General features: G+C 61.3%; 53 protein-coding genes, 2 tRNA genes and 3 pseudogenes (2 of these 58 cut by a window edge). 31 read left to right on the top strand and 27 right to left on the bottom strand.

The features are described 5' to 3' along the window. Positions 1–41: the start of an iron-sulfur cluster repair di-iron protein gene (ric, locus tag GPICK_RS16095; RefSeq protein ID WP_039744911.1), read on the bottom strand. The gene continues 712 nt to the left of window position 1, outside the view; 41 of the gene's 753 nt are visible here — the first part of the coding sequence; it begins with the start codon at positions 39–41; the stop codon falls past the left edge of the window. Between the two features lie 208 nt (positions 42–249). Between ric and GPICK_RS16090 the strand changes: the two genes are divergently transcribed. From GPICK_RS16090 to GPICK_RS16055, 8 genes are all read left to right on the top strand, one after another. Beyond that, positions 250–2,520, top strand: a complete 2,271-nt coding sequence (locus GPICK_RS16090; RefSeq protein ID WP_039744910.1) for a nitric-oxide reductase large subunit — start codon at positions 250–252, stop codon at positions 2,518–2,520. 48 nt (positions 2,521–2,568) lie between these two features. Then, the gene (locus GPICK_RS16085) at positions 2,569–2,790 is read left to right on the top strand and encodes a ferredoxin (RefSeq protein ID WP_039744907.1); all 222 of its coding nucleotides are present in this window, start codon (positions 2,569–2,571) and stop codon (positions 2,788–2,790) included. A 42-nt stretch (positions 2,791–2,832) separates the two neighbouring features. Then, on the top strand, positions 2,833–3,483 hold the full coding sequence (locus GPICK_RS16080; protein ID WP_039744905.1) for a hydrolase: 651 nt from the start codon (positions 2,833–2,835) through the stop codon (positions 3,481–3,483). 42 nt (positions 3,484–3,525) lie between these two features. Beyond that, positions 3,526–5,397 carry an amidohydrolase gene (locus GPICK_RS16075; protein ID WP_039744903.1) on the top strand — a complete coding sequence of 624 codons (1,872 nt, stop codon included), beginning with the start codon at positions 3,526–3,528 and terminating at the stop codon, positions 5,395–5,397. Then, on the top strand, positions 5,397–5,687 hold the full coding sequence (locus GPICK_RS16070; RefSeq protein ID WP_201773201.1) for a hypothetical protein: 291 nt from the start codon (positions 5,397–5,399) through the stop codon (positions 5,685–5,687). The genes GPICK_RS16075 and GPICK_RS16070 overlap by 1 nt, the downstream gene beginning before the upstream one ends. Beyond that, on the top strand, positions 5,688–5,957 hold the full coding sequence (locus GPICK_RS16065) for an OsmC family protein (RefSeq protein WP_084201464.1): 270 nt from the start codon (positions 5,688–5,690) through the stop codon (positions 5,955–5,957). Positions 5,958–6,050: 93 nt separating this feature from the next. Further along, entirely contained in the window at positions 6,051–6,962 is a 912-nt protein-coding gene (locus GPICK_RS16060; protein ID WP_039744897.1) for a pirin family protein, read from the top strand. Positions 6,963–7,010: 48 nt separating this feature from the next. Then, positions 7,011–8,429, top strand: coding sequence for an alginate export family protein (locus GPICK_RS16055; RefSeq protein WP_052263469.1), 1,419 nt, complete (start codon positions 7,011–7,013; stop codon positions 8,427–8,429). 45 nt (positions 8,430–8,474) lie between these two features. Here the strand turns inward: GPICK_RS16055 and fdhE are convergent, their stop codons facing one another. Genes fdhE through fdnG form a run of 4 tightly spaced genes read right to left on the bottom strand, consistent with a single transcriptional unit; the run spans position 8,475 to position 13,956 of the window. Beyond that, a complete protein-coding gene (fdhE, locus tag GPICK_RS16050; RefSeq protein WP_039744895.1) occupies positions 8,475–9,395 on the bottom strand; it encodes a formate dehydrogenase accessory protein FdhE in 921 nt (306 codons plus the stop codon). Further along, the gene (locus tag GPICK_RS16045) at positions 9,392–10,024 is read right to left on the bottom strand and encodes a formate dehydrogenase subunit gamma (protein ID WP_039744894.1); all 633 of its coding nucleotides are present in this window, start codon (positions 10,022–10,024) and stop codon (positions 9,392–9,394) included. The genes fdhE and GPICK_RS16045 overlap by 4 nt, the downstream gene beginning before the upstream one ends. After that, entirely contained in the window at positions 10,008–10,892 is an 885-nt protein-coding gene (fdxH, locus tag GPICK_RS16040) for a formate dehydrogenase subunit beta (protein ID WP_039744893.1), read from the bottom strand. The genes GPICK_RS16045 and fdxH overlap by 17 nt, the downstream gene beginning before the upstream one ends. Before the next feature lie 10 nt (positions 10,893–10,902). After that, positions 10,903–13,956 (bottom strand): formate dehydrogenase-N subunit alpha, encoded by a 3,054-nt coding sequence (fdnG, locus tag GPICK_RS16035; protein ID WP_144400115.1) that lies wholly within the window; start codon positions 13,954–13,956, stop codon positions 10,903–10,905. A gap of 25 nt (positions 13,957–13,981) precedes the next feature. Here fdnG and GPICK_RS17680 point away from each other — a divergent pair, with 25 nt between their 5' ends. Next, positions 13,982–14,344: a hypothetical protein gene (locus tag GPICK_RS17680; protein WP_201773212.1), complete on the top strand. Its 363-nt coding sequence runs from the start codon at positions 13,982–13,984 to the stop codon at positions 14,342–14,344. A 100-nt stretch (positions 14,345–14,444) separates the two neighbouring features. After that, positions 14,445–14,520: transfer RNA gene (locus GPICK_RS16025), tRNA-Asn, on the top strand. A gap of 319 nt (positions 14,521–14,839) precedes the next feature. On the opposite strand, the gene GPICK_RS16020 is transcribed toward GPICK_RS16025, so the two are convergent. Beyond that, entirely contained in the window at positions 14,840–15,079 is a 240-nt protein-coding gene (locus tag GPICK_RS16020) for a hypothetical protein (RefSeq protein ID WP_039744889.1), read from the bottom strand. 689 nt (positions 15,080–15,768) lie between these two features. Here GPICK_RS16020 and GPICK_RS17455 point away from each other — a divergent pair. Beyond that, on the top strand, positions 15,769–16,284 hold the full coding sequence (locus tag GPICK_RS17455) for a hypothetical protein (protein ID WP_236685595.1): 516 nt from the start codon (positions 15,769–15,771) through the stop codon (positions 16,282–16,284). Positions 16,285–16,387: 103 nt separating this feature from the next. On the opposite strand, the gene GPICK_RS17520 is transcribed toward GPICK_RS17455, so the two are convergent. The 10 genes from GPICK_RS17520 to GPICK_RS15980 all read right to left on the bottom strand — a co-directional run bounded on the left by GPICK_RS17520 (position 16,388) and on the right by GPICK_RS15980 (position 22,534). Continuing rightward, positions 16,388–16,537: a hypothetical protein gene (locus tag GPICK_RS17520; protein ID WP_158414185.1), complete on the bottom strand. Its 150-nt coding sequence runs from the start codon at positions 16,535–16,537 to the stop codon at positions 16,388–16,390. A 101-nt stretch (positions 16,538–16,638) separates the two neighbouring features. Then, the gene (locus GPICK_RS16015) at positions 16,639–17,280 is read right to left on the bottom strand and encodes a hypothetical protein (protein WP_039744887.1); all 642 of its coding nucleotides are present in this window, start codon (positions 17,278–17,280) and stop codon (positions 16,639–16,641) included. Next, entirely contained in the window at positions 17,280–17,519 is a 240-nt protein-coding gene (locus tag GPICK_RS16010) for a hypothetical protein (RefSeq protein ID WP_039744886.1), read from the bottom strand. Before GPICK_RS16010 ends, GPICK_RS16015 begins: the two co-directional genes overlap by 1 nt. A gap of 168 nt (positions 17,520–17,687) precedes the next feature. Continuing rightward, the gene (locus GPICK_RS17165) at positions 17,688–17,930 is read right to left on the bottom strand and encodes a hypothetical protein (protein ID WP_084201460.1); all 243 of its coding nucleotides are present in this window, start codon (positions 17,928–17,930) and stop codon (positions 17,688–17,690) included. 75 nt (positions 17,931–18,005) lie between these two features. Continuing rightward, the gene (locus tag GPICK_RS16005) at positions 18,006–18,515 is read right to left on the bottom strand and encodes a hypothetical protein (protein WP_039744885.1); all 510 of its coding nucleotides are present in this window, start codon (positions 18,513–18,515) and stop codon (positions 18,006–18,008) included. 887 nt (positions 18,516–19,402) lie between these two features. Beyond that, positions 19,403–19,648, bottom strand: a complete 246-nt coding sequence (locus GPICK_RS15995) for a hypothetical protein (protein ID WP_039744883.1) — start codon at positions 19,646–19,648, stop codon at positions 19,403–19,405. Positions 19,649–19,659: 11 nt separating this feature from the next. After that, positions 19,660–19,887, bottom strand: coding sequence for a helix-turn-helix transcriptional regulator (locus GPICK_RS17160; protein WP_084201459.1), 228 nt, complete (start codon positions 19,885–19,887; stop codon positions 19,660–19,662). A gap of 96 nt (positions 19,888–19,983) precedes the next feature. Further along, entirely contained in the window at positions 19,984–20,634 is a 651-nt protein-coding gene (locus tag GPICK_RS15990; protein ID WP_039744882.1) for a hypothetical protein, read from the bottom strand. Further along, positions 20,631–21,908, bottom strand: a complete 1,278-nt coding sequence (locus GPICK_RS15985) for a tyrosine-type recombinase/integrase (RefSeq protein ID WP_039744881.1) — start codon at positions 21,906–21,908, stop codon at positions 20,631–20,633. The genes GPICK_RS15990 and GPICK_RS15985 overlap by 4 nt, the downstream gene beginning before the upstream one ends. Positions 21,909–22,243: 335 nt before the next feature. Beyond that, a complete protein-coding gene (locus GPICK_RS15980; RefSeq protein ID WP_039744879.1) occupies positions 22,244–22,534 on the bottom strand; it encodes a hypothetical protein in 291 nt (96 codons plus the stop codon). On the opposite strand from GPICK_RS15980, the gene GPICK_RS15970 reads away from it, so the two are divergent. Beyond that, positions 22,533–23,674, top strand: a protein-coding gene (locus tag GPICK_RS15970; protein WP_144400113.1) for an IS3 family transposase whose coding sequence is annotated in 2 segments (ribosomal slippage) — positions 22,533–22,794 and positions 22,794–23,674 — 1,143 coding nt in all. Because the reading frame shifts where the segments join, the coding sequence is not laid out codon by codon here. The two genes, GPICK_RS15980 and GPICK_RS15970, sit on opposite strands and share 2 nt — an antisense overlap. Positions 23,675–23,909: 235 nt before the next feature. Here the strand turns inward: GPICK_RS15970 and katG are convergent. From katG to GPICK_RS18050, 8 genes and pseudogenes are all read right to left on the bottom strand, one after another. Continuing rightward, positions 23,910–26,105, bottom strand: a complete 2,196-nt coding sequence (gene katG / locus GPICK_RS15965) for a catalase/peroxidase HPI (protein ID WP_039744874.1) — start codon at positions 26,103–26,105, stop codon at positions 23,910–23,912. Between the two features lie 191 nt (positions 26,106–26,296). Continuing rightward, positions 26,297–26,554: pseudogene (locus GPICK_RS17155) on the bottom strand (transposase); the annotation flags it as partial. 872 nt (positions 26,555–27,426) lie between these two features. Then, positions 27,427–27,705: pseudogene (locus tag GPICK_RS17150) on the bottom strand (transposase); the annotation flags it as partial. A gap of 981 nt (positions 27,706–28,686) precedes the next feature. Next, positions 28,687–28,775, bottom strand: a tRNA-Ser gene (locus tag GPICK_RS15960). A gap of 12 nt (positions 28,776–28,787) precedes the next feature. Then, entirely contained in the window at positions 28,788–29,312 is a 525-nt protein-coding gene (gene tadA, locus GPICK_RS15955; RefSeq protein ID WP_052263509.1) for a tRNA adenosine(34) deaminase TadA, read from the bottom strand. Beyond that, the gene (locus tag GPICK_RS17940; protein ID WP_236685712.1) at positions 29,260–29,547 is read right to left on the bottom strand and encodes an ATP-binding protein; all 288 of its coding nucleotides are present in this window, start codon (positions 29,545–29,547) and stop codon (positions 29,260–29,262) included. Before GPICK_RS17940 ends, tadA begins: the two co-directional genes overlap by 53 nt. A gap of 413 nt (positions 29,548–29,960) precedes the next feature. Next, a pseudogene (locus GPICK_RS18125) lies at positions 29,961–30,491 on the bottom strand (PAS domain S-box protein); the annotation flags it as partial. Positions 30,492–30,511: 20 nt separating this feature from the next. Beyond that, on the bottom strand, positions 30,512–31,120 hold the full coding sequence (locus tag GPICK_RS18050) for a DUF4118 domain-containing protein (protein ID WP_039744869.1): 609 nt from the start codon (positions 31,118–31,120) through the stop codon (positions 30,512–30,514). A 552-nt stretch (positions 31,121–31,672) separates the two neighbouring features. Here GPICK_RS18050 and GPICK_RS15940 point away from each other — a divergent pair. From GPICK_RS15940 to GPICK_RS15885, 12 genes are all read left to right on the top strand, one after another. Continuing rightward, positions 31,673–34,273 carry a CxxxxCH/CxxCH domain c-type cytochrome gene (locus GPICK_RS15940; RefSeq protein ID WP_052263467.1) on the top strand — a complete coding sequence of 867 codons (2,601 nt, stop codon included), beginning with the start codon at positions 31,673–31,675 and terminating at the stop codon, positions 34,271–34,273. Between the two features lie 89 nt (positions 34,274–34,362). Further along, complete coding sequence (locus tag GPICK_RS15935) at positions 34,363–38,073, top strand: hypothetical protein (protein WP_236685594.1); 3,711 nt, start codon at positions 34,363–34,365, stop codon at positions 38,071–38,073. A 220-nt stretch (positions 38,074–38,293) separates the two neighbouring features. Further along, positions 38,294–39,637: a cytochrome c biogenesis protein ResB gene (locus tag GPICK_RS15930; protein ID WP_039744867.1), complete on the top strand. Its 1,344-nt coding sequence runs from the start codon at positions 38,294–38,296 to the stop codon at positions 39,635–39,637. Continuing rightward, positions 39,624–40,442, top strand: a complete 819-nt coding sequence (ccsA, locus tag GPICK_RS15925; protein ID WP_039744865.1) for a cytochrome c biogenesis protein CcsA — start codon at positions 39,624–39,626, stop codon at positions 40,440–40,442. The genes GPICK_RS15930 and ccsA overlap by 14 nt, the downstream gene beginning before the upstream one ends. After that, positions 40,439–40,870, top strand: coding sequence for a hypothetical protein (locus tag GPICK_RS15920; protein WP_039744863.1), 432 nt, complete (start codon positions 40,439–40,441; stop codon positions 40,868–40,870). The genes ccsA and GPICK_RS15920 overlap by 4 nt, the downstream gene beginning before the upstream one ends. Before the next feature lie 20 nt (positions 40,871–40,890). Further along, on the top strand, positions 40,891–41,280 hold the full coding sequence (locus GPICK_RS15915; RefSeq protein ID WP_039744862.1) for a hypothetical protein: 390 nt from the start codon (positions 40,891–40,893) through the stop codon (positions 41,278–41,280). After that, on the top strand, positions 41,262–42,497 hold the full coding sequence (locus GPICK_RS15910; RefSeq protein ID WP_039744861.1) for an ABC transporter permease: 1,236 nt from the start codon (positions 41,262–41,264) through the stop codon (positions 42,495–42,497). The genes GPICK_RS15915 and GPICK_RS15910 overlap by 19 nt, the downstream gene beginning before the upstream one ends. A 10-nt stretch (positions 42,498–42,507) precedes the next feature. Continuing rightward, positions 42,508–43,671 carry an ABC transporter permease gene (locus tag GPICK_RS15905; protein ID WP_039744860.1) on the top strand — a complete coding sequence of 388 codons (1,164 nt, stop codon included), beginning with the start codon at positions 42,508–42,510 and terminating at the stop codon, positions 43,669–43,671. After that, positions 43,672–44,358 carry an ABC transporter ATP-binding protein gene (locus GPICK_RS15900; protein ID WP_039744858.1) on the top strand — a complete coding sequence of 229 codons (687 nt, stop codon included), beginning with the start codon at positions 43,672–43,674 and terminating at the stop codon, positions 44,356–44,358. Next, positions 44,355–45,692, top strand: a complete 1,338-nt coding sequence (locus GPICK_RS15895; protein WP_052263465.1) for a DUF2318 domain-containing protein — start codon at positions 44,355–44,357, stop codon at positions 45,690–45,692. The genes GPICK_RS15900 and GPICK_RS15895 overlap by 4 nt, the downstream gene beginning before the upstream one ends. Before the next feature lies 1 nt (position 45,693). Further along, a complete protein-coding gene (locus GPICK_RS15890; protein ID WP_052263464.1) occupies positions 45,694–46,935 on the top strand; it encodes a hypothetical protein in 1,242 nt (413 codons plus the stop codon). A gap of 48 nt (positions 46,936–46,983) precedes the next feature. After that, positions 46,984–48,459: a B12-binding domain-containing radical SAM protein gene (locus tag GPICK_RS15885; protein WP_039744856.1), complete on the top strand. Its 1,476-nt coding sequence runs from the start codon at positions 46,984–46,986 to the stop codon at positions 48,457–48,459. A gap of 102 nt (positions 48,460–48,561) precedes the next feature. Here GPICK_RS15885 and GPICK_RS15880 read toward each other — a convergent pair whose 3' ends face one another. Both GPICK_RS15880 and GPICK_RS15875 read right to left on the bottom strand, forming a co-directional pair. Then, positions 48,562–49,623 carry a threonine aldolase family protein gene (locus GPICK_RS15880; protein ID WP_039744855.1) on the bottom strand — a complete coding sequence of 354 codons (1,062 nt, stop codon included), beginning with the start codon at positions 49,621–49,623 and terminating at the stop codon, positions 48,562–48,564. 30 nt (positions 49,624–49,653) lie between these two features. Then, on the bottom strand, positions 49,654–50,544 hold the full coding sequence (locus GPICK_RS15875) for a DMT family transporter (RefSeq protein ID WP_039744853.1): 891 nt from the start codon (positions 50,542–50,544) through the stop codon (positions 49,654–49,656). Between the two features lie 200 nt (positions 50,545–50,744). Here GPICK_RS15875 and GPICK_RS15870 point away from each other — a divergent pair, with 200 nt between their 5' ends. From GPICK_RS15870 to GPICK_RS15845, 6 genes are all read left to right on the top strand, one after another. Beyond that, positions 50,745–51,506, top strand: a complete 762-nt coding sequence (locus GPICK_RS15870; RefSeq protein ID WP_039744851.1) for a basic amino acid ABC transporter substrate-binding protein — start codon at positions 50,745–50,747, stop codon at positions 51,504–51,506. Beyond that, positions 51,507–52,295 (top strand): amino acid ABC transporter permease, encoded by a 789-nt coding sequence (locus GPICK_RS15865; protein WP_039744850.1) that lies wholly within the window; start codon positions 51,507–51,509, stop codon positions 52,293–52,295. A gap of 10 nt (positions 52,296–52,305) precedes the next feature. Continuing rightward, entirely contained in the window at positions 52,306–53,028 is a 723-nt protein-coding gene (locus tag GPICK_RS15860; protein ID WP_039745865.1) for an amino acid ABC transporter ATP-binding protein, read from the top strand. A 133-nt stretch (positions 53,029–53,161) separates the two neighbouring features. Next, on the top strand, positions 53,162–54,556 hold the full coding sequence (locus GPICK_RS15855) for a membrane protein (protein ID WP_039744849.1): 1,395 nt from the start codon (positions 53,162–53,164) through the stop codon (positions 54,554–54,556). Between the two features lie 77 nt (positions 54,557–54,633). Next, entirely contained in the window at positions 54,634–54,936 is a 303-nt protein-coding gene (locus GPICK_RS15850) for a hypothetical protein (RefSeq protein ID WP_039744848.1), read from the top strand. Positions 54,937–54,975: 39 nt separating this feature from the next. Continuing rightward, positions 54,976–56,163, top strand: coding sequence for an ABC transporter substrate-binding protein (locus GPICK_RS15845; protein ID WP_039744847.1), 1,188 nt, complete (start codon positions 54,976–54,978; stop codon positions 56,161–56,163). Between the two features lie 89 nt (positions 56,164–56,252). Here GPICK_RS15845 and GPICK_RS15840 read toward each other — a convergent pair whose 3' ends face one another. Then, a complete protein-coding gene (locus GPICK_RS15840) occupies positions 56,253–56,996 on the bottom strand; it encodes a FadR/GntR family transcriptional regulator (protein ID WP_236685593.1) in 744 nt (247 codons plus the stop codon). A 180-nt stretch (positions 56,997–57,176) separates the two neighbouring features. Here GPICK_RS15840 and pruA point away from each other — a divergent pair, with 180 nt between their 5' ends. Beyond that, positions 57,177–57,671, top strand: partial view of an L-glutamate gamma-semialdehyde dehydrogenase gene (pruA, locus tag GPICK_RS15835; protein ID WP_039744844.1) — the 5' end (the start) only. Its footprint extends 2,520 nt past the window's final position; 495 of the gene's 3,015 nt are visible here — the first part of the coding sequence; it begins with the start codon at positions 57,177–57,179; its stop codon lies off the right edge, out of view.

The following is a 57,671-nucleotide window of genomic DNA, read 5'->3' as shown; positions in this document are numbered from 1 at the left end:
GAGCCACCATTTTCCGCCTGGAGCGTCTTTTCGTCGTTCATTCTCGTCTCCCCCCGATTGTTCGTTGCCTGCACCCTACGGTATCGCATTCCCCGGCAAGGTCAAGCCGCGCCCTTCACGCACCGGGATGACGGTTTGTATTTCCCGGAAAAGGTTGTACTGTTGTCTGTGCGCCCGCCTGTTATCAGATGGTTGTGATGGACGATACGTCCCCATGTCCAAGGATGGAAGCGGGAAGGAGGGACGCACATGGCCGAACGAACCACGCCGGTCGAAACCCTTTCGCCCTGGTGGCGGAATTCCGTCATCCTCGTCCTCGTGCTCGGGTTCACGGTGCTGATCTGGATCGCCGTCCGAAGCTACCAGGATGCGCCGCCGATCCCCGACAGGGTGGTGAGCGGTGACGGGACAACCATCTTCACCGGGGCCGACATCCTTGCGGGGCAGCAGGTGTTCCTCAGGTACGGCCTCATGGAGAACGGGACCGTCTGGGGGCACGGCGCCTACCTGGGGCCCGATTTCTCCGCGGAGTACCTCCATACGCTGGCGGGGGAGACGGCGCAGGCCATCGCCCGCCAGCGCTATGGCCGCGATGCCGGAGAGTTGAATGACGCGGAGCGGGAAACCGTTGCCGCCGAGGTGGGGACCCTCCTGAAGGGGAACCGCTATGATCCGAGGTCGCGGACGCTCACCTTCCTGGCGTCCGAAGCGGCTTCGTACCGGCAGCAGATCCGGAAATGGCGGGACTATTTCTCCCGCCCCACGAACGATGGGGGGCTCCCCGGCGCCTACATCAGCGACCAGCGGGAGCTGGAGCAGCTCACCTCCTTTTTCGCCTGGACCGCCTGGGCCTCGGTCGCCAACCGCCCCGGCAAGCCGTATTCCTACACGAACAACTTCCCCTACGACCCGGAGGTGGGCAACCGCCCCACCAGCGATGCCTTCCTCTGGAGCGCCCTGAGCCTGATCATGCTCCTGGGCGGCACCGCCGCCGTCCTGTTCTCCTTCGGCAAGTTCGACTTCCTCGGCTGGCAGGGGAAGGGGGAGCATATCCATCCCCAGATGCTCCCCGGCGCCACCACCGAGAGCCAGCGGGCCACGATCAAGTACTTCGTCGTCGTGGCGCTCCTCTTCCTCGCCCAGACCCTGGTGGGAGGGGCAACCGTCCACTACCGGGTCGATCCGGGGAGCTTCTACGGGATCGACATCTCCTCCCTCCTCCCCAGCCACATCCTCCGTACCTGGCACCTCCAACTGGCGATCTTCTGGGTTGCCACCGCCTATGTGGCGGGGGGGCTCCTTCTGGCCCCCTCCCTCGGCAAGGAGCCGAAGGGGCAGGTGGGGGGGATCAATTTCCTCTTCGGTGCCTTGGTCGTGGTCGTGGTGGGGAGCTTGGTCGGCGAGATGCTCGGCGTCCGGCAGATGCTCGGCTCCCTCTGGTTCTGGTTCGGCCACCAGGGGTGGGAATACCTGGACCTGGGGCGCGCCTGGCAGATCCTCCTGGCGGTGGGGCTCGTCCTCTGGGGATTCCTCCTGTTCCGGGCGCTCACCCCGGCCCGGCAGGACCCGGAACGCCGCGAGATCGCCTCCCTCTTCCTGTACGGCGCCCTGGCCATACCGCTTTTCTACCTCCCTGCCATGTTCTTCACCGGCACCACCCATTTCTCCGTGGTGGACACCTGGCGGTTCTGGATCATCCACCTCTGGGTCGAGGGGTTTTTCGAGGTCTTCGTGACCGCCATGGTGGCGGTCATCTTCTACAACCTCGGCATGGTCTCCCACCTGACGGCGGCGCGGGTGGTCTACCTGGATGCCCTCCTCTACCTGGGAAGCGGCATCGTCGGCACCGGCCACCACTGGTACTGGACGGGGCAGTCCGCCGTCACCATGGCCCTTGCCGCCATGTTCTCGGCCCTGGAGGTGGTCCCCCTCACGCTCCTCACCCTCGATGCCTGGGACTTCGTCAAGCTCAGCCGGGGGAAGTGCGACGTCTGCAACAAACCGGTCTCCATCCCCCACAAGTGGACCTTCTACTTCCTGATCGCCGTCGGCTTCTGGAACTTCGTCGGCGCCGGCGTCTTCGGTTTCCTCATCAACCTCCCCATCGTCAGCTACTTCGAGGTGGGGACCATGCTCACCCCGAACCACGGCCATGCCGCCATGATGGGGGTCTTCGGCATGCTCGCCGTGGCCCTCACGGTCTTTGCCCTGCGCCAGGTGCTGACCGACGAGCAGTGGGCCGGCCCGGAGAGATTCGTCCGGGTCTCCTTCTGGGGGCTGAATATCGGCCTGGCCCTCATGGTGGTGACCAACCTCTTCCCCGGCGGGGTGCTCCAGCTCTTCGACGTCCTGGACCACGGCTACTGGCATGCCCGGGGACCCGAATTCCTGAACGGGACGATCCCCCGCCTCATCGAGTGGCTCCGCATGCCGGGGGACCTGGTTTTTATCGCCGCGGGAGCCTTTCCCCTCCTGATCGCCGCGGGGCTCACCTATCGGATGATGAGGAGCCGATTGTGAGAAAAGGAGAAGGCAGAGTTTCATTAACTCCGCAAGAAGGAGTCAGCCATGACAAAAGCACCATTGGTCGACAAGGACGTATGCATCAGTTGCGGGCTCTGCGTGAACAACGTTCCCGACGTGTTTCGCTTCGATGACGGCAATAAGGCGGAATGCTTCGATCCCGGCGGCGCTGCTGAGGACGTTATCCAGAGCGACGCAATCGATGCCTGTCCGGTATCGTGCATCAGCTGGAGCACCGACCCCGATTATCTGAAGAGTTTCGCCTGATACGGCAAATCACACCATCCATTTCATGGAAAGGAGACAATCATGAACTACACGGAACTGCTCAATCCCCAGAACTCGGCGGTTATCTTTATCGACTTTCAGCCCCAGATGGTCTTCGGTGTCGCCAGCATCGACCGGCAGACGCTCTTCAACAACGTCATGCTCCTGGCCAAGGCGGCCAAAATCTTCAACGTGCCGACCGTTCTCACCACGGTGGAGTCGAAAGGGTTTTCCGGCAACATGTGGCCGCAGCTCCTCGATCTCTTCCCCAATCAGGAGCCGGTGGAACGAAGCTCCATGAACTCGTGGGAAGAGCCGAAATTTGTGGAGGCAGTCAAGGCCACCGGGCGGAAGAAACTGGTCATGGCAGCCCTCTGGACCGAAGTCTGCCTGGCATATCCGGCACTGGGGGCACTCAAGGCAGGTTATGACGTCTATGCCGTGGAAGACGCGTCGGGGGGGACCAGCTTAACGGCCCACAACGCCGCCATGCGGCGCATCGAGCAGGCAGGGGCGGTGCCGATGACCGCGCTTCAGACCCTCCTTGAGTATCAGCGTGACTGGTCACGCAAGGATACCTACGACGCCGTCATCGAGGTGGTGAAAGAGCACGGCGGCGCCTACGGCCAGGGGGTGGAGTACGCCTACACCATGGTCCACGGCGCGCCTCCCAGCCGGAAAGGTGGCCACTGATGCCATAATAGTCCTGAAAAAACAGGACCGGGGGGCACCACCATGAACGCACCCGACCTTATTCTGTATAACGGAAAGATCACCACCCTCGATACCACCCAGCCCCAGGTCTCGGCCATGGCCATGACCGGGGGGCGCATCACCGCCATCGGCGGAGAAGAACTCCTCACAACAGCAACGGAAAAAACCAATCGGATCGACCTCAAGGGGCGGCGGGTCATCCCCGGGCTCAACGATTCGCACATGCACGTCATCCGTGGCGGCCTCAGCTACAACCTGGAGCTGCGCTGGGACGGCGTCCCCTCCCTCGCCGACGGCCTGCGCATGCTGAAGGAGCAAGCACAGCGCACCCCCCCCGGCCAATGGGTGCGGGTCATCGGCGGCTGGAGTGAATTCCAGTTCGCCGAGCGGCGCATGCCAACGCTGGATGAGATCAACGCCGTCTCCCCCGATACGCCGGTCTTCGTCCTCCACCTCTATTGCCGGGGGATGTTGAACAGGGCCGCACTGCGGGCCTGCGGCTACACCAAGGACACCCCCAATCCTCCCGCCGGTGAAATCCAGCGCGACAAAAACGGCGACCCCACCGGGCTGCTCATCGCCCGCCCCAACGCCGGCATCCTCTATGCCACCGTCGGGAAACAACCCAAGCTCCCCCCCGAACACCAGATGAATTCCTCGCGCCACTTCATGCGCGAGCTGAACCGCCTTGGCCTCACCAGCCTGGTTGATGCAGGGGGCGGGTCGCAAATCTACCCCGATGACTACCAGATCATTGAGGAGTTGCACCGGCGGGGAGAAATGACCGTGCGGATGGCCTACAACATCTTCACGCAAAAACCCCAAGAGGAGAAAGAGGATTTCTTGCGGTGCATGAAGCTGACCGCGCCGGGGAGGGGTGACGATTTCTATCGCTGCAACGGCGCCGGTGAGATGCTGGTGTACTCGGCGGCGGATTTCGAGGATTTCCTGGAACCCCGGCCCGACCTCCCGTCGAACCTTGAGAAGGACCTGAAGGAGGTCGTGTCGCTTTTGGCTGCCAGTAAATGGCCGTTCCGCATTCACGCCACCTACGACGAAAGCATCTCCCGCATGTTGAACGTGTTCGAAGAGGTGAACCGCGAGATCCCCTTCGAAGGGACGCAGTGGTTCTTCGACCATTGCGAAACTATCTCCGACCGGAGCCTCGAACGGGTCAAGGCGCTGGGAGGGGGGATTGCCATTCAGAACCGCATGGCCTTCCAGGGGGAGTATTTCCTGGACCGCTACGGGAGAGAGGCGGCGGAGCGGACCCCTCCGGTCAGGAAAATGCTCGATCTCGGCATTCCCGTGGGGGCGGGGACCGATGCCACCCGCGTGGCAAGCTACAACCCCTGGGTTTCCCTCTACTGGCTGGTGGCCGGGAAGACCGTCGGCGGCGCCCCGCTCTATTCCGAGGCAAACCGCCTCAGCCGGGAAGAGGCCTTGCGGCTCTACACCCGGGGAAGCAGCTGGTTTTCGGGTGAAAGCGGCAAAAAAGGGGCCATCGCCGTCGGCCAGCTGGCGGATGTCACGGCGCTCACCGATGATTACTTCACGGTAGAAGAAGAGAAGATCAAGGGGATCGAGTCGGTCCTGACCATTGTCGACGGGAAGGTTGTCTACGGTGCCGGGGAATTTGGCAACCTCGACCCGACGCCGCTCCCCGTGCTGCCGGAATGGTCCCCCGTGAAGGTCTATGGCGGCTACGGCGCGCCACTGGACATGCGCAAGGCCGTCCGGCACGGCGTCCCGGTCCCTCAGCACCGGCACACCGCCGAGTGCCACGCGCACGGCTGCCACCATGCCGCCCACCAGCTCCTCGCCGGTTGCAAAGCCGGGGCTCCCCGCTACGCTGACTTCTGGGGGCTGGGGTGCGACTGTTTCGCGTTTTGATGAAGTCTGCATCAAGCGGTGCCGCCAACCGTCGGCACGACGAGGACAAGCAGGGATCAGGGATTCAACCAGAGGTTACGGAGAAAAACATGCCGGATATTGCCTACATATCGCAGGTACGGATCGAACGGGTCAAGGGGGTGCTGCGTCGGGCCTTTCTCCCGGCGGAAACAGAGCCGGTCCTGTTCGGCGTCCATGGCGCGGTCGCCGTCCACTACGGGGTCAGTCCGGAGGTCTCGGAGCCACACGCTACCACGCTGGACTACATCGTCGCCGCCGCTGCCGGCTGACTGACCGGCACCTTCGGCGGTACGCTGGAGGCCAGGAAGGTGAGGATCAGCGGTGATGGCCTGGTGGGAGAGGCACGTGGTGAGGTGGAGCTTGAGGGCGATGTCCTGGTGATCAAAAGGATTCACGTGATCTACCGGCTGACAACGCCAGCGGAGGACAAGGAAAAGGTGGACCGGGCATACGGGCTCCACGCGGAGCACTGCCCGGTCTACCGCTCCCTCCGGGCGGCCATTGATATCAGCACGGAGCTCGACTGGATGGAGGGGTGACAGCCATGGATGCCGAGCCGGTCTTGATGGTAAAAAAGGAACTAACGGTGGACCGCCTCGTGCTGGTACTCAAGCAATCTCAAAGGAGTCTCCATGAATTCAATCCGCAAGATCAAGAAAATCCTGAAGGGGAGGCCAACCATCGAGGGGGCCGGTGTCCACCTCAAGCGGGCCTTCGGCAATTCGCAGGTACCCCAGTTCGACCCGTTTCTGATGCTGGATGATTTTCATTCCAGCAACCCCGCTGATTACCTGCCCGGTTTCCCCTGGCACCCCCACCGCGGTATCGAAACCATCACCTACGTGCAGGAGGGGCTGGTGGAACATGGCGACAGCATGGGGCACAAGGGGGTGATCGGTGCCGGCGATGTGCAGTGGATGACCGCCGGCAGCGGCATAATCCACCAGGAGATGCCCAAGGAAAGCCCGACCGGTACCATGTGGGGGTTCCAGTTCTGGGCCAACCTGCCGGCTGCCCAAAAGATGATGCCGCCCCGCTACCGCGACGTGAAGGCGGCGGACATCCCTGAAGTAACGCTGGAGGGGGGTGTGACGGTGAAGGTGATTGCCGGTATGGTCGGAAACGTCCAGGGTCCGGTGAAGGACATCGTCATCGATCCGGAGATGCTGGACATCAGCGTCCCGGCCGGAACCGTGTTCCGGCGCCCCTTACCGGAAGGGCATACCGCCTTTGCCTATGTTTTATCGGGTGAGGGGTATTTCGACGAGTGTCGCGACGCCTATGTCCATGAAACCACAAGCGCCGGCTGGTTCGATACGGAGCGCCGCTGCGTCTGCCAACCGGAAACGGTGGTGCTGTTTGAACATACGGGAGATGTCGTGCAGGCCACTACGACCGATGCACCGGTGCGTTTTCTCCTTGTTTCGGGTAGGCCGATCGGCGAGCCGGTCGCCTGGTACGGCCCCATTGTCATGAACACCCAGGAAGAGTTGCGGGTCGCATTCGAGGAATACCAGAACGGAACTTTCATCAAGCACACATAGCACCAACCTCGCATGTCACGTGCCGACTGCGTGCAGGAATGGAGACCAATGACGGTTCGCCATCATACGAGCTGGTTTTGCGCCATCACCGTTCTGATGATGGCGTTTCCCATGACACCGGCATCTGGCGAAACGGGAGCGGCCCTCCAGCCCCCTCCCTACCGACTGAACCGCGCCGACGAGGATTACCGCTACCTGCGCGACCCCGCAAATCGCAGCGACTTCTGGGACCCGGTCAAATACGTACCGCTCGACGGCGCCGGCAGCTGGTACCTCTCCCTTGGCGGGGAGGCGCGGGAGAGATACGAATACTTCAATCACCCCGCCTGGGGGCAGAACCCGCAGGACCACGGCTATCTCCTCCAACGCTACTTCATTCACGGCGACCTGCACATGGGAGAACACGTCCGCTTTTTCAGCCAGCTCCAGAGCAGTCTGGAAGATGGACGGAAAGGCGGCCCACGCCCATCTGACGAAGATGAGCTCGACCTGCACCAGGCGTTCCTCGACGTGAAGCTGGATCTGGGCGGGGATTCAACATTTACCCTGCGTTCAGGCCGGCAAGAGTTGGCGTATGGCACTCAGCGCATCATATCGGTGAGGGAAGGGCCGAACGTGCGCCAGAGTTTCGACGGTTTTCGGGTCATCTACCGGGGGGGTGATATTCAGATCGATGGCTTCGCCGCAAAACCGGCCCAGACCAACCGCCATGTCTTCGACGACGGGCCGGACAATGCCAAGGCCCTCTGGGGAGTGTATTCGGTGCTTCCCTTGCCGCTTCTCCCCAAGGGGAACATCGATCTCTACTACATCGGCCTGTTTCGCCGCCAGGCGAGCTTTGGCCAGGGAACTGCCCGTGAGACGCGGCATTCGGTGGGGACCAGGATATGGCGCACCACGGCCCCCCTCGACTATAACTTCGAGTTCCTCTATCAATGGGGAAGCTTTGGCAAGGGTGATATCAGTGCCTGGACGGCTGCATCCGACACCGGCTACACCTTTGGAGCGCTTCCGCTCCGCCCGCGCATCGGCCTGCGGGCGGACATCGCCAGCGGCGACGAGGACCCGGCGAACCCGGACCTCCAGGCTTTCAACCCGCTCTTCCCGAAGGGGGCCTATTTCAGCGAGGCGGGCCTGATCGGTCCGGTCAACTTCATTGACCTGAACCCCTGTGTCGACCTCCATCTCACTGACCACACCACCCTTATCTTCGACTGGGATTTTTTCTGGCGGGAGAGCACCCGTGACGGCCTGTACAACAGCGCTCTTGCCCGGGTCCGCTCCGGCAGGACGAGCGACGCCCATTACATCGGGAGCATGCCCCAGGCGCAATTGTTCTGGGATATTGACCGTCATCTGTCGTTCACCGCGATATACGGTCATTTTTTTGCAGGCCGTTTCCTGAAGGAGAGCGGCCCCGGAGAGGATGTGGACTACGTAACGACGTGGCTAGCCTACAAGTTCTGATCCATAAACACGATAGGTGGAGCATTATTTAGAGCAGATCCGCTGTCAAACCGCACCGGGATGAAAAAACAGGTTCGGGCCGACCCGCGACTTCCCCTTCTCCGCCATCAGCATATCCAGTCCCAGGGTGGCCAGATCATCGGCCATCGCCTCCATTTCGCTCTCCTTCTCCAGGTAGAGCAGTTTCAGGTATATGCCGCAATCCTCGCAGCATTCCGCCTTGGCTGCTCCGTTGGAACCTTCGACTATGTAGTAGTCGATCCCGCGCGTCGAGTCGCAACTGCTGCATTTGATCCGCACCATGTGCCACTGGGAGGCGCAGAGGGAGCAGCAGAGGTAGCGCAGCCCCTGTTCAGCCCCTTTGCCATGCACGATACCGACGTTCGGGTGTGACCCGCATACCGGGCACACCCCCACCTCCTCCAGCCGGCCGAACGGCTGTTCCCCAAGGAGGGACGCCATCCGCACCCAGTAGACCTGCAGGGCGGCGGCAACGAACGGCAGTTCCCGGGGCGGGACGGCTTGCAGGTCGCCACTCAGGACTAGATTCGCCGCCTCCACCGCCGTTTTGCCGGCATGGAGCAGGCCGTTGACTGTCTCCCGCGCAGCCGCCGGCAGCACGGCATCCTGCAATTGGTGGAGGATGGCGGCCAATCCCTCCCGCCAGACAGGGTCCCGGCGCCATGAACGGGCTGCCAGAAGGGGCATGCCATGGCTGCGACAGAGTGACTGCTCGTCAGGATCGGGGAGGGGCGGGGCCGGGAATTGGTCCAGGGCCGTCTGTTGCGCCTCCGCCAGCAAGGCCAGGAAGGTCAGGTATTCCTCCAGGGGATGGCCTGCGGCGAGGTGCCGAAGGCGTTCGGCGCGCCGCGCAAACAGGTCCCGGCCCGGAAGGAGGAGAAAGCGGATTGCCGCCAGCGGCGCCTCCATCTGGCCCGGCTCGACAATACGGGTTTCCGTGTTCATTTCCCCCCTCCGGTCATCTCCCGGTACCATGCGGGATGGTGCTGTTTTGCCCAGACCTTCCTGACCGTGCCGTGCAGCATGGCGTCGATGCTCTCCTTGGTCCAGAAAGCCACGTAAATGTGAACCATGATCAGGGCGATCATCACCACCCCCGCTGCCGCATGCACCACGGCGGCGAAGCGGACCAGGAAAGCGGGGAACAGGAACGAGAAATAGGCGCGCCAGATCACGATGCCGGACAGCACGAGCAGCACCATGCAGGTTACCAGCGACCAGAACATCAGCTTCTGACCGCCGTTCAGCTTCCCCGCCTCGGGCATGTTCCGGTCGTCACCGCTCGCCATGGCGCGGAGATGGCGCAGCCATTCCCAATCAATCGGCGTCATGGCACTCAGCTTTCGGAAGCGGAAAAACATGCCGCCAAAGAAGAGGATCATGACTACTCCGAAAAAGGGATGAAGGATGCGCGCCCAGGTGCCGCCGCCGAACAGCTGGTTCAGGGGGTAGTAGAGCGGTTGGAAAAACACCAGCCCCGACAGGGTCATCAGAAAGAAGATGATGGCGACCAGCCAGTGGTTGACCCGCTCCGAGGCCGTAAAACGGGGCAGCATGTCAGGATCTCGTTTCATCTTCACCCTCCTTCCCATCCGCCACGACCTCGTTGGGTCCCTTGGCCACGTAGTGGAAAAAGGCGCCAACACCGATGGCCGCCAGGCCGAGAGAGGCCAGCGGCTTGGCGGCCCCCTTCCAGAGCTCGACCATGGGGCCGATGGTAGGATTCCCGGGGAGACCGCTATAGAGTTCCGGCTTGTCGGCGTGATGCAGCACGTACATCACGTGGGTCCCTTCCACCCCCTTCGGGTCGTAGAGCCCGGCCCTGGCAAACCCCCGTTCCCTGAGGTCCGCGATCCGCCCCTCGGCATGATGGAGCATGTCCTCCTTGCTGCCGAACACGATGGCCCCGGTGGGGCAGGTCTTGACGCAGGCCGGTTCCAGCCCCGACGCCACCCGGTCGGAGCAGAGGGTGCACTTGTAGACCTTGCTGTCCCGCTCTGACAGGCGCGGGATGTTGAACGGGCAGCCGGTGATGCAGTAGCCGCAGCCGATGCAGTTTTCCTCGTGGAAATCCACGATGCCGTTGCTGTACTGCACGATGGCCCCCGGCGCCGGGCACGCCTTGAGGCACCCCGGATTGCCGCAGTGCATGCAGCCGTCCTTGCGGATCAGCCATTCCAGCCCCCGGTCGGTCTCCACCTCGCTGTAGCGCATCACGGTCCAGGAGTCGGCGGTGAGGTCCGCCGGGTTGTCGAGCACGCCATGGTTGGTGCCGACGGCGTCGCGGGTGTCGTTCCACTCCATGCATGCCACCTGGCACGCCTTGCAGCCGATGCACTTGGTGACGTCGATCAGCTTGGCCACCTCCAGGGTCCGGCGCTGGCCGGGAGATGGCGTGGAGGTAGCGGAACGGCGGATGATGTCGAGTGATTGCAGTGCCATGGTCCACCTCCTATGCCTTCTCGATGTTCACCAAAAACGACTTGAACTCCGGTGTCTGGGAATTGGCATCCCCCACGAACGGCGTCAGGGTATTGGCCAGGTAGCCGCTTTTAGCGACCCCCTTGAAGCCCCAGTGGAGCGGAATACCCACATGGTGGACGGTTGTGCCGTTGACCTGGAGCGGCTTGATCCGCTTGGTCACCACCGCCTTTGCCTTGATGAAGCCGCGGGCGGATCTGACCTTGACCCAGTCCCCGGCCCTGATCCCCTTCTCCCTGGCCAGTTCCTCGCTGATCTCCACGAACTGCTCCGGCTGCATGATGGCCGCCAGCCTGGTGTGCTTGGTCCAGAAGTGGAAGTGCTCGGTGAGACGGTAGGTGGTGGCGGCGTAGGGATAGTCGGTGTTCTTGCCGAACATTGCCCAGTCATCCTTGAACACCCGGGCTGCCGGGTTGCTGATCACCTTGGGATGCAGCGGGTTGGTGCCGATGGGGGTCTCGAAGGGCTCGTAATGCTCCGGGAAGGGCCCTTCCGCCATCTTGTCCAGGGCAAACAGCCGCCCAACCCCCTCGGGCTGCATGATGAAGGGGTTCATCCCGTCGCCGGGAGGTGAGTCGGGTTTGAAGTCCGGCACATCGATGCCGGTCCACTTGGCGCCATCCCACCAGATCACCCGGCGGTTCGGGTCCCACGGTTTGCCGGCCGGATCGCACGAGGCACGGTTATACATGATCCGCCGGTTGGCGGGCCAGGAAAAGGCCCAGTTGGGGGTGTTCCCCAACCCCGAGGGGTCTGCGTTGTCCCGCCGCGCCATCATGTTCCCCTTCTCGGTGAACGAGCCGGAGAAGAGCCAGCAGCCGCAGGCGGTGGTGCCGTCGTCCTTGAGCTGGCCGTAGCCGTCCAGTTGCTGCCCCTTCTGTACGATGACTCTGGTGGGGTCCTTGGGATCGGTCAGGTCCGCCAGGGCCTTGCCGTTGTACTCCCTGGCCAGCTCTTCGGGGTGTGGGGAGTGGGCCATTTTGTAGTTCCAGGTGAGATTCAGGAGCGGGTCGGGGAACGCGCCCCCTTCCTTTTTGTACAGTTCCCGCAGGGTAAGGAAGATGCCGGCCATGATTTCCGCGTCCCCCTTGGCGTCACCCGGCGGTTCGGCCCCCTTCCAGTGCCATTGCAGCCAGCGCCCGGAGTTGGTCAGCGATCCGTCCTCCTCGGCGAAGCAGGTGGAGGGGAGGCGGATTACCTCGGTTGCGATCTTGGGGGGGGCCACATCGTTGTGTTCGCCATGGTTCTCCCAGAAACAGGAGGTTTCCGTGGCCAGGGGGTCGATCACCACCAGGTACTTCAGCTGCGAGAGCCCCTTGATCAGCTTGGCCTTGTTGGGGATCGCGGCCAGGGGGTTGAACCCCTGGCAGAAGTAGCCGTTCATCTTCCCCTGTCCCATCAGCTCGAACTGCCGCATGATGTCGTACTCCACGTCCAGCTTGGGGAGCCAGTCGTAACACCAGTTGTTCTCCTTCGTGGCGCTATCGCCGAACCAGGACTTCATCAGGCTGACGTGGAACTTGGGATAGTTGGACCAGTAGTTGAACTGGTTGGGGCGGAGCGGCTTGGGGGTGCGCTTGCCGATGTATGCCTGGTAGTCGGTCTCCTTCTCGCCCGGGAGCGTCAGGTAACCGGGGAGGAGGTTGGAGAGAAGCCCCAGATCGGTGAGCCCCTGGATGTTGGAATGGCCGCGCAGGGCGTTGATGCCGCCGCCGGCCATGCCGATGTTCCCCAGGAGGAGCTGCACCAGGGCCGCGGTGCGGATGATCTGGGAACCGACCGAATGCTGGGTCCACCCCAGGGCGTACATGAAGGTGGCGGTCCTGTTGGGGACGGAGGTGCCGGCGAGGATCTCGCAGATCTTGAGGAACAGCTCCCTGGGGGTGCCGCAGATGTTCGTCACCATCTCAGGCGTATAGCGGGAATAGTGCTGCTTCATCAGGTTGAGCACGCAGCGAGGGTGTTGGAGCGTCTCGTCGATCTTCGCGTAGCCGTCCGGCCCCATCTCGTAGGCCCAACTGCTGCGGTCGTAGGAGCGGTTCGCCGCGTCGTAGCCCGAGAAGAGGCCATCCTCAAACCGGTACCCCTCGTTCACGATCAGGGGGGCGTTGGTGTAGGCCTTCACGTACTCGTGCTGAATCTTCCCGGTGGTGAGGAGGTAGTTGATCACCCCTCCCAGGAAGGTGATGTCCGTGCCGGTGCGGATCGGCGCGTACAGGTCGGCCACCGATGCCGAACGGGTGAAGCGGGGGTCGATCACGATGAACTTGGCGTGGTTGTGGGCCTTGGCCTCCGTTACCCATTTGAAGCCACAGGGGTGCGCCTCGGCGGCGTTGCCCCCCATGACGATGATGACGTTGGCGTTCCTGATGTCCACCCAGTGGTTGGTCATGGCGCCGCGGCCGAATGTGGGGGCCAAACTGGCCACCGTGGGGCCGTGTCAGACCCGGGCCTGGTTGTCGAACCCCAGCATCCCGGTGCTGCGGATGACCTTGTGGGTGATCCAGCCGGTCTCGTTGCTGGAGGCGGAGGCGGCCAGGAAGCTGGTGGTGGTCCAGCGGTTGACCGTGGCGCCGCTGCCGTTTTGGGCGATGAAGTTCTTGTCCCGGTCATCCTTCATGAGCCGGGCGACCTTGGTAAACGCCTCTTCCCAGGAGATGCGCTGCCACTGGCTGGAACCGGGGGCGCGGTATTCCGGGTACCTGAGCCGGTCCGGACTGTGGATGAAGTCCACCAGCCCCGCCCCCTTGGGGCAGAGGGTGCCGCGGTTCACCGGATGGTCCGGGTCCCCCTCGATGTGGAAGATGGCGGGCTCGGCGTTTTTCGCCCGGTCCCCCAGGCTGTGCATGATCAGGCCGCAACTCACCGAGCAGTAGGGGCAGGTGTTGCGGGTCTCGGAGCTTTTGGCCAGCTTGAAGGCGCGCACTTCTGCCTGTGCATTGACCGGAAAGCCCAATGCCGCGGCACTGGAAGCCCCCAGCCCCCCGGCACAAACCTTGAAAAATTGCCGTCGCGTCACTTGCATCGCCACGCCTCCTTGAATCAGGTTTGTGAAAATATCTCGTGGGTCCAGAGCGTATGCCGGTCTTTGTAGCGTACATCACCATGCGCGACTGTCAAATCGCACCCCGTCGGGCGATGGGCGGCTGTCGGGCATTCAATACATCCCCCTTGAGGAGTTCGTAGCGCTGCTGCGGGCCCACGGCAGCGGCCGGCTCGTGGATGTGCGCGCCATTCCCCGCTCACTCATCGGTGATGCGCTCGTTGTCCGGGGGATCGTGGTAAAGGATATTATGGGTGCTGGCAGCGTGAAGCCGCATCTCCTGACCGCCATGGCGAGGGTCGAGGGAGGGAGCGTAACGTATCCGGCTCAAGGGGGGATGAATAGTGTTGACATTGCCAATCTGGTGTGATAAAAAGTCCTTCGCTTTTCACCGGTAGCGTTCTAACAAAGCGCAAAGCACCGAATCCGGAGAAAAGCCCGTAGCAACGAACGTTACGGTGTTCCTACATTCCCCAATAGCTCAGTCGGTAGAGCAGGTGGCTGTTAACCACCTTGTCCCTGGTTCGAGTCCGGGTTGGGGAGCCAACAAAAACGAGGGGTTAGTTAACTAGACTAACCCCTCTTTCTTTATGTGTGGTCTCTGGTGTGGTCTCAGAGTGCTTGCCTTACCTTCAAGAAAACTCACCCCCCTAGTGACGCCGCACAACACCGTCGCCCCCTCTTAATCATCCCTCTCGAAAATCCCCCCGTTCCTTTCCTCTGTCATGAACCCTTGTAACGCCGTTACGTCGATTGCATGATCGCGCAAGGGACTACTGCTTCGCCAGTGCACGAAAAAACCCGGCTCCCCATGATGGAGAACCGGGCCGTTGTTTGTCTCTTCCCTGAGAGCGGGGGAATGCGGTTATGCTGCCTCCGCTTGTTCGGCCTCATCAATCTCCCTGATCCGGTTCAAGCAGTACCCCAGGGCGCGGGTTTCGTCGTCGATCTTTCCCCATGCTGAATGCGCCCGTTCCAACAACTCTGCCTTCGTAACGTCCGGGCTCAGATAGCACCCCTCGATGAAGTCAGCGTCGCGTAACCGGTCGAACTCGGCAATCTGGTTGTCCTGCTTCAGGCTTTCCAATACGGTGTTAACATTCATTACATACCTCCAGTTGATAGCAATCACCCCAGGGGGGCATATCAGCACCTTACCCCCTCACTCAGCAGCAAGTCAAGTGAAATTGTTATTTAAAATCAATAACTTAGATGTAGTTACTGCGCACCCAAGATGGAAGTTCGTCATCTTCACAGAACGCGGCTACCTGAAACTCGCCAAGACCTTCAACGACGATCTGGCGTGGCAGATTCAGGGGACGGAAGCGGCGGCGTGTTAACATGCTCCGCTACCACATACCACCGGAGGGTCAGATTGTTGAAGATATTGAAAATAGTTTTCAGTTAACCGGGACCCACAGAGGCCCCCCACCCACTCCTGCCCCCGCTATGGATGGTGCCGGGTCTGAAAAAAGTTACAGCCCCCCTCTCGCAACGCCGCGCCAATTTTGGGAATTGAAATCCAGGGGAGACGGGCATCAATTAGAGAGTAAATACTAGAGCGGGCTAACTTAACCTTGAATTCGCCTGAATATCCTGCTATGAAAGGGGCCGTGGTACTTTGCTGACCTCAATGAGGCCCCAGGAGGCCCGCATCATGAGCGCAACGCTTTGGTGCGGGCTTTTTTTCTCACTATTGAGACGACATGATTATGGCAAGCCGAAACAGTTAACCAATGGTGCGTTATGAAGTAAGAGCAAATGGAAGAGAGGAATGTTATGATGCGTGGTCATGTGGTGAAATTTCTGTGTACCATCATTTTTGCTACTTTGATGGCAAGTTGTGCAGGATCAAGAGTATCCTCCATCCCAGTTTCCAGTAAACCTTCAGCGCCAGTCAAAGTCATTGCACTCGATCCTGGTGGTGGCCTTCTTGCTGATGCAGTGGGGATTGAACTGGCGAACCGTGGTTTCACTGTTCTCGATCCCGCAAGTACTTCACGATTGATGGTGCGATTGAATATTGACGAAATCGAAGTTAACACGCCTATTGGCCTAGAGAAGCTCAAGGGCAAAGGGGTTGATGCATATCTTACGGTACGGACGGCAGCCGGACGAGACGGCAAAACTCAAAGTGCCAGCGTAAGAGTTAACAGCACTGATACAAAAAAGATTATCGCAGGTTTGACATGGGAAAACGGGTGGGGTGGACGATCTGGCTCGATTGCTGACCGCGCCATGCATAAAGGTCTCCCTGAAGCGGCCTCCGAAATAGTGGATAATTTGGTTCAATCCATTAAACCCGAGTAGACATGAAACGCAGGGTATTTGCTGGCGTGAATCGTCGGAGCTGCCGCCCGTGCCTTTACTGGTAAAAGGAGAAATACGGCGGGGTCAATTACGTGGTCTTCTCCTACTCGAAGAGCGAACCCGTCTCCGTGGCCCTTGGTTCCGGCGTCTCCTGATTCTCCTGGGGCTCCCCATCCTGACCCGCCCTGATCCGTTCCATCGTGCTGCTCAGGTCGTCCAGGGATTCCTGCATCCGTTCCGCTCGCTTGTTCACCCTCTGCCTTCTCTGCGGCGGGTCGATTCCGTGTTGAACCGCCCCAGTTGCCCAGGGCGGCGCGTGTTAACATGTGTGGTGGTTCTTGTCAGGTGCCGTCGCTAATCCCGCTCCATGCCAGGGTTGTACGAATCCCACTGCGCAGCGTTCTCGCCTGTCATGGTGCCGTCCCAATTCAGGCCGTTGCCCCAGTTGCTCAAGCCGGTCTTGATGGCGGGGCCGTATTTCTTGGCGCCGTATGCCGCCGCCCCGATACCGGAACCAATCATGTTGTTGGTGAACCGCTGGTTGTTGATGTCAAGGTAGGCGTCGTTGATGGCAGACCGGGAGGCGTTCGAGGCGAGGGTTTCCATGCCTGACTGCGTTGCCGCCGCCTTCCCTTGCCCCAGGTTCACAAGTCCCTGCTGTGCTGCAAGGGTCTGTCCCTGGATCGCCTGACGTGCCCCGGTGACGGCGTTCCCCGTGGCATTAGCCGTGGTGGTGGTCGAACCAGAAACCGCCCCCATGAACCTGCCTGACGTGGGGTCCATGCCGGTGATTGCAGAGGGCTTCCCCGCGACGTTGGCGTTGGCGATACCTGCCGCCCGTTCCTGCCGCCCCGCATCGTTCCCCTGGATGTCGGCAATGTACTTCGTCTCGAAGGGCCGGTAGGTGGTCATGTAGTTGTTGAACTGCTGCGCCGCAATGTCGGACAGTGCCCGTTGCTGCGCGGTGGGTTGTACGTCTGGTGCGCTTGCGGACATTATTTGCCTCCTTGAACTTCGATGTTGTGTCCCATTTCCCGCAGAGCCTTCACCAGTTCGGGGATCAACTTCACCCACGTTGCCGGCTGGAGGGAGAGGCCCTTTCTCGTCGTTTCCCCCCCACACAAAACCCTCGCATCAAGCAAATGGGTTTTTTCGCGGTACAACTCATGGGTAATGCGAATTTTCTCGCCCTTGTTCTTATCGACCTCTCCGAAATTCTTGATTATCGCGTACATGGTTTCTCCTCCCTATATGGATAAGCTTTTTCTGGGTAATAACTTCTGGGTAACAGTGATTGTAAGTAAGGGGTAATAGCGGCCTGACTCGCGTCTCTTCGCCCATTTCCGCCTGTTGCCTGTGTGGGCTTCGTTGTGTCCTTCGTAGTGCCTCCAACCTGAATATCGCTATGAATTACAAATGCTTACTCGCCGCTCTGTGTGGGCTTCGTTGTGGGCTTCATGCATCTGTTCATCATGCGCGTCACTCGGCACAACATCATCACCGTCAGCCTTCGGGCGGCGTCCCATGCGGTACGGCCACAACGGGCATTTGTTGATGGGGCATACCCGGACCTCGCCATATTGGTTGTTGGAGCAATCAAGGCATTTTGCGCGGATTGCTTTGATGGGTGTGAGGGTCGTTTGCATTATGGTTCTCCTTGCGAAAAGTTGGGGGGCTAGGCCCATGGTTCCTTGGTTAATTTAATGTCTCAAGGTTAGGGTTCATGCTGCTGCCTGTTGAGCTTCTGACATGGCGGGTAGGCGGTGCCATTTGAAAAGGGTTCGGGGTACCGGATGGTATTGATTGCCGTCACTGAAACAAGCGGCGACGATCTTGTCACGCTTGATGGTTGCCCGAAGATCGTCGAGCCACATTGTCGCGTAGAGCTTTCGGGCGCTGTCAAAGACGAAGAACTTCACTCGATGGAGCAGTTGCCAGTGTTGCGCCGTCTCAATGGAGTCCAGCTTGATTTTCACAACGCCATCCGAACCGGAGCCCTTGACCTCCACGAAGAAGGGGCCATCGTTGCTGGTCTGCGCGACGTAATCTGGCCGTTGGCGGAGGAACGGGTGAAGGGCGTTGTACTTGAGCGGGCTCTCCCGGTCCATTCCAAGGCGTTCGAGTGCTATGCCCAGGTGAGCGGCCACTGTCTCGAAAGCCTGCTCGGCAGTCGTGCCCAGGTAGGCGGTGCGTTCGTCCCATGGGCGCGTGTTGAATGCTGGTTGTGTCATGCTGTACTCCTTTCCCGGCGGTCCGGGCCGTTGATATTGCCGCCATTGGTGGCGGGTCTGGTTGTCGAACAAAATTAAAGTCAAGGGTCAATCTGACACCGGGCGCGGTGTCAATCTGACGCCGGGAGACCTCAGTTCTGCCCCTGTTTCCCCTCTGTGCGGTGTCAATCTGACACCGGAAAACGCCCTTTTTGCCGTCTGTCCCGGTGTCAATTTGACCCTCCTTCTATATCTAAGCCATGGGCAGGGCTTTTTTGAGGGAGTGCTTCAGGGGTAGCAGAGGGGGTAGAATTGCAAGCGCGCCGCGCCGGCGGCTTTGGTTTCACTGCTGGTTCAGACAGAGACCAAGTCGGCTGGATGAAATCAGCCGTGCCGTACTTTCTCCACCGTTCACTCCGGCGATACTGAGTAGCAGTCCAAGCATTGCCGTCCCAAGTCCCGCCCTTATCCTCAAGATCAAAGAGGCCATGTTCGTGCAACTCTTGGAGGCCTCGCCTGAACGATTTCCGGGGTATCCCGTGCAGACGATCTGCTTCGGAATAATGGAATTCGCAGACTGGCTTTCCGCCCTTCGCTTCTGCTGCGCCCCATTTGGCTATCAGTACCGGGAGCGCCTTGGCTGCTGGCAAGGTCTTCAGGGTGCGGTATGCTTCGCTCTCAAGGAGAGTGCGGGGGATTTGAGCAAACCCTTTCCCCAGCTCGTTAGCTGAGTAGCCTCCCCTGCCGTTTTTCCCGGTGTTACCTCTCTTTCGCGGCATCACCCACCCCCTCCCGTCCTAGACGGTCCAGGCCCCAGAACGCCACTGGATAAGGGACTATTCCGGCCTGGTGGCCGATGAGGACGGCCTGCTTGAGGGCTTGCCTGAGTAGTGATTGTATGCCGTTCATCACCTCACCCCCTTGGCCTGCCGGTACAACCATGCGCGGCAAGCGGCGAAGCGCTTCACGTTCTGGCAAAGGTCGCCGGAGGCATAGGAAAGGATGATTGCCCGGGTTGCCTCATCGTCCTTGAACTCAAAGGCAACGAGCGGTTGGCCGGGTTGCCGGAATGCTCCCGGCTGCTTACCCGTGCCGGTCATGATGGCGGCTGCTAGGTCGAGGTCTGTGGTCTGGAATTCTGGCGGTCTGGTCATAGCCGGCCCCCCTATGCTGCTTGGGGCTGCCGATCTGCTGAAGCCAGCCCTTTGCTGAGTAGCCATGCCGTAACCTCGGATTCAATCCAACCAACCGCGCCTTTGGAAATCTGCCGGCGTTTCGGAAAGTCTCCGGCGTTTTCCAATCGCCAGCGGGTCGTTCTGCTGAGACCAGTGATTACGTCTAAATCTGGGTTTCTAAGAATGCGGTTTCCGGGTTCAACGGTGATGCGTTGCATGTGGTGGGACCTCCTTGGCAGTGGGTTTTTGGATGCCCAGGAGATTACTTGAAACGGCGTGGGTAATCGCGTTGCGGGGTTTGGTGGGAAAAGTCGTTAATCTGCGCAACCAACAATTGATATGCGGCGGCGTCCATCTTTCATGTGGCGCAATGGGTCTTTGTGGGGGAAAAGGGCCTGCTGGAAACAGATGACCGTCACGGTCCAGAAAGGCGGTCTGCTTATTTCGCCATGTTTGTTGTACTTGGGCCGGGTCAAAGAGGGCTTGATACCAGCTTGCTTTAAGGCTTTAGCTATGTCTGCGGCGAGAATGGCGGGGTTGTTGTCGTGATCGTCACCGGCTCCGGAAAGGTCGTCCTCCGCTCTCAACCTGGCGCTATCCGCTACCCTCCAAACCTTGGCGGCATTCTCCCTTGCCTTGGTCCACGGCATGCCCTCAGCGAAGAAATATTGCCGCCCGGCATCCGGGATCTGGCCAAGGGCATCAAGTAGCGCCTTGCTCTGCTCTGCCGCTCTCAGCAACGCAGTCTTGACTTCAGCCCGGCGCGGCTGCAGGTCTTGACGCCATAATGCAGAACGGATTGCATGCTCAATGCTCTCCAGGAACGTCACTGCTTCCGGGTCGTCTGCTTCCCGGTCGATTACTTCCAGCAATTCGCTCCGCTTCCTTGGCGGCAGATGCCAGCTCATCAACTCAACAGCGTCCAGACTCCCCACGGCGTTAAGGCTCTTCTTGCTGGCACTCATGCCACGCGCCTCCCTTTCCGGCCCGCTGATATTGGGGTAACCGTGGCATTTGTCTTGCCGTTGATGATGCTCTTCAGTTTCCGCTCCCAAGATTCCAGTGCCGCCTGCTTCTCCTTATCATAACGATACTGGTTGTAGACCTTGATAACCCCCTTTTTCGCATGGTTCAGAATGGCGTCGATAACCTCATCCATGGTTCCCATTTCTGCCATGAACGTGGCTGCTGTGCGTCTGAGGTCGTGGGGGGTAAATGGGTCAACGCCAAGGGTATTCTTTGTTACCTGCTTGCCGTCTGCCTCGATGACAGGCTTACCTTTTTTGTCTATCACCGGGGTGCAAAGAGCGCGGTTCAACGCGACGTTCAGCGCGGTTCCGCCTATGGGCTGGTCTCGATCGATTATGGGGGTCTTGAAGATGTATGCCTTGTCCTCGACGTTCCCGATGAGTTCCAAGGCTAGACTCGTCAAGAATACACGGTGAGACTTGCCGTTCTTCGCCCGCTCCGCTGGTATTGTCCACCATTGCCCGTCGATCTCGCTTGAGTGCATTCCGATAACCTCCCCAGGGCGTTGTGCAGTGACAAGGATCAGCTTCAAGGCACGCTCGATCTCTTCTGACATGGCGCATTGTCCAAGGTTTCCCCACATCGTCTTGATTTCCGTATCGTTCAATGTCCGCTCCCGTGTTACCTTGGGAGAAGGGAGCTTGACTCCGGTACAGGGCGTACTGGGCAGTATGTCCTTTTCAACGGCCCAGTTGAACATTTTGCGGATGATCTGGAAGCAGTTGTTGGCCATGGCCGGCGCGCCGCGCTCAACGATCCCCTCCAGGAGGCTCACCACGTCGCGCTTGCTAACGTCGACGGCCTTCTTCGTTCCCCAGGCTGGTATTACGTCCCGGTTCAATATCTGCTTGTCCTTTTCCCATGACCTCTTGAACCGCTTTGCGTGGCGCTCGATGTACTCTTCCACAAGGTCGGCCACGGTTGGCATTTTCCGGCGCTCCTCTTTGGCGTGGTCAGCCAATCCCGCAGGGTCTTTCCCTTGCTCGTACAGGCCGTAGGCGTCGCGGTATTTTTTGCGTGCGTCCTGTAGCGAGATACTGGGATAGTGCCCCAGGTTCATGAATCGCCGTTTGCCGTCGATCCGGTAGATGAAAAACCACGTCTTGATACCTGACGGCAGTACCCGAATGCCAAACCCCTTACCCTCTCGAACGTCATTGATCTTGTCCGTAGGCTTCAAGCTTGCGATGTACTTGTCGCTGAATGTCATGGCCGGCCCCCTGTGGTTCGTGTGGTCTCTCGTGTGGTCTCATGTGGTCTTGTTGTCCAGCTTGTTTCATGTGGTCTCTATTTGTACTGATACATGATAAAGCTAGGCATGTCAAGCCGTTGTTGGATTTTGATAAGGTGGCCTTGGTGGGGATGAAACGAGAAAAAACGCGAGATGTGGTTACTGTTAACCACCTTGTCCCTGGTTCGAGTCCGGGTTGGGGAGCCAAACAGGAACAAAACTGGGCACCATATCAAACTGGGCCGGTTTTGTTGACATAGCGAGTGCGCCTGCCAGTGCAGCATAGCTGCCGGTTAGGCGCACTTCTATTTTGTTCACACAAATTCTGTCACCAGTAATTTCAGATATTCCTTCCCGGAATTTGACCCCTTTTCGAGCAGTTTTTCCTTCAATGCCGCACAGAATGATCTGATCCGCCTGACCCCCATGCCGGTCAGAGGGAGTTCTTTCTGGCGCTGCAGACCGGCCATCTCGGCAAGAATTTCCTGCCGCCTCTCTTTCTGCCTGTTGACGCGCTCATGCAGGGTGCCGTCAAGGGGGAGCAACCCTTTTTCCACGGCTTCGTATAAGCAATGAACCGCCCAATTTTGAGAGGAGAGGTTCATGCCGCAACATCGCACACGTCACAGCGCTGCTTTCAAGGCCAAGGTGGCACTGGCTGCCCTGGCCGAAACAAAAACCTTGGCCGAGCTTTCCAGCGAGTTTGGCGTTCACGTCACCCAGATCACCCGCTGGAAGCAGGACCTGATTGAGAATGCCTCTGACCTCTTTGGTAAGGGCAAGAAGAAAGAGGTCAACCACGAGGCCGAAGTGGCCGAGCTGCACCGCCAGATCGGCAAGCTCAAGGTAGAGAACGATTTTTTGTCCAATCTGCCCGGACTGAGCTTGACCGGGCGCAGAAACAGCAGGTGATTGCCGCCGGGCACCCTGAAATTTCTGTTGAACGCCGCTGCCAGTTGGTGGGCTTGCCCAAGGCCAGTTATTACCGTGGCCCAGCAAACCACCTGCGCTCCGGTGACCTCGAACTGATGCGCCGCATCGATGAGTTGTACCTGGAGCACCCCTGGATGGGGAGCCGATCCCTTGCTGGTCAGCTTTCTACGCCAGAAGCACCGATTGGCCGGGACCGGGTCAGGCGTCTGATGCTCATCATGCGGATCGAATCACTGGCGCCGAAACCTGGTACCAGCAAGCGGCAACCGAAACATCCGGTCTATCCCTATCTGCTGCGGGGACTGACTATCGATCGCCCGAACCAGGTCTGGGCAACCGACATCACGTACATTCCCATGCAGAAGGGATTCATGTACCTGATTGCCATCATGGACTGGGCCACCAGGAAAGTGCTGTCATGGCGACTTTCCAACACCCTGGACACGCGATTCTGCGTCGAGGCGCTCAAGGAGGCGCTGCTCAAGTACGGCGTCCCCGAGATATTCAACACCGATCAGGGATGCCAGTTCACCAGCGAGGCCTTCACCTCCGTCCTGAAGACCTGGAATGTCAGGATCAGCATGGACGGCAAGGGGCGCTTCAGGGACAACATCTTTATCGAGCGGCTCTGGCGCACCCTGAAATACGAACGGATTTACCTGAAAGTGTACGAATCCGGCGCGGAACTCTTAAAAGACCTGCAAACCTGGTTCACCTGGTACAACGAGAAGCGGCAGCACACATCGCTTGACAGACTGACCCCGGATGAGGCTTATTCACAGGGACTTGAGAAGCTGAAGGCGGCAGCCTGATGCCGACAATCATAACAACAGCGGGACATTGCTTATTTCACCCCTCAGGCTGTTTCACGAACCCCGGCCACCTCATTCGTTGTTTTTCCTTTGTTAGCAGTATTCTGACAGCAGATTATTGCAATAGGTGCCTGATCTCGTGCGAGGCGCCGGCGATGGCAGCGCTGCTGGCAAACGCAAGCTGAACGTTTTCTGCCACGATGTCGGCAGCCATCGAAGCGTGGTTCAGCAACTATCAGGCCAGATCGAAACGGTCAAGGTTCATCACCTTGTTCCAAGCTGTAATGAAATCCTCCAGGAATTTCGCCTGAGAGTCTACACAGCCATAGACTTCAGCAAGGGCCCGCAGCTGGGAGTTGGAACCAAAGATCAGGTCGATGCGGGTGGCGGTCCACTTGAGCTCGCCGCTCGTTCGGTCACGCCCCTCGAAGATACCCGGGTCCTGGGCGGTCGGCTTCCAGACGGTGGCCATGTCGAGCAGGTTCACAAAATAGTCGTTGGTCAGTGTCTCAGGCCGCGTGGTGAAGACGCCGTGCGGCGACTGGCCGTAGTTGGCGTTCAGGGCGCGCATGCCGCCGATCAGCACCGTCATCTCGGGGGCGGTCAGGGTCAAGAGCTGCGCCTTGTCAACCAGCAGTTCCTCCGCTGACACGGCATATTTGGTTTTCTGATAGTTGCGGAAGCCGTCGGCTTTTGGCTCAAGAACGGCAAAGGAAGCCTCATCGGTTTGCTCCTGCGAGGCATCCGTGCGTCCCGGTGCAAAGGGAACGGTCACCTTGTGGCCGGCATTCCTGGCAGCCTGCTCGATAGCTGCGCAACCGCCCAGAACGATCAGGTCGGCGAGCGAGACCTTCTTGCCGCCCGACTGGGCGCTGTTAAACTGTTGCTGAAGAGCGGCAAGTGTTGCGAGCACCTTGGCCAACTGCTCCGGCTGGTTGACTTCCCAATGCTTCTGCGGTGTCAGACGGATGCGCGCACCATTGGCCCCGCCCCGTTTATCGGAGCCGCGGAAGGTGGATGCCGAAGCCCAGGCAGTGGCGACAAGTTCGGCAACAGACAGCCCGGAGGCAAGAATCTTCCCCTTGAGGTCAGCACTGTCCGCTGCGTCGATCAACGCATGAGTGACAGCCGGAACCGGGTCCTGCCAGATCAACTCTTCTGTCGGCACCTCCGGGCCGAGGTAGCGGGAGCGGGGCCCCATGTCGCGGTGAGTCAGCTTGAACCAGGCCCGGGCAAAGGCATCGGCAAACTGGTCGGGATTTGCCAGGTAGCGCCGGGCGATCGGCTCGTAGATAGGGTCGAAGCGGAGCGACAGATCAGCCGTGGTCATCATCGGTCTGCGCTTCTTTGAGGGATCGTGGGCGTCGGCCACCAGGTCCTCGTCGTCCACGTCCTTGGCCAGCCACTGGTTGGCTCCGGCCGGGCTCTTGACCAGTTCCCACTCGTATTTGAACATGACCTTCAGATAGCCCATGTCCCATCTGGTCGGGTTCGGCTTCCAAGCCCCCTCGAGGCCGCTGCTGATCGTATCGCCCCCTTTGCCGCTGCCGAAGCTGCTCTTCCAGCCCAGCCCCTGCTCTTCGATGGGGGCGGCTTCAGGCTCAGGCCCCACATGGGTGGCAGGGCCGGCTCCGTGACATTTGCCGAAGGTGTGGCCGCCTGCAACCAGAGCTACGGTCTCTTCATCGTTCATGGCCATGCGGGCGAAGGTCTCGCGCACGTCGCGGCCAGAGGCAACCGGATCCGGATTCCCGTTCGGCCCTTCCGGGTTGACGTAGATCAGCCCCATCTGCACGGCTGCAAGCGGATTCTCCAGGTCCCGATTACCGCTGTAGCGTTTGTCTCCGAGCCAGGTATCCTCGCTGCCCCAGTAGATGTCCTCTTCAGGCTCCCACACGTCCTCACGCCCGCCGCCAAACCCGAAGGTCTTGAACCCCATCGACACCAGCGCGCAGTTGCCGGCTAGGATCATCAGGTCGGCCCAGGAGATTTTCTTGCCGTATTTCTGCTTGATCGGCCAGAGCAGCCGGCGCGCCTTGTCGAGGTTCACGTTGTCCGGCCAGCTGTTGAGGGGCGCAAGACGCTGACTGCCGGACCCGGCCCCACCGCGACCGTCTCCCATGCGATAGGTGCCAGCACTGTGCCATGCCATCCTGATGAAGAGCCCGCCGTAGTGACCCCAGTCAGCCGGCCACCACTCCTGCGAGTCGGTCATGAGAGCATGGAGGTCCTTTTTCAGCGCATTGAGGTCTAGTTTCCTGAACTCCTCTGCATAGTTAAAAGCCCCGCCCATCGGATTGGACAGTGAAGAGTGCTGGTGCAGAATCTTCAGGTTCAGCTGGTTCGGCCACCAGTCCCGGTTCGAGGTGCCACCGCCGGCTACCTGCCGGGCCGCTCTGCCCGTGATCGGGCACTTTGTGTCGGTACTCATGCGATTGTCTCCTTTCTCAGAATCGATGTATTCCCTGTGACAACAACGAATTGCGCGTCGGTATATCCGGCTGTCCAGGAAACTGCTCAAACTCGTAACATCTTGTTCATAGTAAATATTACAGTTTAATGAGTAAAAAAAGAGAGTGTCCCGATGCTGACAACTACCCTAAACAATCCCTGCACACCCCGTAAAGGTAGCTTCGACGAATGGAAGATTGTTCCTTCTGTTAGCGTCGTCTGGGTTCGGCAATCGCTACACTGAAATACTTTGACCTATCGGCCACGTCGATAATTGCTATGACGGCTTCTGCGGCATTTGGGACAGATAAATCCGGCGGGCCACCGGGAAACTTCGAGAGCTGATTCACATTGCTCCTGCGTTCCATATTGAGCAAGGAACTGATTCAAGCTCAAGCCCGGCTGAAACTGAATTCGGTTCATCTTCATGGCAATCCTCCCAATGTAAGATGCCATGAAATTTATCATTAGGTGGCAACAGCAAATGTCACAACCCGCGTCAGCGGAAGAATGACGCTAATCAGGTAAAGAATTGCATATTTTGGTTTGCGCGAGCGCATTTATAATTTATAATCTATTCTATTTTACAATTTGGGTGTTACACAAAAAATACGACACAGGGAGGCGACATGAACAGACAGTTTCTTAGGGCGGGGGCACTTCTCTTTGTCCTTACGCTTGACTCTGGCTTTGCCTACGGGTGGGGTAGCTCTTTGTCAGGCGGGTCGAGCAGCAGCCAGACACCGAAATGCATTGCCGCAAACGTCAAGCTTTCACTGATAAAAACTGACTGCCTCAATTGCCACCCCGGCGGTGACGCCGCACAGGTAACCCGCCATCACCAACTCATCGGCAAACCACCCAAAAACCTTTCGTGCCTGAACTGCCACCAACCCGCTCAAAGCGGAAGTTCAGACATCGCTTTTCCCGTGATCCGTGACTGCATTGTCTGCCATACATCAGCTGTTCACGATGCGGTAGTCCACTGCATTGTTTATGATTCGTGCGGTAATTGCCACAGCGGATCACTCCCGGCCATTCATTCAGGTGCCAGCTCATCTGGCAACAGATACAGTTATCATGGCGGGAGCTATGGCGGGAGCTCTTCAACCAGTGGCGTTTCTACATGCTACCTCTGCCACACGAGCACAAATACAACCGTGCAGCAGACAGTCATTAAGGGACTTGCCGGCCAGACGGTATCCTGCTCCAATTGTCACGGACGCTGACTGTCTTCGTCTGACCCTATTATTGAGCAACAAAGGCCGGAAAGCGATCTTCCGGCCTTTGTTTGTGTGCGCCATTGCCTGGAACCAGATGGTTAAAGGTAGCTTCGACAAATGGAAGATTGTTCCTTCTGTTAGCGTCGAATTGGTTCGGCAATCGCTACACTGAAATACTTTGACCTGTCGGCCACGTCGATAATTGCTATGACGGCTTCTGCGGCATTTGGGACAGATAAATCCGGCGGGCCACCGGGAAACTTCGAGAGCTGATTCACATTGCTCCTGCGTTCCATATTGAGCAAGGAACTGATTCAAGCTCAAGCCCGGCTGAAACTGAATTCGGTTCATCTTCATGGCAATCCTCCCAATGTAAGATGCCATGAAATTTATCATTAGGTGGCCACAGCAAATGTCACAACCCGCGTCAGCGGAAGAATGACGCTAATCAAGAATAAGAATTATTCCTACTTTATCAGCTGTTATTGTTTTGTCAAACTGACTTCAGCTCGGAATAGTCAAGTCTTACGGACTCGTCCCAATGCCCCGCTTCTTCCTTTTTGGAGAGCCAAACACAACGATGGCCGATTTCCTCAAGGAAGTCGGCCATTTTTTGTGCCCTTTTTCCGCAGATTTTTTTTGTGGGCAATAACCTGCAACACCAATACGATACAGGCGTTGCGACGTGTCGGGTGGCCGCGTTCGTCAGGTGCTCGTCGGGGCGGCTGACGGTCTGCGGGCACCAAACACGAAAAATCTGCTCAGAATAACACCCGTTTCGTTTGGCATTTTCGACGACAAAGGGGTTCGACGGTCATCCTGTGCGGAGCCATCCAAGACGGATGCACGCCAAAGGACATTTACCGGAACCACTGGGCGCGGTTGTCTACTCCTGGAGAGACCAGGGCGGGCCTTGAAGTGCTCACCGAGTACGATTGGTTGATATCGAGAAGAACCCCACCGGGGGAAAGCCTAAAGAGATCGTCCGGCTGAATCCAGCGATTACCCGTTGATTGTTGCCAGCAGGCGAAGTGTCTAAAGTGTCTAAACACCCTTTGGATACTTGAGATACTTCCACGCTGTAAGAATATGGGTGTGTTTTTTTGGGGGGGCTGACATGAATTGGTTGCGGAGGTTGAAAGCGACGCAACGGGAGAGCCCGCAACGAGGGATTACCCCGAGGCTGGTTGAAGACGTTGCCGAGCTGACGCAGGAACCCGCCACCATCAACATTGAAACGCATCCGGAAGACCGGTCCATAGCAGGGAGCCAGAGGCTGCACGCGGCTTACACAACGACAAAGGGGCTAGACAAAATCTGTCTAACCCCTTGTTTTTATGGCGGAGAGATAGGGATTCGAACCCTAGGTACCCGGGGGGTACACTTGATTTCGAGTCAAGCGCCTTCGACCACTCGGCCATCTCTCCAGTAACCCGGCATCAGATATTCGATTTTTTTCGTGCTTTGTTGCGCGCTCTCAGATCGGCAAAAAAGTCTTTCAGGATCATGGAGCATTCATCCTCGCAGACTCGCGAGGTTACCTCGACGCTATGGTTGAGCCGCACGTCGTTCGAGAGGTCGTACAGCGAACCGGCGGCTCCCCCCTTCGGGTCGTAGCAGCCGAAAACCACCCGCTCGATCCGGGAGAGGATGATCGCTCCCATACACATGAGGCACGGTTCGAGGGTGACGTACAGGGTGGCTCCGCTGAGCCGCCAATTGTCGAGTTTTCGTGCCGCCTGCCGGATTGCGATCATCTCGGCGTGGGCCGCTGGGTCCCGCCGCGTCTCCCGGCGGTTGTATCCGCGGCCGATGACCGAACCGCCGTGGACGACCACTGCCCCGATGGGCACTTCACCCTGCCGGGCGGCCTTACACGCTTCCCGGAGAGCAAGGTCCATCCAGCGGCAATCATCCGGGCCGACGAATCCGCGTGGTGATCCGGTTTCTGGTGTTCGTGTCATGAATCGGTTGGTCGCTGAGCTCGACAAGGCACCGATATATATCCTGTTTCACGCATGGTGTCAACCATGGTTTTCCCCCGCCGCCGTCGGCTTGCCGGAACGATCCCGCGTTCCCTCCGCCGGCCGGCGATGAGGGAAGGGTGAAATAAATGGTGGCCCCTTTGCCTTTCTCGGCCTGCGCCCAGACCTCTCCGCCATGGCGATGGACGATGCGCTGGACGGTGGCGAGGCCGATGCCGGTTCCTTCAAACTCGGCATCGGTGTGGAGCCTCTGGAAGGCGCCGAAGAGCTTGTCCGCATAGAGTCATGTCGAAGCCTGCCCCGTTGTCCCGCACGAAGAAGGCCGTCTGGCCGCCGCTCGTCTCCCACCGCGATCGCGGCCGATTCGGCATGGCGCGTGTACTTCCTGGCATTTCCCAGCAGGTTCTCCAGCACCACCCGGAGCAGGACCGGATCCCCCTGGGCCGTCAGCCCCCCGGTGACCGTTACCTGCACGACCCGGTCGGGACTCGTCAGCCGCAGTTCGTTGACCACGTCCGCGGCGAGGCGGGAGAGATCGACGGGCTGGGTCCTCAGGTCGGTCCTGCTGATATGGGAAAGCTGCAGCAGCGAGTCGATGAGGCTTCCCATCTTGGTGCACGCCGCCATGATCCGCTGGAGATAGGAGTTCCCCTCGTAGTCCAGCCGGTCGCGGTAACCCTCCAGCAGAAACCTGCTGTAGCCCGCCATGTGCCTGAGGGGGGCGAGAAGGTCGTGGGAGACCGAGTAGCTGAACGACTCGAGCTCTCTGTTGGAAGCCGCTAGCTGGGCGGTCCGCTCCTGGACCCGCAGTTCCAGCTCCTCGTTGAGCCTGTGGATGCGCTCCTCCGTCTCCTTGCGCTCCGTTACGTCTTCGGAAAAGATGACGATTCCCCCCACCGTTCCCGATGCGTCGTGCCACGGCCGAAGCTCCCACCGCTCCCACTGCACCGAGCCGTCGGCCCGCTCGAAGCTGTCGGCGTCGGCCCGCAGCGCCTCCTCTCCCTGCTTGCGCTCGGTGATGTCCCGTGCAATGCCAAAGAGGCCGGAAACATTGCCCCCACCATTCAGCAGCGGCCCCTTTGACGAGAGGAACGTCCGGACCCTCCCGGCGGCATCGGTGAGGACTTCCTCGTAGGTCATCACCCTCCCGAAAGCCATGACGGCGCGATCTCCCTCCATCACCATCTTTGCCTCGCCGGAGAGAAAATGGCCGTGTCGTCCATCCCCATCACCTCCTCGGCGCGTTTGCCGGTGATCCGTTCCGCCGCCGAGTTGAAGAGGAGGTAGCATCCCCGCCGGTCCTTGAGGTAGATGGCGTCGAGTGTCCCCTCGACGAGAGAATTCAGCAGCCGCTGCGTTTCCTGGAGTTTTGCCGCCGCCTGCTCCCGCTCGACCGCAAGCCGCAACTCGGCCTTTGCGGTGATCACCCGTGTCTGGGCATGGTGCATGGTTTCGGAGATCCAGGAAACCATCACCCCGCTTGCAACGAAGATCCCCATGATCTGCAGATCGGTCGGGTCGCCGACGCGGAACCGCCCCATCGGCTCCAGCAGGAGCAGGGCCACCGCCATGGCGGAAAGGGCCGTTGCCAGAAGGCCGGAAACGAGCCCTCCCAGGAGTGCGGCCACGATCACCGCAGGATAGAAGGTTATATAGGGAGCGCGCAGGCCGAGGGACGGCAGGAATTCCATCCGCACCAGCACCGCGGCCAGAACGATGACGACGGCAACGAGATGCCGATGTCCTCGCCAGTGGTCGACGTTGTACCAAGCCGTTTTCTCTTTCATCGATGACAGTCCCCTCATCGTCACCATGAAGCGTTTCTCAAACGTTATCGCGTTCCTTCGCAAGATCAAGCCGTGCTTCCTTCGCGCGATGCTGCTGTTTTGTTGATTTTGAAAACAGTTTCCGTATTTCGATCGGCCCGTCATCCCATTCTGTCGGGTGACGGATTCTGGTGGTAAAAAAATTGCCATGAAAATTAATTAAACTTGCGGCCATTTGACGTGCCGGTACCGTCGCCGAATTTGTAAGTGGCGTCCTTTGTGCACATTGAAGAAAAAAGAAAAAAGTCGGTCAACTCGTTTAATTAAATTTATTTTAGCAGTAGTTACACGTCTGCTGTATACGGAAATGCTGAAATTTTTTAGTATTTACTAATTAAAACGCTGCATTGACGGTCATGTCGTAAGTGCGCCAAATGGCGTTGCTGTCGGTTGAATAGCGGAGTGGGCCCCGCGGGTTTCCGGGTGATACGACGGTTGCATGGGCGGAAATTTTACAAAAAATTGTAGATGATGCGTTGTTGCAGTTCAATCGGTATCAGCTGAGAGGGTGTCATGGGGAAAGAGTTGAAATGTGATGCGTTCGGCAGGGCACGGATTATCTCAGTTCTCGCCCTTGCGGTGCTGGCGTGCCTTGCCCCGATGTCGGCCCAGGCGATCCAGTGCTACCAGTGCCACGGCACGGCCGCCACCTCGGACTACCGCCCGGTGGACGCCACCTACCGCAACCTGACGACCGGCGGCTTCCTCGGCAGCCACCGCACCCACATGGCGACGGGGGCTACCCCCACGACCTGCACCCCCTGCCACGGCGGCCGGGTCTCGACCTACACCACGAGCCACCGCAACGGCTTCATCAACCTGACGAGCAACATCAAGGGGTCCCCGGCCAAGGGGGTCTACAGCAAGGGGACCTCCTTCGCCCAGAGCGCCACGCCGACCCTGGGAACCTGCTCCAGCGTCAACTGCCACTTCGAGAGCGCCACCCCCGCCTGGAGCACCACCCCCTTTGCGGCACCGGCCGACTGCAACAAATGCCACGGCGCCGCCCCGGCCGACGGAGGCCACCCGGCGGCATCCGGCGCCGGCAAGAAGCACGGCGACTACTACGGCCTTACCACCAGCTCCTGCATCAAGTGCCACCCCGACCACACCGCGGAGGCGACCCCCTTCGCCCACGCCACCAGTGCCGGCAAGCGGGGGTTGCTGGTCCAGTTCACGACGGCCCCCAACGGCGGCGCCGGGGCCTACGGCGGCACCGTCAGCTATCCCAACTATCTTCCGAGCCAGAGCCCACCCCGCAACGGCAGCTGTCGCGGGCTCTACTGCCACAGCAACGGCAACCGGAGCTTCGCCCCCTACACGAGCAACACCACCGCCACCTGGGGGGGGAGCCTCACCTGCACCGGGTGCCACGGCGGCAACGCGGCCAGCGGTTCGGTCATCGCCACCGGCAAGCACCGCAACCACATCGACCCGTCTCTCAACGTCTCCCTCGGCACCGGCAACGGCCTCGGCTGTGTCCAGTGCCATGCGAAGACGGTCAGCAACGACACCACCATCGGCACCAGGACGAACCACGTCAACAAGTTCAAGGACTATTCGGGGGCCATGGCCTACGGACCCTCCCACTACGACACCACCGCCAAACAGTGCACGAACATCTACTGCCACAGTAACGGCAACCCCGGCGCCCTGGTCTTTGTCTCCATGACCAGCAGCAAGCTCTGGACGGGGAACGCCACCCTGGGGTGCAACGGCTGTCACGGCCGGAGCAACCCGAACACCGGCGCCCCCGACTACGCCAACGGCGGTATCGGTTCCACCACCGCCAACAACCACGCGAAGCACGTCGCGATGCTCGGCATCGCCGACTCTACCGGCTGCTACGTCTGCCATCGCAAGACCGTGGCCGCCTCCACGGCGAACAGGATGCGCAACTACTCGACCCTGCACATGTCGGGGGCACCGAACGTGGCCTTCAACTCCACCAGGGCCGGCGTCAGCGCCACCTGGACCTCCGGCACGGCAACCTGCACCAACGTCACCTGCCACTCCAACGGCCGGGGCACCTACCAGTCGCCCCAGTGGGGCCAGAGCGACAACTGCGGCTTCTGCCACCCCATCGCCAGCTTGGGCGGCGCCCACGCCAAGCACCTCGACCTGACCAAGACGCCGGTCTTCTACACCTTCACCGCCAACCGGTCATCGGGCGACGATACAACCGGTAAATACTACTTCGGCTGCTCCAACTGCCATCCTCTGACAAACAGCAACCACACGAGCGGCACCATAGTTCTCGACTTCCGGCCGACGACCACCGGCATCAGCACGCTGAAAGCGAAGAACAGCGCAACGATTACCGCCTTCGGCCCCGTCGGGACGGCAAACGGCGGAACCTCCGGCACCAGCGGGAGCAGCGTCGTCTGCGCCGGCGTCTATTGCCACAGCAACGGCTATGCGAGCAACATGGTGTACGCCTCGACCCCCAACTGGTACGGCGGGAGCTTCACCGACCGGTGCGCCAGCTGCCACGGCAACTCCCCCAACAGCACCATCGCCGGCTCGCCGGCCCACTACAACACCAACTTCCTCGGAACCGGAGTCGCCTACGGCCACTTCGTCGGCATTCACTACAGCGATATCTTCAACGGTGCCGCCGGCGAGATGACGGCAGGGACCGGCGCTTCCAACAGCCATGGCAACAGCAGCTACTCCACCACGATCAACTGCAATATCTGCCATAACCTGACCGTCACCAGCCCGCGCAACGATTCCAACGTCGTCTGCAAAACCTGCCACTACAGCGGCAACACCATCGGTGCCCTCGTCGGCAACAACGCCGCCATCGCCAACAAGGCGAACCACGTCAGCGGGCAGGTTAATGTCGCCTTCTCGGCGGTGGCAGTCCTGTCGAAAGCGCAGGTACGGTCCGGCGCTGTCAACGGTGCACCCTACAACACCGTCTGGACGCGGCAGACGGGCTATAAGGTCTCCGGCGCGGACGACCTTGCCCAGAATGCGCTTAACACGACTACCATGTGGAACAGCGGCACGAAGACCTGCTCTAACGTTGCATGTCATAACGGCCAGAGTGTAAAGTGGACGGACACCGGTGGCGTCACCACCTGTGCGAGCTGCCATACGGACATGTAGTCAGTGGAGATAATGGACGATACGAGGGATTGCACCTACGCGCCCCTTACGGAGATAAAACGGCAATGATCAAACGACTCGCTCTCTTGATGGTGTGTATTCTGACCGGGGTCTCGGCGTCCGCCACGCAGATTCACAACAGCGTCAATACCGGCTCGACGAAGTGGGCGGCCGGCTGGGGGATCACGGGAGGGCAGTACGGGCAGTTCACCTGCACCACCTGCCACACCATGAATACTTCCAATATCAAGCGGATCAAAAGCACCATCACCGCCCCGTCCGGCAGTTTCCCCGGCGGCGCGGTGGTCTTCAACTCCATGACGTCGTTCGGCAACGACGCCGGCGGGCATACCACCTCCAAGCATGTCTGCGAGGTCTGCCACTCGAAAAACAAGTACCACAACTACAACACCACCAATAACACCGGCGGGACCATCCACAACAACAACGCCGACTGCACCCTATGCCACCAGCACAACCAGGCGTTCAAGCCGGGCGAATCCCCCGGCGGGGTCAGTTGCGGCCAGTGCCACAGCGATCTCTACAATTCTGCCAGCACGGCCTACTCCATGCACAACGGCACCGCCGGCATCAACTACAAGCATTACATGGACAACGACACGGCAGCCTATTCCATCCTGCTGCCGAACGGCAACAGCACCAACGTGACCAGCCGGCGCTGCCTCATGTGCCATGTGGACCACGACAAGTTCAAGGTCTCCAACCGGGCCGCGAACCTGCGGGTCTACGCCAATATCTCGACCGCCACCAATCCCAAGTCCTCCCGCACCAACACCGACATCACCCTCTGCGTCAGCTGCCACTACAGCCTGAGCACCAAGTATGTGGCCGGTCCCAACGGCGAGACTCAGTCGATGCAGATCCCCTTCCAGGGGCTCTCGTTCCAGAATGCCACCACCCTCGTCAAAACGTCGACCCACGGCTATGCCGTCCTTTCCCAGACGTTCAAGGACAGCAGCTCCTTCAATGCCACCTGCAACAAGTGCCACAACGACACCATCGGCAAGAACGGTGGCACCGGCGAGGGGAACAAGAGCGGGATGAACGGCCAGAACGGTTCCGTGGCGGGACGCTACAAGTTCGGCAATCACATGTCGACGCAGAACAACATGTATTCGGTCTTGAGCAACAGCTTCTACCAGGGGACCGCCGCCTCCGGCGCCGCCAGCACGCTCACGGTGTCCGGGACCCCCTGGACGACCGACCAGTGGAAGAATTTTGCCATAGTCATCACCGGCGGAACCGGTGCTGGACAGCGTAAAATCATCACCACTAATACCACCAGCGTCGCCACAATCTCCGGAACCTGGACGACCATTCCGGATGGCACGTCGTCATTCGACATCGTGAAAAATCCCCAGCAGACCGAAAATGTCTGCTTTGCCTGCCACAGCAAGGCCGGACAGAACAAGCCGTCCGGAACCGCCGGCTTGGACTGGTACGGGCAGCAGCCGATGAAGTCGAACTTGGAGGGGATCAAGAACCTTTTCATCGGCGACACCGGCTCCGTTACCACCGGCGGGGCGGGAAGCTTCACCGATTCGTCCAAAAGCGGCGTATGGACGGTCAACAAATGGGCCGGTTACTCTCTGCGGTACGAATCGGGGGCGCTGGCGGGACAGACTCGGATCATCCAGTCCAACGACGCAACGGGGTATGTGACGCTGACGCCGATTATCAGGTATACCGAGCCGACCATCGCCGCCGGCACCAATTATACGATCTTCAGGCCGGCCACCCACCCCATCGATGATTTTGGCAGGCATGCCAGCAGCGAGCGAATATCCCCCGCCCCAGGGTGGAACACCGGCGATACCGGCAGTGATACGCTCCAGGCCACCCAGGGCTCCGTCACAACGATCAACGATGCAAAGAGGCTGTGGAATGCCAACGTCTTCGTCAACATGACGGCGTATTTCCCGAACCTCGGGGTTACGAGGCTGATCACGGCCAATGGGGCCAACACCCTGACTCTTGCCTCCGCCGTGACCATCAACCCCGGCGAGGCTTACTACATCGGATCGTCAGCGGGCAAGCGGCATGTGGCCTGCGCCGACTGCCACAACAGCCATGCGGCCCAAGACAAGCCCGAGGGTGCCGTCACCGGGGGGACCACTACCACCGTCGTGGCGGCGGCCGATGGTGTCAACCCCCGCTGGCCCAACAACCAGTGGAAAGACTATCTTATCAGGGTGCGCTCGACGTCGGGGCTGGAGCAGATTCGCTACGTGACCTCCTACACGGCGGCCACCGGTACCTTTACCGTCTCTCTTCCGTTCACGACGGCGCCCGGAACGGCTGGGGACACCTTCGAGGTGCTCACCGAAAGCAAATATCTCGCCGGCGGTCCCGACAGTGGCCGGGCGGGCGGCGGATCGACCGGTGTCTGGGGGGTCAGGGTGAGTGGATTCAGCGCCCCGACCCTGGGGAGCCTTGCCGCCGGCAGTTCCCTTACCTACACCAAGTTCGAAAACTCTGCGGACCGGAGCGGGGCATTCGGCGGATACACCTCCAACAAAAACGGACAGCTGGGGATCGGCCAGAAGGACCTCTGCCTCAAATGCCACGGCTACTATGCCTACAAGACGTCATTCCCGGCAGCCGCTTCGCAGATGATCTACTCCACAAGCAAGTATCGCCCGGTCACCGAGACCGATACGGCAACGGAATTCAACCCGTACAACGTGGCGCACCACGCTGTTTTTGCCCGGGGGAAAAATCAGCCGATCCGGGCCAACTACGGCAGCACCACGCTGACGAGCGTCTATAACGCTTCCTGGCCCATGGTAACCGGCACTGTGAGCGTGGGCTCCGACGGTGCGGGGCGTAACGGGTACGCCACCCTTTCGGGTGCCACGCTCCCCAACACTGCAGTTCCCGGCTGGTTCATGCACATCGGCACGCTTCCGGGTTCCGGGACGGCCCATGCTGCCACCACCACCACGGGGTGGGTCGAGATCATCCAGATCGTGGACACAACCCATTTCTATGTGCGGAGAGAGACCGGCGGAACCTGGCCCTTCGTTACCTGGGACACTGGACTCAGCGGCATCAGCAGCCAAACGGCCAACATCACCGCGGGACTGGGGAATGCCTTTGTTCCACCCTATGGCCCCTGGTCGGTCCTCCGTTGCACCGACTGCCACGGATCGAGCAAGACCGACCCGGTGGGCCCCCACTCCTCGGTCAATCAGTGGCTGATCAAGGATGCCGACGTCAACCTCAAGTTCCAGTGGTATAATAGCGGCTCGGTCACCCAGGTGAGCTACTCCTCGGTCTGGGGTGGGGCACGCAATGCCGAGAAACGCTATTTCTGCTTCAACTGCCATCGCGCCGACGTCTACGGAACGGTGGCCGTTGCAACGGCAAAAACCCTGACAGTAACCAACGATGCCCAGTCCCGGCTTCCCCACGGAATTATGTGGGGACAGGACGGTAACCATATTGCAACCGACATGACCCTTGCTTTCACCGGCAGCGGTGGGAGCATGCCGACCAACTGGCCGCAGTACTGCCGGCACTGCCACGGCGGCGACCAGATGGGGGGGATCCATGGTTCCAACCTGACCAACGGCCCCTATGGAGATGCCGTCCCCCAATCCACCCGTTTCCTGAATGGCGCCACCTGGACGCTCGGATTCCAGCGGCCTACAACTTCGAGCCTTAACGGAGCTTGTTACACCCAGTCCGGCATCACAACCGTGAGCTACTGCAACAAGCATCCCGCCCCCACAGGAAAGACCTACACAACAACCAGATATGCCACGTACGACTACTGACGGCCTACCGGGGAGGCTTCCCGCCGGAATGGGGAAGCCTCCCGAAAGCTGGGAAAAAGGTTGCTTTCCTGGGCCGTATCCCGCAAAATGGTGAATTGTTCCGGGCTTGCACGTGAAAACGGAGCTCATGATGGACGAGTGAGAGAGTCTCTCCTGCTCTACTCGGCGTTTGCGCTCCCGCCTTTGGGTCAGGCGGAGGGATGCCCCTTCACCTTCTAAAATGTTCGATCGCCTGATAATCTTCATCGGCTCACGCCGTACCGCAGTGTGGCTTCTGGCAGTCCCGGCTTTCCTGCTGGCCCTCTCCACGTTTCTTCCCGCTCCGCAGGGGGGTGGTGCCGCGGAACCAACCGGCAGAGGCTTCTGGCAGGGTCTTGTTGCCTGGACTGCTGAACGCTACGATACTCCTCATCTGGTCCGAACCCCCTTCTTTCTGGCCCTGTGGCTCTTCCTCTTCATCTCCACTTCTATCTGCACAATGCAGCGGGTGTTGCGCTGGCTGCGGACGCACAAGACTGATTTCGACGCAGAGAAGGGATTCTCCTGGGAGCTGGAAGTCGAAACGTCCCAATCGCCGTCGGAAGCGGCAGGGCGTTTTGCTACCGACCTGCGGCAGCTGGGGTGGCAGGTGAACGGCGACCTTGGGACGGTCGTTGCCGAACGGGGAATGGCCGGAAGTTTCTGGGGGTCGGTCATGTTTCACGGAGGGCTGCTTCTCTGCTTCATAGCCGTGCCGGTAACGGCCTTGACCGCGTTTTCCGGTTCCCTGATCCTGCCCGAAGAGATTCCCGTCCCGATACGGCAGACTGTAACGGTGGAGCAGGGGAGTGCGGAGGCACTTCCCGATGACACCATCACGGTTCGTAACCTCACCGCCCGTTACAGCCAAGGGAAATACTGGCTCGCCTTTACCGGAACGCTTCACTTCGGAGGCCCGGGAGATTCAGGCAGTGCCATTGCGGTAAGCCGTCCAGTGTCCCACGCCGGATTCCAGTTCAGCCTCCAGGAGTTCGGGGTCTCTCCGCGGCTGATCATCTCAGGACTGGCCGCACCATTCGACTACCAGCTCAACCTGCGCCATCCCGAAGAGGGGGACTGGTTTGACCTGCCGGGAGGTCTGCGGCTTTTCGTGCTGTTCTTCCCCGATTTCTTCCGCGAGGGCAACCGCGTCGGTAGCCGCTCACTGGATGAACGGACCCCCCGCCTTCTCTACCGGATCACGGATCGCGGCGGCGCCCTTGTTGGCAAGGGGATCCTGGCGCCAGGGGAGCAGGGGCGCTTTCCGGGAGGAGAGGTGGCCTTTCCCGGCTTCAGACACTGGGCAGGGCTAGCCATCGGTAAAAGCAGCGGCCTCGGTCTGTTGATGGCCGGCTTTGGTGTGGTGGTGGCGGGGCTCGCGCTCCGCCTCCTGGGAAATGATCGCTGCGTCACCGCCACCTTTGAGACATCCGGACAGGGGACACTCTGCCGCGTCCGCGGGCAGAGCCGCTATTACCCGGCCTTCCTGAAAAGGGAAGTGGCCAATCTGGTAGCAACCATAAGGAAAGATCATGAATCGACTTGAAGGTGTCTTCTTGCTGCTGGCTATCGGGGCCTACTGCGTCTCGTTCCTGGGATGGCTGTACCTGGTGGCGTTCCACAAGGAGCGGGGGCAGGCTTGGGGGTTCCACGCCTCGTGGGTGGGGCTCCTCTTTCATACCCTCGCCATCGCCGCCCGCTGGCGCGCCACCGGCCACATTCCGGTCATGCACACCTACGAGAATTCCCTCTCCGGCGGCTGGATCATGATGGTTATCTACCTGGTCGTGCAGCGCCTGCTCCCCCAGGCGCGCCCGTTTGCCGTGGGGGTGGTTCCCCTGGCGCTCCTCATCCTGGGGAACGGGCTTCAGGTGGGGGCAGAGCTTCAGCCGCTGGAACCAGCCTTTCGGAGCAACTGGCTCTTTGTGCATGTCGTTTTCGCGTGGTTTGCCTTTGGCTCTTACGTTTCGGCCTTCGCCGCCGGTGCTCTCGACCTGCTGCGGGAACGCCTTCCGCACGAAGCGGCCGAGCGCCTCCCGGAGCCCGACCTGCTGGATGAACTGATCATGCGCCTCATCCTCTTCGGCTTTCTCTCCCATGCCGTCATGATCGGCAGCGGCGCCATCTGGGCCTACGGGCTTTGGGGAAGATACTGGGGGTGGGACCCGGTGGAGACCTGGTCGCTTATCACCTGGCTGATCTACGGGCTCAACCTGCATCTGCGGATAACCCTCGGGTGGAGCGGCCGGCGCGGTGCCTGGCTGGCGGTCTGGTCATTTGTCGGCGTCGTCTTCCTATTTTTCGGTTACGGCCATGGCTCCAGCATCCATACGGAGGTGTTTTCGCGGTGACTTTTTTCAGAAGATTCAAGTGGTTCTTTGTCTCAGGGGTACTCCTGCTGGCCGGTTGCAGCCCATCCACGGAGCGTATCGCCGCCGTCCAGAATTACTGCAGTGTCATTCAGGCGGTCTACGTGAGCCAGGACCTCGCCCCCTTGGCCCATGTGGCTACCCAAAAGGAATTGAAGAAAGTCTATCCCGTGGTGCTGGCACTGAAGACCACCGACAATGTAATGAAGACCACTATCGATTCGTTCAGCATCACCGGTGGTGGCGGCGACACGGTCGAGACGCGCGAGCAGTGGACCTTCTGGTGGGAAGACCGCAGGGGGGGGGGTGTGACCAAGGAGAAGAAAACCGAGTCTTATCACTTGCGCTACCACCTGAAAAAAGAAAAGGGACGGTGGAAGGTCGACTATATCGATAACTTGAATGATTGATCTTCAGAGGATCACTACCTATGGAAATAACTCCGACCCTCGGCATCGCCATCATGATGAATAACTACTTCCACGATGTGGCCACGGCGCTTCTTGCCGCCAGCGCCTTCGTGCTGTACGCCGTCTACCGGGTGGAGGAGAGCTGCACGGGGCCCGGCGCCACGGAGTTCTTCCTCAAGACCTACCGGCGGATGGTTCGCCTCGCCCGGTTCGCCCTGGCCTGGATCGTCCTCGGCGGCATCCCCCGCACCATCTTCTACACCCGCTTTGAATGGGCCAATGCCGCCGGCAAAGGGCAGGTACCGGCCCTCATCGTAAAGCACATCCTCATGGTGATCCTGGTGGCAGGCGGGGTTTGGGGGTGGCGGAAGCTGCAGCGGAAGGTCGCACGATGTTCCTCCGCCTCCTGAAAAGCTCGCTGCTGCGCCGTCCCAAGGCGATGGTGCTGACCCTTGTCTCCATCGTGCTCGGAGCGTCGGTGGCCACCGCCTTCCTGGGGCTCTCCGGCGAGCTGTCCCACAAGATGGCCCTGGAGCTCCGGAAGTACGGGGCCAACATTCTCGTGGAGCCTACTGCCGCCGGCCTCGCCGGGACGGGGTACCTGCGGGAGGACGACCTGCCCAAGATCAAGAGCGTCTTCTGGAAGTACAACATCACCGGCTTTGCGCCGTTTCTCCACGGCATCGCCGAATTCGGCGCCCCCGGCGGCACCGGCCGGGGGGTGGTGACCGGCACCTGGTTTGCCAAGCGGCTGGAGATCCCCGGCGAGATGCCGACCACCCAGGGGGTCCGGGCCATCGCGCCGTGGTGGCAGGTGACGGGGCGCTATCCCCAGTCCCCCGACGAGGCGGTGATCGGAGCAGCCCTGGCGCGGCGGCTCAAGACGGGGGTCGGTGGCGAGGTGACCGCCACCCGGCAGGGGAAGACGGCCCGCTTCCGGGTGGTGGGGGTCGTGACGACGGGGGGGTATGAGGAGGAGCAGCTCTTTGCCCCCCTTGCCTCCGTCCAGGAGCTCCTCGCCGCGCCGGGAAAGGTGTCGCGGGTGCTGGTGAGCGCCCTTACCGTGCCGATGGATGACTTTGGCCGCCGGGACCCGGCCACCATGAGCCGGCGCGATTACGAGAAGTGGTACTGCACCGCCTACGTCACCTCGGTGGCGAAGAACGTCGAGGAGGCGATGCTGGGGAGCCGGGCCACGCCGGTCTGGCAGATCGCCGGGGCGGAGGGGACGCTTCTGCGCCGGCTCGGCGCCACCATGGTGCTGCTGACGATGCTGGCCCTGGGAGGGGCCGCCGTGGCGGTCTCCAGCGCCCTGACCGCCGCCATGGCGGAGCGGCGGAGCGAGATCGCCCTCATGAAGGCCATGGGGGCCGACCGGCGGCAGGTGGCGCTCCTCTTCCTGGGGGAGACCGCCCTCCTCGGAACCGTGGGGGGCTTTGCCGGGTTCTTCGCCGGCGGCGCCCTGGCGTCGTTCGTGAGCCGGCAGGTCTTTGCCGCCGGGGTGGTGTCGCCCGCCTGGCTCTTCCCGGTGGCTCTCTCCTCGGCGCTCCTCGTGGCCCTTTCGGGAGCGGCGGGGCCCCTGCGGCAGGCGCTCCGGGTGGAGCCGGCCCAAGGTCTCAAGGGATGAGGGGAAGGCGATGACGAAGAGCCGCTGGCTGCTCCATATCCTGATCCGCTCGCTGCTTCTGCGCCGGGGGCGGACCCTTCTTCTGCTGGCCGTGGTGGGGGTTGCTGCGGGGCTCGTCACCGCCCTCGGCATCGTCTCCAGCACTATGGAGGAGCGGGTGGCGGAGGAGCTTCGCCGGTACGGGGCGAATCTGATGATCCTTCCCGAGACGGCGCAGCTGGAAGTCGGAAGCGGCGCCCTCGGTTTCGGGACGGTGAGCGAGCCGGCCTGGCTCGATCAGGAGGCCGCGGGACGGGCGCTTGCACCGGAGCCGGCGGTTGTCGGCTCGTCGCGCCACCTGCGGGGAGTCCTTCCGGAATCGAGGGGGGAGCTCCCGGCGGAGGGGGTGGAGTTCGGCGCGATGCACCGGCTCTATCCGTGGTGGCAGGTGACGGGGAGATGGCCGGAAGGGGAGGGGGGCGTCCTGGCCGGCAGTGCCGTGGCCCGCGCCCGGGGGTGGCGCCCCGGCTCGGTCGTTTCGGTGACGGGACCGGGAGGAAGCGTCTCCTTGACGGTCGCCGGCATCGTCTCCAGCGGGGGGGACGAGGACAAGCTGCTGCTCCTTCCGCTCGGGAGGCTCCAGCAGATCCTGGGGCTGCCGGGGCGCCTTTCGCGGGTCCAGCTGGTGGCGGACGGCACGCAGGAGCCCCTCTCCCGGCTGGCGGCCCGCATCGCGGCCCGGCTCCCCGGAGCCCGGGTGGTGGAGGTGCGCCAGGTGGCCCGCACCAGTGAGGAGCTCCTGCGCAAGGTGCAGCTCCTCCTGGCGCTGGTGGCGGTAATCGTGGTGACCACCGCCGGCGTGAGCGTGGCCGGCACGGTGGGGACCACGGTTCTGGAGCGGGGGAAGGAGATCGGGCTCATGAAGGCCCTCGGCGGGAGCAGGCGGGACGTCCTCCTCATCTTTGTCATGGAGGGGGCGCTCCTGGGGGTGGCCGGCGGGGTGGCGGGCTATCTCTTCGGCACCGGGGTGGCGGCACTCGTCATGGCAACGGCCTTCGGCACGGCTCCCGCCATTACACCGGTTTTCCTCCCGGTGGCGGTGGGGGCCGGACTGCTCCTGGTGACGGTCGGAAGCGTCGGGCCGCTCGTGTCGGTCTTTCGCCTCGATCCGGTGCAGAGCCTGCGGGGAGAATAAATGAACGAGGCACGGATGATCGTTGAAACCAGCCAGCTTACCCGGTCCTACGGGGAGATTGTTGCCCTGAAACCCCTGGACCTGACCGTTCCCGAGGGGGAGTGGCTTTCGGTGATGGGTCATTCGGGGTCGGGGAAGAGTACGCTCCTGAACCTGATCGGGGGGCTTGACCGCGCCACGGCGGGGACCCTCCGGGTCTGCGGCGCTGATCTGGCCGGGCTGGACGAGAACGGCCGCGCCCGCTTCCGGCGGGAGACGGTGGGGATCATCTTCCAGCAGCACCACCTGGTCCCACACCTGACGGCCCTGGAAAACGTGATGATGGCCCAGTATTTCCACAGCGTCCCCGACGGGGCGGAGGCCCGCGGCGCCCTGGAGCGGGTGGGGCTCGGCCGGCGGCTCCGCAACCGCCCCGGCGAGCTCTCCGGCGGCGAGCAGCAGCGGGTCTGCATCGCCCGGGCGATCATCAATTCGCCGCGCATCCTCCTGGCCGACGAACCGACCGGCAACCTGGACCACGCCAGCACCCGGATGGTGCTGGAACTCCTGCGGGAGCTGCGGGGGGCCGAGCGGTTCACGGTGGTGCTCGTCACCCACAACCCGGAGGTGGCCCGCTGGGGCGACCGGACCATCCATCTGGACGACGGCGTGCTCGTGCGCGACGAGCGGTCGGGCGGGGCACCGTGAGCACCAACGTGATCACCATCATACAGTTCGCGCTTGCCTGGCTGGCCGCCGCGTTCCTCATCTCCAGCGGCAGCGGCGACGGCCGGCGGGCCGCCCGGTTCGCCGCTGCCGCTGGATTCGTCCTTGGGGGGGGAGCTGCCGTTCTCCTCGGGAGGATGCTCCCGGCGGAGGGGGCGGCAGCCGTTGCCCGGGGGGTGGTGGCCGTCCTCTTTTTCCTGCCGGCCATTGCCGGGGTCCTGCTCCTCTACCGCAATGCCGGCGTGGAGTTCGGGAGCCTCGTCCCGGCGCCCCTCGGCATCCCTTCGGTGACGCGCGCTGCCCTGGCCGGGGCCGTCGGCGCTGCCGCCGGTCTGCTTGCGGTGCTTTCGGCGGGGAGCCGTGGGCTTCCCATGGCCACCGGTGTCGTGGCCGCCGGTCTGCTGCTCCATGCGCCGGCCGGCTGGGCGGGGAGCCGGGTGGGGAAGCGGCTTCCGCTCACCGGCGAGACCCTCGCCCTTGCCCTCGTGGCGCTCCTCCTTTTCATGGGATCGCTCTCGCCGCGGCTCGATCTCTTCGCCCCCCTCTGCATGAAGCTGATGAAGTTCACCCACGACTTCGTCCACCAGTTCTTCGAGTCGATGCTCATCCCCGACCACCTCTTCTTCTCCGGCGAGGCGTGGAACGTGATCGGGTTTCTCTTCGGCAACGATGTCGGCTTCTGGGGAGGGCTCGCCATCTGGTTCGCGCCGCTGCTCCTCATCGCCGGGGGGACGGCTCGGGAGCCGCTTCCGTCCGTGGCCCACATCCGCCAGGGGGCGGAGCGGCGGACGGTCCTCGCCGGCCATCTCCGGGAGCGACGGCGCCGGCTGGCGCTCCCCTTCTTCACGACGCTGCTCCTTGCCCTCGCCGTCTATCGCAGCCTCCACCCCGCGGTTTCTTACTGGGATCCCAAGCCGATGCCGGTGAGCGCCGATGCCCGGGGGGAGATTGCCATTGCGGCGAAGGGGGAGGGGTACGACCTGGACGACGGCAGGCTCCACAAGTTTCTCTACCGCCAGGGAAAGAGCGAGGTCCGCTTCCTCGTGCTCCGGAAGCCAGACGGGACAACCGCCGTCACCCTCGACGCCTGCGCCATCTGCCAGCCCCAGGGGTATGGCCAGGGCGAGGGGGCGGTGATCTGCTGGTACTGCAAGACCCTGATTCCGCTGGAAACGGTGGGGGAGGCGGGGGGGTGCAATCCGGTGCCGCTGCCGTTCGCCGTGGTGGACGGCGGGGTCCGCATCACTGCCGCCACGATGATCTCCACCTGGGACAGCACGGTCCAGGGAACGAAGAACGTGCCGGGAGGGAAGTGACGTGGGGGGGAAACGTTTCGCAGCGCTCCTTGCCATCCTGGCGTCCCGCCGGCTCACCCCCCTGATTCTCGGGTGGTTCGCGCTCCTGTACGTGGTGCTGGCGTTCCGCACCGACGAGGCACTCATGGCACTCATGGAGCTGGTGCGGGGAACGCCGCTCCTCCTGGCGCTCCTTGCTCTGGTGCCGCTTAACGCGGCGGCGCGGCTCGTGGGGGAGGCGCGGTCGCATCTCCTCTGGCACCGGATGGTGCGGGGCGACGGGGGCGAGGTGCCGGCGGGGTTCGTGGACGAGGAGGTGGTGCTCCCGGAGGGGGATGGATTTGCTGCCGCGGAGGAGTGGCTGCGGGGTGCCGGCTACCGGGTTACCACGGCTCCCGGGCTCCTTGCCGCCCGGCGGGGGATCAGCGCCTTTCCAGCCCGGATCCTCTTTCTGCTGTCGGTGTTTTCCCTCTTCACGGGGATCATCCTCAGTTTCGCCGCGCGCACGACAGTCCGTGACGCCCTGGTGGAGGGAGAGCCTCTCCCTCCCGTCGTCGCCGCCGGCGGATCGGTTACCGGAGTCTCGCTGCGGGAGCGGCCGGAGGGGATCGTCTTCGCCCGGACCCTTTCCATTGGTGTTGCCGGCGCCGATGGCTCGGAGCGGACCTTCGGCCTCTATCCACCCGGCCGCCTCGGGGGGCTCTTCGTCTACCCCCGCTATCTCGGCGTCGCCCCCCGCATTCGCTTTGCCGCCCCCGATTTCCGTCCCGGCATCGACACCTATGCGATCCTCATGATTCATCCTCCCGGCCGGGAGGACAGCCTGGCCATTCCCGGCACCCCCTACCGGCTCGTCTTCCGGCTGGCCGAGGGGACGGGGGGGGATCCGTACGTCGACGGCTCTTTCAACTTTGTGGTACGGGTGGAGAAGGGACGGGACGCCGTGGCCGAGTTGGCGGTGCCGTCCGGGGGAAGCGTCGAACGCGACGGGTATCTTCTTGCCGTTCCCGGCGTGAAGCGGATGGTTGCCGCCGATTTCATCCGGGACCAGGGAGTACCGCTGGTATGGGGAGCGCTCCTTCTCGCCGCCGCATCCGCCTTTTACCGTCTCTTCTGCCGGCTTTTCGTCCCCCGTCGGGAAATTGTCATGCGGCGGGAAGGGGGGTGGGTGCGGGCCTGCTCCCGGGCCGAGGGGGGGGATCGCCGCCACGCGGGGCTTTTCCACGAGACCCTCGACCGCCTCTCCCGGGAGAGGATGGGGTAAAATTAGCAAGGCGCGAATATTGCAAATTTTTCAGTTATGACTTTATCAATGGATACAAACAAGACCATCCTCTTCGCGACCCCTCCCTACCACTGCGGCGTGGTGGAGGTGGCGGGGCGGTGGATCCCGCTCAACTTCGTCTACCTGGCCGGCGCGGCGCGGCAGGCGGGGTGGGTGCCGGCGATCTACGACGCCATGACCAAGGACCACGGCTATCCCGAGATGGAGGCGCGGTTCCGGAGGGAAAAGGCGTCGGTCGTGGCCACCACCGCCATAACCGCCACCATCAACGACGCCGTCAAAACTCTGGAACTGGCCAAACGGGTTGATCCGGCAACGGTAACCATCCTGGGGGGGGTGCACCCCACCTTTTGCTATGAGGAGGTCCTCCGGACCACTGCGGCGGTGGACTTCATCGTCCGGGGGGAAGGGGAGGCGACCATCCGGGAACTCCTCGCCGCCCTGGCGGAGGGGACCGACCCGGCCCGTGTCCCCGGCCTCGCCTTCCGTCGGGACGGCGAGACCGTCGTCACCCCGTCCCGGCGCTTCCACGACTCCCTCGACGATCTCCCGGCGGCGTGGGACCTCCTCGACTGGCCCGACTACAAATACTTCGTCATCCCCAACTCGCGGCTCGGCGCCATCAGCACCTCCCGCGGCTGCTCCCACGACTGCATCTTCTGCTCCCAGCAGAAGTTCTGGGAAAAATCGTGGCGCTTCCGTGACCCGCAGAAGGTGGCCGACGAGATCGAATCGCTCTATCGCACCTACGGCGTCAACGTCTTCCTCATCGCTGACGAGTATCCCACCAGCGACCGCGAGCGATGGGAGACGCTGCTCGACGCCGTCATCGCCAAGGATATCCCGGTCTACCTCCTCATGGAGACCCGTGCGCCGGACATCATCCGGGACCGGGACATCCTCTGGAAATACCGCAAGGCGGGGGTGGTTCACATCTATCTCGGCCTGGAGGCCACCGACCAGGTGACCCTCGACTTCATCCGCAAGGAGATCGACGCCGACGAGTCGAAGCTGGCCCTCGACCTCATCCACGAGCACGGCATCGTCACCGAAACCTCCTTTGTCCTCGGCTTTCCCCACGAAACGAAGAAAAACATCGAGCGGACCCTGAAGCTCGCCCAGTACTACAACCCCGACAACGCCCACTTCCTCGCCATCACCCCCTGGCCCTACGCCGACCTCTACGACGAAGTGAAGCCGTACATCCGGGTCCACGACTACTCGAAGTACAACCTCATCGACCCGATCATCGAGCCGAAGCGGATGAGCCTGTTGCAAGTGGATGTGGCCATTGTCGACTGTTACCGGAAGTTTTACATGAAAAAGCTCCCGGAGGTGCTGGCCCTCAGGGACGACTTCAAGCGCGACTACCTCATGAAGGCGATGAAGCTCATCATGGGGAGCTCTTTCATCATCAAGAAGCTCGGCAAGGGGACGCTGGGGAAGGTGCCGGCGAAGATCGAGGAGATGATGCGGCAGGGGAAGGCGTCAGATCAGCGTTGATGGTGGATTTCCGGCCCGGGCGCTGCCGCCGCGGGCCGGTTTTTTTGAAACGAAAGAAGAGTTGTCCTGCAGATTTTCCCGCCATGGGGCTCCATGCTGCCCCTAAGGTCCGACGGTCGCCGCCACTTCCCTCACGGCGGTGAGCAGCGCGTCCACGTCACTTTCGCTTGTCTCCCATGAACACATGAACCGGGCGCCACCGGAGCCGATGAAGGTGTAGAAGTGCCACCCGCGGTCGCGCAGACCTGCCAGGATGGGGGGGGGAATCTCCGCGAAGACGGAGTTGGCCTGACGCGGAAACATGATCCGCACGCCGTTCACCTGCCGCAGGCCGGCCTCCAGCCGGGCCGCGCAGTCGTTGGCGTGGGCCGCCCGTGTCAGCCAGGCGCCGCTTTCCAGCATGCCGATCCAGGGGGCGGCCAGGAAGCGCATCTTGGAGGCGAGCTGTCCCGCCTGCTTGCAGCGGTAGTCGAACTCGGTGGCGAGTTCGCGGTTGAAGAAGATCACCGCCTCCCCGACGGCCATCCCGTTTTTGGTCCCGCCGAAGCAGAGGACGTCGACCCCCGCCTTCCAGGTCAACTCCTTGGGGGGGACCCCCAGGGCGGCGACGGCATTGGCGAAGCGTGCGCCGTCCACGTGGAGCTTGAGGGAGAGGTGCTTCGCCCGGGCCCCGACTTCCTTCAGCTCATCCACCGAGTAGAGGGTGCCGACCTCCGTGGCCTGGGCGATGCTCAGGGCCTTGGGCTTGGGGTAGTGGATGTCGGTCCGGCGCCTGACCGTGTGCTCCACGGCGTCGAGGTCGACCTTGCCGTTGTCGCCGGGGACGAGGAGGACCTTGGTGCCGTTGGAAAAGAACTCCACCGCGCCGCATTCGTCGGTCTCCACGTGGGAAGTCTCGTGACAGACGATGCTGTGGTAGGAGTTGCAGAGAGAGGCGAGGGCGAGGGAGTTGGCCGCGGTCCCGTTGAAGACGAAGAAGACTTCGCAGTCCGTTTCGAAGAAATCCCGCAGCAGGGTGCAGGCGCGCGCCGTCCACGGGTCGTCGCCGTAGGAACAGGCGAAGCCGGTGTTGGCGGCGGCCATGGCCTCCAGCGCTTCCGGGCAGATGCCGGCGTAGTTGTCGCTGGCGAACTGGTAATGGTGGACCGTTTCATCTTTGTGCATGATTGTCACCTGTGAGGAGAATTGGGTGGGTCAGGCATCGGCGGTCCCCTTGACGGTGGGCGACAGCCGTGAGGATAACGCGGGGAGCTCGGAAACGACCATGCCGCCGAGGATGAGGAGCGCCCCGAGCAGCCCGAGGGTGCCGAGCCTCTCGCCGGCTGCCCACCAGGCGTAGGCCGCGGCGAAGACCGGCTCCAGGCAGAAGATGAGCGCGGTGTGGGAGGGGGTGAGAACCCGCTGCATGGTGGTCTGGACGAGGAAGGCGAAGACTGTGGCGAAGAGGGCGCAGATGATGAGCGCCCCGAGAATGCCCGGGTGCCAGACCAGGACCGGATGCCCCGACGCCGTGGCGCTGCCGAGACTCAGAAGCGCCACGGTGCCGAGTTGGATGGTGGTGAGCCAGCAGACGTCGTGATCCCGGGCGAAGGAGCCGGTGAGGATCAGGTGGAGCGAGATGCAGACCGCGCAGAGTGCCGCCAGGAGGTCTCCGAGGTTGAAGACGAGGGCGCCGTTGGTGCAGAGCAGGAAGAGCCCCGGCAGCGAGAGGGCCACCCCCGTCTTGACGGTGGCCGGGATCGCGTGGCGGAAGAAAAGCGACCCGAGAAGCGGCACGAGTACGACGCTCAGCCCGGTGAGAAAGCCGGTGTTGGAGGCGGTGGTGAACCGCAGGGCCATGGTCTGGAACGCGTAGGAGGCGAAGAGGAAGGCACCGAGGATCACGCCGCTGCGCACCGTGCCGAGGTCGAGGGGGGTGCGGCGGGCGAGACTCACGCCGGCCAGAAGCACGAATGCCGCCACGAACCGCTGGGCAAGGAAGACGAAGACATCGACCCGGGCCACGGCATCCTTCACGATGGTGAACGTTATCCCCCAGAAGAAGGTGGTCAGGATCAGGGCTGCGATGGCGCTGAATTTTTTCACAGTGAGTCCATTGTTTACAGAAAGGTGACAACTGGTTTGATATTTTTAAACATTTCCCCGTGAAAGTAAACTGATAATGCCGTCCGCGCGGCTGCCGCAATCGCAAAAACAATTGACATTACGGGCAAATAAATTTAAAAGTAGCCACGTTTAAAGCCCTGCTAAAGGGTTTTGAGTGCCATTAACAAAAGGGAGGAAGTATGAACATCATTCGCCGTGCCCTCACTCTGATCGCGCTGGTCGGCATCTGTTCCGTCTCCGCTGCTCCGCAGCAGGCTGCCGCCGCCGGAAAGCGGACCATTGCCGTCGCCACCGATGCCACCTGGCCGCCGATGGAGATGGTCGACGCCAACAAGAAGATCGTCGGGTTCGACATCGACCTGATGAACGCCATCGCCAAAGAGGCGGGTTTGACCGTTGAGTACAAGAATACGGCGTGGGACGGGATCTTTGCCGGCCTCACCGGCGGGCGCTATGACGCGATCATCTCCTCCGTGACCATCACCGACGAGCGCAAGAAGCAGTACGACTTTTCCGACCCCTACATCCAGATAGGCCAGATCCTCGTGGTCCCCAAGACCGAGGCCCGGGCGGCCAAGATCGCCGACCTCAAGGGGAAGAAGGTCGGGGCCCAGATCGGCACCACCGGCGCCTTCGAGATCAAGAAGGTCCAGGGCGTGGAGCTGAAGAACTATGACGAGATCGGCCTCGCCTTCGAAGACATGGCCGCCGGTCGCATCTCCGGCGTTGTCTGCGACGAGCCGACCGCCGCCCATTACGCCCTGCAGAAGGCCGAGTACAAGAACAAGTTCAAGATCGTCGGCAAGTCGTTCACCTCCGAGGCCTACGGCATCGTGGTCAAGAAGGGTGACAAAGAGCTCGTGGCGCTGCTCAACAAGGGGATCAAGGCCGTGCAGGCCAAGAAGATCGAAGATCAGCTCCGGAAGAAGTGGCTGAGATAAATGGCTGATCTCGAAAGGGCACGGCCTGCCATCGAAGTCGGCGACGGCGCCGCGATCCCGAGCAAAAGCGACATCGGTCTCTTCACCGCATGGCGCTTTGCCTTTTTCGGCGCCGTCATCCTTCTCGTCTACCTTGCGGTCACCAGGCCCGACCCGTATCTCGCTATCCTGAAGTTCGTCCCCGACGGCATCCTCGTCACCTTCGAGGTTACCGTCGGGGCCATTCTCCTGGCGCTGGTCATCGGCCTTGTCGCGGGACTTGGCCGGATCGCGTCCAACCGGCTCCTCAACGGCCTCGCCTCTCTCTACGTCGAGGTCATCCGCGGCATTCCGCTGCTCGTCCAGTTGTTCTACATCTACTACGCCCTCGGCCGTTTCGTCCATGTGCCGGACATCGCCAGCGCCATCGTTGCCATGGCGTTCTGTTACGGTGCCTACATGGGTGAGGTCTTCCGGGCGGGTATCCAGTCGATTCCCAAGGGGCAGATGGAGGCGGCGCGCTCCCTCGGCATGACCCGGGGGGAGGCGATGCGCCACGTCATCCTCCCCCAGGCGGTCAAGGTGGTCCTTCCCCCCATCGGCAACGAGTTCATCGCTCTGCTCAAGGATTCGTCCCTCGTCTCCATCCTGGCGGTGGCCGACATCCTTCGCCGCGGGCGAGAGTTCGCCTCGGAGAGCTTCACCTACTTCGAGACCTACACGGTGATCGCCCTGGTGTACCTGATCATCACCCTCTTTTTGTCTAAACTCATCGGAATCATGGAGGAGCGGATCAGTGCAGGGAATTGAACGCCGCGGCATGGTCGAGGTGCGGGACGTCGTCAAGCAGTACGGCTCCCTCAAGGCGCTGGACCGGGTTTCGTTCGACGTCCGCGACGGCGAAAAAGTGGTCATCATCGGTCCTTCCGGTTCGGGGAAGAGCACCCTCCTCCGGTCGCTGAACCGTCTCGAACAGATCGACGGCGGACGGATCATCGTGGACGGGATCGATCTCTACGACCCCCGGACCGACATCAACAAGCTGCGGGAAGAGGTCGGCATGGTGTTCCAGTCCTTCAACCTCTTCCCCCACAAAACGGTTCTCGAAAACATCACCCTGGCCCAACTCGTGGTCCGCAAACGGACGAAGCGGGAGGCCGCCGACAAGGCCATGACGCTCCTGCGGAAGGTGGGGCTTGCGGACAAGGCCGACGCCTACCCCGGCAAGCTTTCGGGGGGGCAGCAGCAGCGGGTCGCCATCGCCCGTTCACTTGCCATGGATCCGAAGCTGATGCTCTTCGACGAGCCGACCTCGGCCCTGGATCCGGAGATGATCGGCGAGGTGCTCGACGTCATGAAGAGCCTCGCCCGGGAAGGGATGACCATGGTGGTGGTCACCCACGAGATGGGGTTCGCCCGTGAGGTGGCCGACCGGGTCATCTTCATGGATTACGGAAAGATCGTGGAGGAGGGGACGCCGGAGCATTTCTTCACCAGCCCCACCCATGACCGGACCAGGCTTTTCCTGAGCCAGATTCTCTGAAGCTGCGGTCAGCGCGGCAACGAGGTCGCTTTTTTCATTGTGAAGGGAGGTGGTCGAGAGGGAATACCCGCCGAACGCAGGACCTTTCATGAGCATCACGATGCAATTTCAATCAACGAAGAAGGAGGAGTACATGGGATTCAAGAAGAAAGTCATCGTAGCATCTGCCACCGCTGCTCTGTCGGTTGCGGTCGCCGTCCCCGCCATGGCGCTGGAGAACGAGTTCCACGGGATGTACCGGCTGAACTCAGTGATTGACAACTTTAACGGCGATGGCCCCTACGACCCTGCAGGAAAAGACAAGAAGGCCCCGACGACAGCTTACTTCGAGCAGCGCGCGCGCCTGATGTACATCGCCAAGGCGAACGACGACCTGAAGCTGGTCACCCATTTCGAGATCGACTCCCGGTGGGGCGACAACTCCTACAACTCGAATGGCAAAACGAGGAATAACGGCGGAGCCATCGGCGCCGACCAGACCAACCTGGAGACCAAGAACATCTACCTCGACTTCAACATCCCCAAGGTTCCGGTCAACATGAAGGTCGGTATCCAGCCTTACAACGACTCGTTCAAGGGGATCATGTTCGACGCCGATATGGCCGGTGCCCTGGCGACGGCATCCTATGGCAAGTTCACCAACTCCATCGGCTTCTTCCGCTTCAACGACGACGGGCCGAACCTTGCTCCGAAGGTTGCCGCAGGCAAGCGGTCCCGCGACATGGTGGCCCTGGACGTCAAGTACCAGGCTGCTGCAAACGTGAAGGTCGGCGGCGCCTACTACATGATCAATGACGATCGTAATTTTGCAGCGACGCCGGGATTCCTCAACCAACAGGCGGGCAACACCAACATCACCCATACCCTCGGCCTCAATGCCGAGACCTCTTTCGGTCCGGTGACCCTGGACGGCTTCTTCGTCTACCAGTTCGGCAACCTTGAGGCCCCGGTCAACCGCCACATCAGCGCCTTTGCCGGCAACGTCGGCGCCCGCGTCAAGGCCGGGCCGGGGACGGCCCGCTCCGAGTTCCTCTACATCTCGGGCGACGGGGGGAATCAGACCTCCCACACCAGCAATGCCTTCCAGAGCGTCAACAGCGTCGACACGGAGCACGGGTTCTACAACGGTGATCTGCAGATCCTCTTCCGTGACCCCTACGCCATGACCACGGACAACGCCATCGTCTACTCCAGCAACAATCAGGACCAGGGGGTCGTTGCCGGCTTCATCGGCTATGACATGCCGTTTACCCCGAAACTCTCCGCAACCGTCAATGCCGGCTTCGCCGCCGTCGCCAAGGACAACCTGCACAAACCGACCAACCTGAAGACCGGTGCAGCCAACAGCAGCAACTACCTCGGCACCGAGGTCAGCACCCATGTCGACTACAAGGTCTACGATAACCTGACCGCCATTGCCCGGGGCGCCTACGTCATCCTCGGCGACTACTACAAGGGTGTCGCCCTGAACGGCGAAGATCCCCGCAACCCCTACATGGCGTCGATCATCCTCAATTACGTCTTCTAATGTCGCCAACCCGGCCGGGGAGGGAATCCCTCCCCGGCTCCCCCCAAACCACAGATTTGCGAACAGGAGGTTACCCCATGAAGAAGCTGGCCCTGCTGCTGATGACCGCCGTTGCCCTTTCCGCTGCCCCCGCCCTTGCCCAGGAGCACCAGATGGACGGGCACCAGATGACCAAGGAAGAGAAGGACATGTGCCTCCTCGCCTCCAAGAACTGTTCGAACGAGGTCGACTCCCTTCAGAAGAAGATCAAGAAGCTCAACGCCGAGATCAAGAAGGGGAAGAAGGTTTACTCCGCCGACGAGCTGAAGAAGCTCAATGACAAGCTCAAGGAAGCCAACGACATGGTCGACGTCCTGATGAAGCAGGGTGGCGGCCGGTAACTTTCCGTCCAGCGTGCAATCTTTTCAAGGAGGAGAACTATGAAGATTCGTAAGATCGGGTCGGTGCTGATGACCGCCGCCGTTGCGGCCGCCCTCGTGGCCGGCGCCGGCTGCAAGAAGAAGGAAGGGGGCGAAGCCGCCAAGTCCGCCGAAGGGAACACCGTCAAGATCGGGTTCCTCGGAGCCCTCACCGGCGACGTCGCCATGTTCGGCAAGCCGACCCTCGAGGGGATGAAGATGGCCGCCGACGAGATCAATGCCAAGGGGGGGATCAACGGCAAGAAGATCGAGATCGTCGAGGCCGACAACCGTGGCGACAAGCAGGAAGGGGCCTCGGTCACCCAGAAGCTGATCAGCCGTGACGGCGTCGTCGCCATCGTCGGCGACCCCACCACTGGCATTACCAAGGTTGCCGCCCCCATCGCCCAGAAGGCCCAGGTGGTCCTCATCTCCGCCGGCGCTACCGGCCCGGGCGTCGTGGAGAACGGTGACTTCATCTACCGCGACACCCTGCTCGACAGCGTCGCCATCCCGGCCTGCATCGACTTCTTCGCCAAGGACCTCGGCTACAAGAAGGTTGCGGTCATCACCTCCGACAACAACGACTACAGCGTCGGGCTTTCCCAGACCTTCCGCGATGCGGCGAAGGGGAAGGGGATCGAGATCGTTGCCGATGAGAAGGTGAAGGACGGCGACAAGGATTTCAGTGCCCAGATCACCAACATCAAGGCGAAGAAGCCCGATGTCATCTTCTTCTCCGGCTACTACACCGAAGGGGCCCTCATCATGAAAGAGGCCCGGAAGCAGGGGCTCAAGGCGAAGATGTTCGGCGGCGACGGCCTCTTCTCGCCGAAGCTCATCGAGCTTGGCGGCGATGCGGTGGAAGGGACCATGTCCGCCCTCGGCTTCTCCCCGGAGCAGGCCTCCCCGGCCACGGCGAAGTTCGTCGAGGCGTTCAAGGCGAAGCACAACGGCACCGAACCCGGCCTCTTCGACGCCCAGGGGTACGATGCGATCATGCTCATTGCCGACGCCATGAAGCGTGGCAACAGCACCGACCCGAAGGTGTTCAAGGCCGCCCTCGGCCAGACCAAGAACTTCGAAGGGGTCTCTGGCACCATCACCATCCGCGCCAACCGCGAGCCGATCAAGTCGCCGCTTGCCCTCCTCGAAGTGAAGGGTGGCAAGTACGTCCTCAAGGCCAAGGTTCCGGTCAAGATGGACTAGCATGAAAAAAGGCGCCGTTCGCGCGGCGCCTTGTCAGTGAAGACCCCGCAGGCGTTCCGTCCTGCGGGGTTTTTTTGTGCCGGAGCGGTTTACGCCGCCCCCCGCTGCTCCATCCGTTCATTGAAGCGCCGCACGTGGCCCCGGGCAAGCTCCGTCGCCCGGGCCGCCTCCCGCTCACCGACGGCGGCGACGATGTCGCGCAGATCCTGGTAGTTCTCCCGCAGCACCGACTCCTCCATCGGGAGGTAGCTCTCGTAGTAGGTGTGGATGTTGTGGTAGACCGTGGTGAGGACCGTGATGAAGAGGGGGTTGGCGGTGACTTCCGCCAGGGCGAGATGGAGCTCCTCGTCGGTGCGGACGAACGCGTCCCAGAACGGTTCGCCTTGGTCGAGGTGCTGGCCGGCGCGTTCCAGCAGATCGCGGAGCCGCCCGATGTCTCCCTCCGTGGCCCGCTCCGCGGCCAATCCCGCCACGATCCCCTCGACCCCTTCCCGGAACTCGGCCAGTTTGCTCAGCGGCACCTTCTGGTAGCGAATCAGAAGCGCCAGGCTTTCGCTTACCTGTTCGGTGGAAACCCCCTTGATGACGGAGCCGCCCGCCACGCCGGTCCGGATCTCGATGAGTCCCTTCTGCTCCAGGACCCGCAGCGCCTCCCTGAGGGTCCCCCGGCTGACGTTGAACTCCTCCTGAAGCTTCCGCTCGGCGGGGAGCTGGTCACCCGCCTTGAGCCGCCCTTCGACGATGGCGTCCTGGATCTGATCTACCACATCCTGAAAAATCCGGTTCTGCTTGGCCTTGCGAAACATCCGGCGCTCCTCCCGTTGCATCGTCATGATGCAGGGTTACAATGGTCGTACCTTTATAGCACTCCGTCCGGGGCAATTCAAACCATACCACAATCGATGCATAATTCTAATGGTTAAACCATTGACAGAAATTTTGTCCGATGGTAGATGTTGTCCCATGGACACGGTCCGTGTCGGCACACCGCTATGCAGCAAAGGAGCAAGCCCATGCAGAACAGCGATCTGAACGCCAGAATCGTCGCCCGCGGCAAGGAATTCTTCTCCACCATCTCCGGCGAGAAGCCCTCCCTCTTCAACAAGGGGGCCTGGATGGGGAAGGTGATGGACTGGAGCATGAAGAACGAGCAGTTCAAGATCCAGATGTTCCGGTTCGTGGACGTCTTTCCTTCTCTCACCACCAGCAAGCTCCTGACGGAGCATATCCGCGAGTACTTCGGGGCCGAGCAGGATATGCCTGCCTTCATGGCCACCGGGGCCAAGGTGGCCGGGATGCTCGGCTCCCTCGGCGGAGCCGTGCTGAACAAGGTGCTCACCTCCAACATTGAGGAGATGGCGCGGCAGTTCATCGTCGGCGAGAATACGAAGGAGGCGGTGAAGAATCTTGAGAAGCTGAGAAAAGAGGAGTTTGCCGCTGTGGTGGACGTGCTCGGCGAGGCGACCCTGTCGGAGGCGGAAGCCGAGGTCTACACCACCACCTATCTG

Origin of the sequence: Geobacter pickeringii, from assembly GCF_000817955.1 — a bacterium.
Classification (GTDB): domain Bacteria; phylum Desulfobacterota; class Desulfuromonadia; order Geobacterales; family Geobacteraceae; genus Geobacter; species Geobacter pickeringii.
This window is presented reverse-complemented; position numbering and strand designations above follow the sequence as displayed.

Bases quoted from the DNA above. Each gene is read 5' to 3' on its own strand.
- GPICK_RS16090 (WP_039744910.1), top strand. From the start codon at position 250: ATGGCCGAACGAACCACGCCGGTCGAAACCCTTTCGCCCTGGTGGCGG.
- GPICK_RS16085 (WP_039744907.1), top strand. From the start codon at position 2,569: ATGACAAAAGCACCATTGGTCGACAAGGACGTATGCATCAGTTGCGGG.
- GPICK_RS16080 (WP_039744905.1), top strand. From the start codon at position 2,833: ATGAACTACACGGAACTGCTCAATCCCCAGAACTCGGCGGTTATCTTT.
- GPICK_RS16075 (WP_039744903.1), top strand. From the start codon at position 3,526: ATGAACGCACCCGACCTTATTCTGTATAACGGAAAGATCACCACCCTC.
- GPICK_RS16070 (WP_201773201.1), top strand. From the start codon at position 5,397: ATGAAGTCTGCATCAAGCGGTGCCGCCAACCGTCGGCACGACGAGGAC.
- GPICK_RS16060 (WP_039744897.1), top strand. From the start codon at position 6,051: ATGAATTCAATCCGCAAGATCAAGAAAATCCTGAAGGGGAGGCCAACC.
- GPICK_RS16055 (WP_052263469.1), top strand. From the start codon at position 7,011: ATGACGGTTCGCCATCATACGAGCTGGTTTTGCGCCATCACCGTTCTG.
- fdhE (WP_039744895.1), bottom strand. From the start codon at position 9,395: ATGAACACGGAAACCCGTATTGTCGAGCCGGGCCAGATGGAGGCGCCG.
- GPICK_RS16045 (WP_039744894.1), bottom strand. From the start codon at position 10,024: ATGAAACGAGATCCTGACATGCTGCCCCGTTTTACGGCCTCGGAGCGG.
- fdxH (WP_039744893.1), bottom strand. From the start codon at position 10,892: ATGGCACTGCAATCACTCGACATCATCCGCCGTTCCGCTACCTCCACG.
- GPICK_RS16020 (WP_039744889.1), bottom strand. From the start codon at position 15,079: ATGAATGTTAACACCGTATTGGAAAGCCTGAAGCAGGACAACCAGATT.
- GPICK_RS16015 (WP_039744887.1), bottom strand. From the start codon at position 17,280: ATGTCCGCAAGCGCACCAGACGTACAACCCACCGCGCAGCAACGGGCA.
- GPICK_RS16010 (WP_039744886.1), bottom strand. From the start codon at position 17,519: ATGTACGCGATAATCAAGAATTTCGGAGAGGTCGATAAGAACAAGGGC.
- GPICK_RS17165 (WP_084201460.1), bottom strand. From the start codon at position 17,930: ATGCAAACGACCCTCACACCCATCAAAGCAATCCGCGCAAAATGCCTT.
- GPICK_RS16005 (WP_039744885.1), bottom strand. From the start codon at position 18,515: ATGACACAACCAGCATTCAACACGCGCCCATGGGACGAACGCACCGCC.
- GPICK_RS15995 (WP_039744883.1), bottom strand. From the start codon at position 19,648: ATGACCAGACCGCCAGAATTCCAGACCACAGACCTCGACCTAGCAGCC.
- GPICK_RS17160 (WP_084201459.1), bottom strand. From the start codon at position 19,887: ATGCAACGCATCACCGTTGAACCCGGAAACCGCATTCTTAGAAACCCA.
- GPICK_RS15990 (WP_039744882.1), bottom strand. From the start codon at position 20,634: ATGAGTGCCAGCAAGAAGAGCCTTAACGCCGTGGGGAGTCTGGACGCT.
- GPICK_RS15985 (WP_039744881.1), bottom strand. From the start codon at position 21,908: ATGACATTCAGCGACAAGTACATCGCAAGCTTGAAGCCTACGGACAAG.
- GPICK_RS15980 (WP_039744879.1), bottom strand. From the start codon at position 22,534: ATGAACCTCTCCTCTCAAAATTGGGCGGTTCATTGCTTATACGAAGCC.
- katG (WP_039744874.1), bottom strand. From the start codon at position 26,105: ATGAGTACCGACACAAAGTGCCCGATCACGGGCAGAGCGGCCCGGCAG.
- tadA (WP_052263509.1), bottom strand. From the start codon at position 29,312: ATGACACGAACACCAGAAACCGGATCACCACGCGGATTCGTCGGCCCG.
- GPICK_RS18050 (WP_039744869.1), bottom strand. From the start codon at position 31,120: ATGAAAGAGAAAACGGCTTGGTACAACGTCGACCACTGGCGAGGACAT.
- GPICK_RS15940 (WP_052263467.1), top strand. From the start codon at position 31,673: ATGGGGAAAGAGTTGAAATGTGATGCGTTCGGCAGGGCACGGATTATC.
- GPICK_RS15935 (WP_236685594.1), top strand. From the start codon at position 34,363: ATGGTGTGTATTCTGACCGGGGTCTCGGCGTCCGCCACGCAGATTCAC.
- GPICK_RS15930 (WP_039744867.1), top strand. From the start codon at position 38,294: ATGTTCGATCGCCTGATAATCTTCATCGGCTCACGCCGTACCGCAGTG.
- ccsA (WP_039744865.1), top strand. From the start codon at position 39,624: ATGAATCGACTTGAAGGTGTCTTCTTGCTGCTGGCTATCGGGGCCTAC.
- GPICK_RS15915 (WP_039744862.1), top strand. From the start codon at position 40,891: ATGGAAATAACTCCGACCCTCGGCATCGCCATCATGATGAATAACTAC.
- GPICK_RS15910 (WP_039744861.1), top strand. From the start codon at position 41,262: ATGTTCCTCCGCCTCCTGAAAAGCTCGCTGCTGCGCCGTCCCAAGGCG.
- GPICK_RS15905 (WP_039744860.1), top strand. From the start codon at position 42,508: ATGACGAAGAGCCGCTGGCTGCTCCATATCCTGATCCGCTCGCTGCTT.
- GPICK_RS15900 (WP_039744858.1), top strand. From the start codon at position 43,672: ATGAACGAGGCACGGATGATCGTTGAAACCAGCCAGCTTACCCGGTCC.
- GPICK_RS15885 (WP_039744856.1), top strand. From the start codon at position 46,984: ATGGATACAAACAAGACCATCCTCTTCGCGACCCCTCCCTACCACTGC.
- GPICK_RS15880 (WP_039744855.1), bottom strand. From the start codon at position 49,623: ATGCACAAAGATGAAACGGTCCACCATTACCAGTTCGCCAGCGACAAC.
- GPICK_RS15870 (WP_039744851.1), top strand. From the start codon at position 50,745: ATGAACATCATTCGCCGTGCCCTCACTCTGATCGCGCTGGTCGGCATC.
- GPICK_RS15865 (WP_039744850.1), top strand. From the start codon at position 51,507: ATGGCTGATCTCGAAAGGGCACGGCCTGCCATCGAAGTCGGCGACGGC.
- GPICK_RS15860 (WP_039745865.1), top strand. From the start codon at position 52,306: ATGGTCGAGGTGCGGGACGTCGTCAAGCAGTACGGCTCCCTCAAGGCG.
- GPICK_RS15855 (WP_039744849.1), top strand. From the start codon at position 53,162: ATGGGATTCAAGAAGAAAGTCATCGTAGCATCTGCCACCGCTGCTCTG.
- GPICK_RS15850 (WP_039744848.1), top strand. From the start codon at position 54,634: ATGAAGAAGCTGGCCCTGCTGCTGATGACCGCCGTTGCCCTTTCCGCT.
- GPICK_RS15845 (WP_039744847.1), top strand. From the start codon at position 54,976: ATGAAGATTCGTAAGATCGGGTCGGTGCTGATGACCGCCGCCGTTGCG.
- GPICK_RS15840 (WP_236685593.1), bottom strand. From the start codon at position 56,996: ATGACGATGCAACGGGAGGAGCGCCGGATGTTTCGCAAGGCCAAGCAG.